This window comes from Micromonospora parastrephiae (assembly GCF_016802865.1).
In the GTDB taxonomy this organism is placed as follows: Bacteria; Actinomycetota; Actinomycetes; order Mycobacteriales; family Micromonosporaceae; genus Micromonospora; species Micromonospora parastrephiae.
In genome coordinates, this window is the sequence record NZ_JAEVHM010000028.1 from 1 (window position 1) to 46,282 (window position 46,282).

The 46,282-nt window shown below is 72.5% G+C and carries 37 protein-coding genes and 1 pseudogene; 15 read left to right on the forward strand and 23 right to left on the reverse strand.

The annotated features are described in order from the left end of the window. Window positions 1-189 precede the first annotated feature (189 nt). Entirely contained in the window at window positions 190-1,473 is a 1,284-nt protein-coding gene (gene eno / locus JNW91_RS08845; RefSeq protein WP_203174404.1) for a phosphopyruvate hydratase, read from the reverse strand. Window positions 1,474-1,686: 213 nt separating this feature from the next. Here eno and JNW91_RS08850 point away from each other — a divergent pair, with 213 nt between their 5' ends. Next, complete coding sequence (locus JNW91_RS08850; RefSeq protein ID WP_203174405.1) at window positions 1,687-2,379, forward strand: hypothetical protein; 693 nt, start codon at window positions 1,687-1,689, stop codon at window positions 2,377-2,379. After that, window positions 2,376-3,257 carry an NAD(+) diphosphatase gene (nudC, locus tag JNW91_RS08855; protein WP_203174406.1) on the forward strand — a complete coding sequence of 294 codons (882 nt, stop codon included), beginning with the start codon at window positions 2,376-2,378 and terminating at the stop codon, window positions 3,255-3,257. The genes JNW91_RS08850 and nudC overlap by 4 nt, the downstream gene beginning before the upstream one ends. A gap of 20 nt (window positions 3,258-3,277) precedes the next feature. Here the strand turns inward: nudC and JNW91_RS08860 are convergent, their stop codons facing one another. The 4 genes from JNW91_RS08860 to mfd form a co-directional block, all read right to left on the reverse strand. After that, window positions 3,278-4,897: a DUF885 domain-containing protein gene (locus tag JNW91_RS08860; protein WP_203174407.1), complete on the reverse strand. Its 1,620-nt coding sequence runs from the start codon at window positions 4,895-4,897 to the stop codon at window positions 3,278-3,280. A 99-nt stretch (window positions 4,898-4,996) separates the two neighbouring features. Beyond that, window positions 4,997-5,920: a nucleoside triphosphate pyrophosphohydrolase gene (locus tag JNW91_RS08865; RefSeq protein WP_309244290.1), complete on the reverse strand. Its 924-nt coding sequence runs from the start codon at window positions 5,918-5,920 to the stop codon at window positions 4,997-4,999. A gap of 70 nt (window positions 5,921-5,990) precedes the next feature. Beyond that, complete coding sequence (locus JNW91_RS08870) at window positions 5,991-6,779, reverse strand: hypothetical protein (RefSeq protein ID WP_203174408.1); 789 nt, start codon at window positions 6,777-6,779, stop codon at window positions 5,991-5,993. A gap of 63 nt (window positions 6,780-6,842) precedes the next feature. Next, complete coding sequence (mfd, locus tag JNW91_RS08875) at window positions 6,843-10,472, reverse strand: transcription-repair coupling factor (protein WP_203174409.1); 3,630 nt, start codon at window positions 10,470-10,472, stop codon at window positions 6,843-6,845. A gap of 416 nt (window positions 10,473-10,888) precedes the next feature. Between mfd and JNW91_RS08880 the strand changes: the two genes are divergently transcribed. Further along, window positions 10,889-11,803 (forward strand): cyclase family protein, encoded by a 915-nt coding sequence (locus tag JNW91_RS08880; protein ID WP_203174410.1) that lies wholly within the window; start codon window positions 10,889-10,891, stop codon window positions 11,801-11,803. Between the two features lie 151 nt (window positions 11,804-11,954). Here the strand turns inward: JNW91_RS08880 and JNW91_RS08885 are convergent, their stop codons facing one another. After that, window positions 11,955-12,995, reverse strand: coding sequence for a S66 family peptidase (locus JNW91_RS08885; RefSeq protein ID WP_203174411.1), 1,041 nt, complete (start codon window positions 12,993-12,995; stop codon window positions 11,955-11,957). A gap of 791 nt (window positions 12,996-13,786) precedes the next feature. Between JNW91_RS08885 and ppc the strand changes: the two genes are divergently transcribed. Further along, on the forward strand, window positions 13,787-16,573 hold the full coding sequence (gene ppc, locus JNW91_RS08890) for a phosphoenolpyruvate carboxylase (protein ID WP_203174434.1): 2,787 nt from the start codon (window positions 13,787-13,789) through the stop codon (window positions 16,571-16,573). Window positions 16,574-16,640: 67 nt separating this feature from the next. On the opposite strand, the gene JNW91_RS08895 is transcribed toward ppc, so the two are convergent. Beyond that, window positions 16,641-17,495, reverse strand: a complete 855-nt coding sequence (locus tag JNW91_RS08895) for a hypothetical protein (RefSeq protein WP_203174412.1) — start codon at window positions 17,493-17,495, stop codon at window positions 16,641-16,643. Window positions 17,496-17,549: 54 nt separating this feature from the next. Between JNW91_RS08895 and JNW91_RS08900 the strand changes: the two genes are divergently transcribed. Next, window positions 17,550-18,728 (forward strand): DNA recombination protein RmuC, encoded by a 1,179-nt coding sequence (locus JNW91_RS08900; protein WP_203174413.1) that lies wholly within the window; start codon window positions 17,550-17,552, stop codon window positions 18,726-18,728. A gap of 1 nt (window position 18,729) precedes the next feature. Here JNW91_RS08900 and JNW91_RS08905 read toward each other — a convergent pair whose 3' ends face one another. Next, entirely contained in the window at window positions 18,730-19,128 is a 399-nt protein-coding gene (locus tag JNW91_RS08905; RefSeq protein ID WP_203174414.1) for a hypothetical protein, read from the reverse strand. A gap of 45 nt (window positions 19,129-19,173) precedes the next feature. Then, the gene (locus JNW91_RS08910; protein ID WP_203174415.1) at window positions 19,174-20,163 is read right to left on the reverse strand and encodes a 4-hydroxy-3-methylbut-2-enyl diphosphate reductase; all 990 of its coding nucleotides are present in this window, start codon (window positions 20,161-20,163) and stop codon (window positions 19,174-19,176) included. A 114-nt stretch (window positions 20,164-20,277) separates the two neighbouring features. Between JNW91_RS08910 and xseA the strand changes: the two genes are divergently transcribed. Next, entirely contained in the window at window positions 20,278-21,516 is a 1,239-nt protein-coding gene (gene xseA / locus JNW91_RS08915) for an exodeoxyribonuclease VII large subunit (RefSeq protein WP_309244291.1), read from the forward strand. A gap of 48 nt (window positions 21,517-21,564) precedes the next feature. Continuing rightward, window positions 21,565-21,786: an exodeoxyribonuclease VII small subunit gene (locus tag JNW91_RS08920; protein WP_203174416.1), complete on the forward strand. Its 222-nt coding sequence runs from the start codon at window positions 21,565-21,567 to the stop codon at window positions 21,784-21,786. An 85-nt stretch (window positions 21,787-21,871) separates the two neighbouring features. Here the strand turns inward: JNW91_RS08920 and JNW91_RS08925 are convergent, their stop codons facing one another. Together JNW91_RS08925 and JNW91_RS08930 are read right to left on the reverse strand one after the other, a co-directional pair. Further along, window positions 21,872-22,720, reverse strand: a complete 849-nt coding sequence (locus JNW91_RS08925) for a hypothetical protein (protein ID WP_203174417.1) — start codon at window positions 22,718-22,720, stop codon at window positions 21,872-21,874. A gap of 193 nt (window positions 22,721-22,913) precedes the next feature. Next, window positions 22,914-23,645 carry a DUF4245 domain-containing protein gene (locus JNW91_RS08930; RefSeq protein WP_203174418.1) on the reverse strand — a complete coding sequence of 244 codons (732 nt, stop codon included), beginning with the start codon at window positions 23,643-23,645 and terminating at the stop codon, window positions 22,914-22,916. Window positions 23,646-23,801: 156 nt separating this feature from the next. On the opposite strand from JNW91_RS08930, the gene glpX reads away from it, so the two are divergent. Together glpX and JNW91_RS08940 are read left to right on the forward strand one after the other, a co-directional pair. Then, window positions 23,802-24,833 (forward strand): class II fructose-bisphosphatase, encoded by a 1,032-nt coding sequence (glpX, locus tag JNW91_RS08935; RefSeq protein WP_139585096.1) that lies wholly within the window; start codon window positions 23,802-23,804, stop codon window positions 24,831-24,833. Next, on the forward strand, window positions 24,830-25,801 hold the full coding sequence (locus JNW91_RS08940; RefSeq protein WP_407664283.1) for a DMT family transporter: 972 nt from the start codon (window positions 24,830-24,832) through the stop codon (window positions 25,799-25,801). The genes glpX and JNW91_RS08940 overlap by 4 nt, the downstream gene beginning before the upstream one ends. 1,755 nt (window positions 25,802-27,556) lie before the next feature. Here the strand turns inward: JNW91_RS08940 and JNW91_RS08945 are convergent. The 6 genes from JNW91_RS08945 to JNW91_RS08970 form a co-directional block, all read right to left on the reverse strand. Next, the gene (locus tag JNW91_RS08945) at window positions 27,557-28,525 is read right to left on the reverse strand and encodes an NAD(P)/FAD-dependent oxidoreductase (protein WP_203174437.1); all 969 of its coding nucleotides are present in this window, start codon (window positions 28,523-28,525) and stop codon (window positions 27,557-27,559) included. A gap of 105 nt (window positions 28,526-28,630) precedes the next feature. Continuing rightward, window positions 28,631-29,284, reverse strand: coding sequence for a rhomboid family intramembrane serine protease (locus JNW91_RS08950; RefSeq protein WP_203174419.1), 654 nt, complete (start codon window positions 29,282-29,284; stop codon window positions 28,631-28,633). Window positions 29,285-29,398: 114 nt separating this feature from the next. Beyond that, on the reverse strand, window positions 29,399-30,076 hold the full coding sequence (locus JNW91_RS08955) for an aggregation-promoting factor C-terminal-like domain-containing protein (protein WP_203174420.1): 678 nt from the start codon (window positions 30,074-30,076) through the stop codon (window positions 29,399-29,401). A gap of 277 nt (window positions 30,077-30,353) precedes the next feature. Further along, a complete protein-coding gene (locus tag JNW91_RS08960; RefSeq protein WP_203174421.1) occupies window positions 30,354-31,769 on the reverse strand; it encodes a PhoH family protein in 1,416 nt (471 codons plus the stop codon). A gap of 411 nt (window positions 31,770-32,180) precedes the next feature. After that, complete coding sequence (locus tag JNW91_RS08965; protein WP_203174422.1) at window positions 32,181-32,516, reverse strand: hypothetical protein; 336 nt, start codon at window positions 32,514-32,516, stop codon at window positions 32,181-32,183. Between the two features lie 31 nt (window positions 32,517-32,547). Further along, the gene (locus JNW91_RS08970) at window positions 32,548-32,892 is read right to left on the reverse strand and encodes a hypothetical protein (protein WP_203174423.1); all 345 of its coding nucleotides are present in this window, start codon (window positions 32,890-32,892) and stop codon (window positions 32,548-32,550) included. A gap of 264 nt (window positions 32,893-33,156) precedes the next feature. Here JNW91_RS08970 and JNW91_RS08975 point away from each other — a divergent pair, with 264 nt between their 5' ends. The 3 genes from JNW91_RS08975 to otsB all read left to right on the forward strand — a co-directional run bounded on the left by JNW91_RS08975 (window position 33,157) and on the right by otsB (window position 35,008). Then, entirely contained in the window at window positions 33,157-33,600 is a 444-nt protein-coding gene (locus JNW91_RS08975) for an XRE family transcriptional regulator (RefSeq protein WP_203174424.1), read from the forward strand. 162 nt (window positions 33,601-33,762) lie between these two features. Then, window positions 33,763-34,116, forward strand: coding sequence for a hypothetical protein (locus JNW91_RS08980; RefSeq protein WP_203174425.1), 354 nt, complete (start codon window positions 33,763-33,765; stop codon window positions 34,114-34,116). Between the two features lie 67 nt (window positions 34,117-34,183). Beyond that, window positions 34,184-35,008 carry a trehalose-phosphatase gene (gene otsB / locus JNW91_RS08985; RefSeq protein ID WP_203174426.1) on the forward strand — a complete coding sequence of 275 codons (825 nt, stop codon included), beginning with the start codon at window positions 34,184-34,186 and terminating at the stop codon, window positions 35,006-35,008. Window positions 35,009-35,030: 22 nt separating this feature from the next. On the opposite strand, the gene JNW91_RS08990 is transcribed toward otsB, so the two are convergent. The 4 genes from JNW91_RS08990 to JNW91_RS09005 form a co-directional block, all read right to left on the reverse strand. Further along, window positions 35,031-35,801, reverse strand: a complete 771-nt coding sequence (locus tag JNW91_RS08990) for an isoprenyl transferase (protein WP_203174427.1) — start codon at window positions 35,799-35,801, stop codon at window positions 35,031-35,033. Between the two features lie 31 nt (window positions 35,802-35,832). Beyond that, window positions 35,833-36,975: an NAD(P)/FAD-dependent oxidoreductase gene (locus JNW91_RS08995; protein WP_203174428.1), complete on the reverse strand. Its 1,143-nt coding sequence runs from the start codon at window positions 36,973-36,975 to the stop codon at window positions 35,833-35,835. Window positions 36,976-37,180: 205 nt separating this feature from the next. Then, complete coding sequence (locus JNW91_RS09000) at window positions 37,181-39,160, reverse strand: acetoacetate--CoA ligase (protein WP_203174429.1); 1,980 nt, start codon at window positions 39,158-39,160, stop codon at window positions 37,181-37,183. A 142-nt stretch (window positions 39,161-39,302) separates the two neighbouring features. Continuing rightward, window positions 39,303-39,821 (reverse strand): acyl-CoA thioesterase, encoded by a 519-nt coding sequence (locus JNW91_RS09005; protein WP_203174430.1) that lies wholly within the window; start codon window positions 39,819-39,821, stop codon window positions 39,303-39,305. 23 nt (window positions 39,822-39,844) lie between these two features. Between JNW91_RS09005 and JNW91_RS09010 the strand changes: the two genes are divergently transcribed. Then, on the forward strand, window positions 39,845-40,516 hold the full coding sequence (locus JNW91_RS09010; RefSeq protein ID WP_203174431.1) for a hypothetical protein: 672 nt from the start codon (window positions 39,845-39,847) through the stop codon (window positions 40,514-40,516). A 32-nt stretch (window positions 40,517-40,548) separates the two neighbouring features. On the opposite strand, the gene JNW91_RS09015 is transcribed toward JNW91_RS09010, so the two are convergent. Beyond that, window positions 40,549-41,841: a Bcr/CflA family efflux MFS transporter gene (locus JNW91_RS09015; RefSeq protein ID WP_238424633.1), complete on the reverse strand. Its 1,293-nt coding sequence runs from the start codon at window positions 41,839-41,841 to the stop codon at window positions 40,549-40,551. 185 nt (window positions 41,842-42,026) lie between these two features. Beyond that, the gene (locus JNW91_RS09020) at window positions 42,027-43,196 is read right to left on the reverse strand and encodes an acyl-CoA dehydrogenase family protein (RefSeq protein ID WP_203174432.1); all 1,170 of its coding nucleotides are present in this window, start codon (window positions 43,194-43,196) and stop codon (window positions 42,027-42,029) included. 250 nt (window positions 43,197-43,446) lie between these two features. On the opposite strand from JNW91_RS09020, the gene JNW91_RS09025 reads away from it, so the two are divergent. Beyond that, window positions 43,447-44,874 carry a UDP-glucose dehydrogenase family protein gene (locus JNW91_RS09025; protein WP_203174433.1) on the forward strand — a complete coding sequence of 476 codons (1,428 nt, stop codon included), beginning with the start codon at window positions 43,447-43,449 and terminating at the stop codon, window positions 44,872-44,874. A gap of 150 nt (window positions 44,875-45,024) precedes the next feature. Beyond that, window positions 45,025-46,282 (forward strand): annotated as a pseudogene (locus JNW91_RS09030) (SCO7613 C-terminal domain-containing membrane protein); the annotation flags it as partial.

Consider the following 46,282-nt stretch of genomic DNA (forward strand, 5'->3'; position numbering starts at 1 on the left):
GTACGCCGGCCTCCCGGACCGACCCACGGGTGGTCCGGCCGCCACCCGGTCGCCGGACTGACCCGGCCGGCGGGCGGGACGCTGCCCACCCGGTGTGCGGCGCTGCTGCATCGTCACACCCCTCCCCCGAGGCTTCGTGCGTTACAAAGGTTGTCGGGAAGCCCCGCGGCGGGGCCTCCCGGCGGCGTCTCAGGCCGAACGGTAGCGCGGGAACGCGCCGGCGCCGGCGTAGCGCGCCGCGTCCGCCAGCTCCTCCTCGATCCGGAGCAGCTGGTTGTACTTGGCGACCCGGTCCGAGCGGGCCGGCGCACCGGTCTTGATCTGACCGCAGCCGGTGGCCACCGCCAGGTCGGCGATGGTGGTGTCCTCGGTCTCGCCGGAGCGGTGGCTCATCATGCACCTGAAGCCGGCCCGGTGGGCCAGGTCCACCGCGTCCAGGGTCTCGGTCAGCGAACCGATCTGGTTGACCTTGACCAGGACGGCGTTCGCCGCCTTCTCCGCGATGCCGCGGGCGATGCGCTGCGGGTTGGTCACGAACAGGTCGTCACCGACGATCTGCACCCGGTCGCCGATCGACGCGGTCAGCGTCTGCCAGCCACTCCAGTCGTCCTCGGCCAGCGGGTCCTCGATCGACACGATCGGGTACTCGTCGGCGAGCTTGGTGTAGTAGGTGCTCATCTCCTCGGCGGACTTCGCGGCACCCTCGAAGGTGTACGTGCCGTTGTCGAAGAACTCCGTCGCCGCCACGTCGAGCGCGAACACGATGTCGGTGCCGAGCCGGTAGCCGGCCTTCTCGACCGCCTCGGCGATCAGGTCCAGGGCGGCCGCGTTGGTCGGCAGGTTCGGCGCGAAGCCGCCCTCGTCGCCGAGCCCCGTCGACAGGCCCTTCTTCTTCAGCACCGACTTCAGCGCGTGGTAGACCTCCGCGCCGGAGCGCAGCGCCTCACGGAACGTGGGGGCGCCGATCGGCGCGACCATGAATTCCTGGATGTCGACGTTGGAGTCGGCGTGCGCGCCACCGTTGAGGATGTTCATCATCGGCACCGGCAGCAGGTGGGCGTTCGGGCCACCCAGGTAGCGGAAGAGGCTCAGCTCGGCGCTGCCGGCGGCGGCCTTGGCCACCGCGAGGGAGACCCCGAGGATGGCGTTCGCGCCCAGCTCCGACTTGCTGTCGGTGCCGTCGATGTCCAGCATCTTTTGGTCGATCAGCCGCTGCTCGCTGGCCTCGTACCCGATGATCTGGTCGACGATCTTGTCTTCGACGTTGGAGACCGCCTTCTCCACGCCCTTGCCCTGGTAGCGGTCGGCGTCACCGTCGCGCAGCTCGATCGCCTCGAACGCGCCGGTGGAGGCGCCGGAGGGCACCGCGGCGCGGGCCACCGTGCCGTCGTCCAGGCCGACCTCGACCTCGACCGTGGGGTTGCCCCGCGAGTCGAGAATCTCCCGGGCGACGATTCCCTCGATGGTTGCCACTGAGTCGCTCCTCGTTGTTGTGATCCGGTCCGTGGGTGGGCCGCGACGGTGCGGCTGAGGCAGGTGTTGAACGCAGCGTATCGGGCCACGGGAAAGGGCACGGCGTCGCCCGCGCACCCGAGTCGCCCCGCGTTGACGGACATTCCCGGATTTCCGGGCGTCAACCGGCAACGGGTTTGCGCTGCGCGGACCAAATCCACCAGTCTGGTCGCCATGCCCGCCGCCTCGACCACCCTCCGCATGCTCGCCGTGTCGGTCATCGCGTCGCTCACGGTCACCGGCTGTCAGACATTCGAGGACGCCGGGGTCGCCATGGAGCGCTCCGAACTCGTCAACGACCTCGCCGCCCGCCTCGACCGGGCCCTGGAGCTGACCTACTCGGCCGACTACCAGCTCCCCGGTGGCCAGACCGCCGCGATCGTGCAGGCCCAGGACCCGGCCCGCTCGTCGTACACCTACCCGGGCGGGCGGCTGACCGTCACCCCGGAGGCGGTCACCCGGTGCACAGCCACCGACGGACGTACGGAGTGCACGCTTGTCGCACCGCCCACACCCACCGGCAAGCCCAGCGTGGCGCTCTTTACCGAGGCGAACCGGCAGGGCCTGGCCACCCCGCCGGTCGTGGTGGGGCTGCTGACCGCCGCCGCGCTCGACCCGCAGGCGGCCATCAAGCAGACCGACACCACCGTCGCGGGCCGCCACGCCACCTGCGTCGAGGTGCAGCGCTCGGACGGCGACTTCACCGCGTGCGTGACCACCGAGGGTGTGCTGGGCAGCTTCACCGGCCCGGTCGACGGCAAGCCGATGGAGCTGGCGCTGAGCCGCTACTCCGAGACGGTGCGGCAGGACGCGTTCGAGCCACCCGCGGGCGCGAACGTGGTGGACCGCCGCCCCGGCGGCCGGTGACCGGCCCGACGCCCGTCGCCCAGCTCGGCGCGTCCGGGCCCGTCGCCCAGCCCGGCGCGTTCCTGCCGGGGGCCGACCTGCGGCATCCGCCCGCGCCCGGCGATCTCGCCCTGCCGGTGCTTCGCGCGACGCTGCTGACCTGCGCCGACGGGCGACCGCTGCGGGTCGCCGACCTTCCCGCCGCCACCGAGTGGGTGCCGCTGGGCGTCCTCGACGGCGTGCCCGCCTGGGCCACCGAGCTGACCACCGCCGACCACGTCCCCGGTCGGGCACGCGGCTGGGCGTCGCTCGCCGCCGAGGTACCCGAACCGTTCGCCACGCTCGCCGGGCGGGCGCTGGCGGTGGTGACGTGGCGGCGTACCCACCGGTGGTGCGGCGCCTGCCGCGCCGAACTCACCGACCTGCCCGGCGAGACCGCACGGCGGTGCCCCGACTGCGACCTGTACGTGCCGATGCAGCTCTCCGCCGCCGTGCTGGTGGCGATCACCCGGCCCGGCCCGCCCGGTCACGCCGACGAGCTGCTGCTGGTCCGGCACGCCACCGGACCGACCGGTCTGTGGGCGCTGGTGGCCGGCTTCGTCGAGGCCGGCGAGACACTGGAGGCGGCGGTACGCCGGGAGGTCGGCGAGGAGGTCGGGCTGGCCGTCGACGGGCTTGCCTACTTCGGCAGCCAGCCGTGGGCGATCTCCGGCCCCGGCGTGCTGCTCGCCGGCTTCACCGCCCGCGCCGCCGAGCCGCACGCCGAGCCGGTGGTGGACGGTCGGGAGCTGACCCAGGCCCGCTGGTTCGGCCTGGACGCGCTGCCGGCGGAACTGCCGCCCGCGTACTCCATCTCGCGCTGGCTGATCGACGCGACGGCGACCGCCGCGCGGCGCTGACCCGCGACGGCGTTGGTTCTTCAGACCCGGAGCAGGGTGCGCAGGTGGCGCGGGGGCGGGCAGTCGTGGGCGAGCATCGCGTCGTGCCAGTCGCGCACCGACACCCCGTCCGGGCGGGCGGCGGCGATCTCGGCCACCTCGCTGTACCCGACGAAGTAGGTGGACAGCTGCGTGGAGGTGAGCAGCGCCCGGCGCCACTTGCCGGCCGCCTCGCCCTCCTCCTGGAAGCCGCGCCCGGTCATCAGCGCCATCGCCTCGGCCTCGGGCAGGTCCTCGGCGTGCACCAACTGGTCGAGCAGCGCGTTGATGGTCATCCGCAGCTGCATCTTGAGCTGCTGCAACCGCACCGGCAGCCCGCCGAAGCCGAGCCCGGCCATCAGCTCCTCGGCGTACACCGCCCAGCCCTCGATGAACGGGCCGGACTCGGCCAACGCCCGCACCCGGGTGCCACCGACGTAGCGGCGGGCGTGGGCGAGCTGGAGGAAGTGCCCGGGCATCGCCTCGTGCACGGTCAGATTGCGGATCATGTGGTCGTTGTACTCGCGGTAGAACGACTCGACCCGGTGCGCCGGCCAGTCCGACGGGGTGGGCGCGATGCAGTAGAAGGTGGGTACGTCCGCCGTCTCCAGCGGGCCGGGCGAGTCGCAGTAGGCGACGGCGACGCCCCGGGCGAACTCCGGCATCTCCTGGATCACGCACCGGTCGTCGACCAGGGTGACCAGGTCGTGGGCGCGGACGAAGTCGGTCGCCTCGTCCAGGGTGATGCCGGCCAGCTCGACGATGGTCGCGTCGTCGGGGTGTTCGGCGGCGAGCACGTCCAGTGCCCGGCGTACCGCCTCGTCGTCGGCCCGACCACCGACCAGCTCGACGGCCGCCGCGCGAATCTCCGCGGTGATCCGGTCCAGGTTGGCCCAGGCGCGGCGCTGGATCTCGGCGGCGCCCAGCTCGGTGTCCAGGGTGTGCCACAGCCGGGCCTCCCAGCGGCGGCGCCCCAGCCGTGGATCCCGGCCCGGCCCGGCGTCGGCGGCGAGGCCGGCGCGCAACCAGGCGACGAACTCCTCCAGCGCGGCCATCGCGGCGGTGGCCGCCGGCTCCACCCGGTCGAGGCTGCCCGGCGCCTGGGCGATCAGCCCCGGCAGTTCGTCGCGGATCAGCGCGGCCGTGCCGGCGAACTGCCCGACCGCCGTCTCGGCGTGGATCCGCGGCATGTCGCGCAGCGTCGCGCGGGCGGTGGCGAGAGCGTCCGGTACGGCGGCGAGCCGGCCGGCCAGGTGGGTCAGCCGCACCTCGGCCGGGGCGTACGGGCGGGCCAGCAGCGGGTGCAGCAGCGGGCCGGGGTTGTGCCGCAACGGATTCCACTCGTGGGAGCGGATCTCGGTCAGCTCGAACAGCTCCCGGTCGACGAACGACGTGAGCAGCGCGTGGTCGACCTGCTCGTCGACGTCGAGTGAGTCCGGGTCCAGCTCGGACAGTGCGTTCGCCGCATCGGAGAGCATCGCGAGATCACCGGCGATCGCGCCGGCGGACAGATCCGGCAACTGGTCGTCGAACCGGTGATCCCCCGCCGAGGTGGCAACCCCCGGTCGCGTCTCCAGCAGAGCCTCGACGACCCGCTCCGCCAATACCTCAAACGCCTCCACCGGCCCAACCCTACCGACCGCGCCGGACCCCGCCGCCACTTCCGTCGATCATGAAGTTATCGCCCTCCGCCTCGGCGTGTCACGGCAACAACTTCATGATCAACGCGGGTCGGCGGATGCGGGCGGGGATTCGGCGGCGCGGACTGCTTCGGCATACGCCAGGGTGGCACGGCGGAGGGCTGCTTCCGGGTCCAGATTTGCCTGGCGGGCCGCGGCGACCGTGGCCAGGAGGCTGGCGCCCAGCCTTGCCTCGGGGTCCACCTGAGAGTCGGCCAACGGGGGTGGGACGGCCAGACCGATGCGGGCGGCGCGGCCCAGGATCTGCGCGGCCAGGGCGAGAGCGGGCTGGCTCAACGCCACGCCGTCCAGCACCGACTCACGCGCCTTCTCGGCCCGCTTGATCCGCTCCCAGTTGGCGGTGATCTCCTCCAGCGTGCCCGCCTCCGCGTCGGCGAAGACGTGCGGGTTACGCCGGATCATCTTGTCGACCAGGCCACCGGCCACGTCGTCGATGGTCCACCGCTCGCCCTCGGGCAGCTCCTCGGCGAGCCGGGCGTGCAACACCACCTGCAGGAGCACGTCACCCAACTCCTCACGGAGCGCGTCGGTGTCGTCGGCGCTGATCGCGTCGTACGCCTCGTAACTCTCCTCCAGCAGGTACCCGGCGAGGCTGCGGTGCGTCTGCGCACGCTTCCACGGATCACCACCCGGCGAGGCCAGCCGGTCCAGTACGGCCACCGCGTCCAGCAACCGGGCACCCGGCGGGTCCCACGATCCGTACATCAGCTCCATCTCGGCCAGCCCCGGCTCCCGGGCCAGCCGCAGACCCAACTCCCGGGCCAGGGCCTCGTCACCGGCCGGGCCGGCCAACCAGACCGCCGTGCCGTGCTCCGCGACCGTGTCCAGCAGCCGCTGCGTCGCCGGGCCGTCCACCACGTCACCTCGGCACCCGCCTGGCGTACGGCCGTGGACAGCTCGCTCTCCGCGCCGGTCAGCACCGCATGCTGACGGACGACGTCCCACGCGGCGGCGGTCAGCAGACCCGCGGGCAGCCGGGGCGAGGTGACCAGCAGGACGATCCGTGCCGTCATGCTCAGCTGGCCGTGCCCTGGGCGTCCGCGGCCGCGTCCGACGGCACCGACTCGGGGGTGGAGATGTCGGTGACCGGGCCCTTTTCGTTGATGTACGGCAGCGAGTAGAAGACCAGCGACTGACCGGTGCTCACCACCGACGGCACCCCCACCGCCCGGTAGCGCGGGTTGATCGTGACGTCGACCCGGCTCGCCTCCTCCTCCAGCGCGGTGCTGAGCGCGGTGGCGCTGCGCACGAAACCGCCGTCGCCGAAGGCCCGCCGCACGTCGGCCACCGGCATCCCACCCTTGATCGCCCCGGTCTTCGCGAGCGCGTCGTAGACGGCCATCAACGAGTCGTCGCTCAGGTCGGCCGGCGGAAGCTGCTGGTTGAGCGCCTGGAGCAGGTCGATCCACTCACCCCAGAGCTTGGCGTACTCGGTGCTGGCCGGCACCCGCAGGTTCTGCTCCAACTGCTGCGGGGTGACCTCGTCGGGCACCTGGAGGTTCTTCGCCGCCGCCACCCGCTTGCCCAGGTCCAGGCTGACCAGCAGGTTCACCACGTCCTGCCGGGTGACGGCGGAACGCAACTGCTCGGGCGACGGCGTGGCCCCCGCCTGGCCGGCCTCCTGGCGGACCGCGTCGCCGTACTTCGCCTGCACGTCGTCGTAGATCGCATCGACCCGGTCCAGTGAGTACGTCGTATCACCGACGTACGCGGCGACGTCCGGCGCGGACTTCCCGCAGGCAGCGAGGGAGAGGACACCCAGAGCCGCGACGCTGGCGGCGGCGATCACACGGCGAGCACGCATGCCCGTCACTCTCTCATGCCCTCCCGGTTGCTGTGACGGCCCCCACCGCACCGCACCCCCGCCTCACGTGGCCGCGACCGTGAGCGGCGCGGGGGCACCCAGCACATCGGAGAGCAACTGGGCGCACCACTGGAGCAGCGCCTGGTCGCGCAGCGGCTCACCACCGATCCGACGGGTGGTCGGCCGGGGCACGCTGACCTGGTCGGTGGCCTGCTTGTAGACCGCGTCCGGGTGGTAACGCTTGAGACGCAGCTGCTTCGAGTCGGGCAACGGCAGCGGACCGAACCGTACGTGCTTGCCCTGCACCGACACGTCGGTGAGGCCGTACCGGCGGGCCAGCAGGCGGAACCGGGCCACCTCCACGAGGTTCTGCACGGGGGCCGGCGGCTCGCCGTACCGGTCGGTCATCTCGGCGACCACCTCGCGCAGCCGATCCTCGTCGCGCGCCTCGGCGAGCTTGCGGTACATCTCCAGGCGCAGCCGCTCCACGCCCACGTAGTCGTGCGGCAGGTGCGCGTCGATCGGCAGGTCGATCTTGACGTCGGTCTCCTCCTCCGGCCGCTCACCCTTGAACGCGGAGACCGCCTCGCCGACCATCCGCACGTACAGGTCGAAGCCGACACCCTCGATGTGGCCGGACTGCTCGCCGCCGAGCAGGTTGCCCGCACCCCGGATCTCCAGGTCCTTCATCGCCACGTACATGCCGGCGCCCAGCTCGGTGTGCTGCGCGATGGTCGCCAGCCGCTCGTGGGCGTGCTCGGTGAGCGGCTTCTCCGGCGGGTAGAGGAAGTAGGCGTACGCCCGCTCCCGGCCCCGGCCGACCCGGCCACGGATCTGGTGCAGCTGGGCCAGACCGAGCAGGTCGGCCCGCTCCACGATCAGCGTGTTGGCGTTCGGGATGTCGATGCCCGACTCCACGATCGTGGTGCAGACCAGGACGTCGAACTCCTTCTCCCAGAAGCCGACCATCACCTTCTCCAGGGCGTCCTCGCCCATCTGACCGTGCGCCACCGAGACCCGCGCCTCGGGTACCAGCTCCCGCAGCCGCCGCGCGGCCCGGTCGATCGACTCGACCCGGTTGTGCAGGTAGAAGACCTGCCCATCGCGGAGCAACTCCCGGTGGATGGACGCGGCCACCTGGCGGTCGTCCTGCGCGCCGACGAAGGTCAGCACGGGGTGCCGCTCCTCCGGCGGGGTGGCGATGGTGGACATCTCCCGGATGCCGGTGATCGCCATCTCCAGGGTGCGCGGGATCGGGGTGGCCGACATGCTCAGCACGTCGACCGAGGCCCGCAGCGTCTTCAGGTGCTCCTTGTGTTCGACACCGAAGCGCTGCTCCTCGTCGACGATCACCAGACCGAGCTGCTTGAACCGGGTGGCCGTCTGCAACAGCCGGTGGGTGCCGATGACGATGTCGACGGTGCCGTCGGCGACCATCTCCAGCGTCCGCTCGGTCTCCTTCGCGGTCTGGAACCGCGACAGCTGCCGGATCTGGACCGGGAACTGGCTCATCCGCTCGGCGAACGTGTTGAAGTGCTGCTGCACCAGCAGCGTGGTCGGCACCAGCACCGCCACCTGCTTGCCGTCCTGCACCGCCTTGAACGCCGCCCGGACCGCGATCTCGGTCTTGCCGTAGCCGACGTCACCACAGATCAGCCGGTCCATCGGGACGGTCTGCTCCATGTCCCGCTTGACCTCGTCGATCGCGGCGAGCTGGTCGGGCGTCTCCTGCCAGGGGAACGCGTCCTCCAACTCCCGCTGCCACGGCGTGTCCGGGCCGAACGAGTGCCCCTTGGACGCCTTGCGGGCGGCGTACAGCTGGATGAGCTGCGCGGCGATCTCCCGGACCGCCTTACGGGCCCGGGCCTTCGACTTCTGCCAGTCCGAGCCGCCCATCTTGTGCAGGGTCGGCTGCTCGCCGCCCACGTAGCGGGAGAGCTGGTCGAGCTGGTCGGTGGGGACGAACAGCCGGTCACCGGGCTGGCCGCGCTTGCTGGCCGCGTACTCGATGACCAGGTATTCGCGGCTGGCGCCGTTGACGGTGCGCTGCACCAGCTCGACGTAGCGGCCGATGCCGTGCTGCTCGTGCACCACGAAGTCGCCGGCCTTGAGCTCCAGCGGGTCGATGGTGTTGCGTCGACGGCTCGGCATCTTGCGCATGTCCCGCGTCGAGGTGCCCCGGCCGCCGGTCACGTCGTTGCCGGTCAGCAGCACGAAGCGGGACGCCTCGTCGACGAACCCGCTGGTCAGCGCCCCACAGGTGACCACCAGCTCACCCGGGGCGGGCGCGACCGGCACCTCCTCGGTCAACCGGGCACCCAGCCCGGCGTCGCGCAGCACCTCCACCGCCCGCTGGGCGGGACCGTGCCCCTCGAAGACCAGCGCGATCGACCAGCCCTCGCCGGCCCAGCGCTTGAGGTCGTCGACGACCCGGCCGGTCTCGCCGTGGTAGAGCGGTGCCGGCTGGGCGGCGAGGGTCACCGCGATGGCGTCGTCCGGGGTGACGGCGGCCTGCTCGGGCGCGTCCTCCCAGGGCTGCCTCGTCTCGGCGGTCTCCGCCTCCACCAGACCGAACGGGGACAGCGTCCACCACGGCTGGCCGAGCTTGCCCGCGGCGGCGCGCACCTCGGCGAGGGTGCGGAAGGCGGCGGCGCCGACGTCCACCGGAGCCTGGCCGCCGACCGCGGCGGCGGCCCAGCTGGCCTGCAAGAACTCCTCCGAGGTACGCACCAGGTCGTGCGCCCGGGTGCGGATCCGCTCCGGATCACAGAGCAGGACGTGCGTGCCGGGCGGCATCGCGTCCAGCAGCAGCTCCAGCGAGTCGGGGCCGACCAGCACCGGCGCCAGCGACTCCATGCCCTCCACCGGGATGCCCTCGGCCAGCTTGTCCAGGATCTCGGCCAGCTCCGGATGCTGCTCGGCGAGCGCGGCGGCCCGGTCCCGCACCGCCGGGGTGAGCAGCAGCTCACGGCAGGGCGGTGCCCAGAGCAGCGGAACCTGCTCGATGGTCCGCTGGTCGGCGACGGCGAAGGTACGGATCTCCTCCACCTCGTCGCCCCAGAACTCGACCCGGGACGGGTGCTCGTCGGTGGGCGGGAAGACGTCGAGGATGCCGCCGCGCACCGCGAACTCGCCCCGCTTGGTGACCAGGTCGACCCGGGCGTACGCCATGTCGGTCAGCCGGCGGGCGACCTCCTCCAGGTCCGCCTCCTCGCCCGCGGCGAGCTGCACGGGCTCCAGGTCACCGAGACCCTTGAGCTGCGGTTGGAGCAGCGAGCGGACCGGGGCCACGACCACCCGCAGCGGACCGGTGCCGCCGTGCGCGTCGGTCGACTCCGGGTGCGCGAGCCGGCGCAGCACGGCCAGCCGACGGCCGACGGTGTCCGAGCGTGGGGACAACCGCTCATGCGGCAGCGTCTCCCAGGAGGGGAAGACCACGACGTGCTCGGCCGGCAGCAATGCGCCCAGCGCGGCGGCCAGGTCGTCGGCCTCCCGGGTGGTGGCGGTTACCGCCAGCACCGGTCGCCCAGCCCCGTCGTTGTCCGCGGCGACCGCCGCGACGGCGAACGGGCGCAGCGCGGCGGGGGCGGTGATGTCGAGGCCGTCGACCTGGGCGGCACCGGAGCGCGCAAGGTCACGCGCCCGGGCCAGCCCGGGGTCGACCAGGGCGGCGGTGAACAGACCGGTGAGCAAGGGAATCCTTCCAGGGGAGTCGACGCACACGACGGCGGCCCCTCGTCCAGTCGGACGGGGGGTGCACGACAACCAGCCTATCCCCGCCGACCGACAGCCACCCCCTTCCGCCCAGGTCCACGCCGCGCCGCGCCCCGCGCCCCGCGCCCCGCGCGATCCGGGAAGTAGGCGTCGCGGCTCCCCGATGCCACTACTTCGTGGATCCAGCACGATCTTGGGAGCGAGCCGGCACCCGGCGCGGCACACCGCCTGCCCGACCCACACACCCCCTGCCGCCACAAGATCCGCGCAACTTCAGGGAAAGTGCGGGCTCGGCCCGCGCTGAGGCAGCAATATCCCTGAAGTTGCGCCAATCGGCACCCTGCGCGGTTCGCGCGGATCTTGACCGACGCCGGGGGTCGTGATCAGGTTTCGGTATGGGCGGGCAGTGGCGGGCACAGTTCGACGCGGAGGTGAGCTTCGCCAACGGCGGCGGGCTGCGTACCGAGGGGTTCCGGCTGGACATCCCCGGTCAGGAGATCACCGACGACGACCTTGCGGCGATGTTCGTCCGGCACCTCGGGCTGCTGATGGTCGCCGACGTGCGGATCAGCGCGAAGACGATCATCGAAGAGCCGCACAAGGGCGGCCGGGGCGTCCCCGTCGACGGTTCCGACACCGATCGTCGGCTGGTCGAGCTGAGCCACCCGATCAGCGACGGCATAACCACCCTGCCGGGCTGGCCGGGACCCCGCATCACCGACTGGCTGACCTTCGCGGCGTCCCGCGAGCGGTATGCCCCGGGTGTGGAGTTCCAAGTGGCCCGGATCGACATGATCGCCAACACCGGCACCTACCTGGACACCCCCGCTCATCGCTGGGCCGGCGGCGACGACCTGACCGGAGTGTCGCTGGATCGGCTCGCCGACCTACCCGGGGTGGTGGTTCGGGTGCCGGCCGGCATCCGGGCCGTGGACCGGCTGATGCTGGCCCCGTACGAGGTGGCCGGGCGCGCGGTCCTGCTGCACACCGGGTGGGATGCGCACTTCGGCACCGAGCGGTACGCCGCGCCGGAGGCGCCGTACCTGACCGGGGACGGCGCCCAGGCGCTGGCCGACGCGGGCGCGACCCTCGTCGGCATCGACTCGATCAACATCGACGACATGAGCCCGGCGGCCGGAGGCGTACGCCCCGCGCACAGCACGCTGCTCGCTGCCGACATCCCGATCGTTGAGCACCTGACCGGGCTGGGCGCGCTGCCGCCGAGCGGGTTCCGGTTCACCGCGGCTCCACCGATGGTGGCCGGCATGGGCACCTTCCCGGTCCGTGCCTTTGCCGTCGTGAACCCCTGATCCCCGCCGCAAGAGTTGGCAGTGACCCGCGTCGGCGCGCCACATTGCTGGAACTCCGCCCGTCGTGCGACTGGACCGTCGGGGCGACGATCTCGACGGCGGCGGGCCTGGCGCGGTGCACCGGGCGCTGGGCGTCTCAGTAGCGCACCGCTCAGTAGCGCACCGCGATCCGGCGGTCGACGGCGTCGACCAGGATCTCGCCCCCGTACGGAATGATCAGCTGCGGGTCGGTGTGGCCGAGGTCGACGTCGAACACCACCACCGCGTCCGGGTTGTACGTCGCGAGCGCGCGGCCGATCGCGTCGCGCTGGGCCTCGCCCCACGCCAGGCGTTCCGGCACCGACAGCGGCTTGGCGAAGTCCCACGCCTTGGGTCGGCCGACGACGACCGCCGGGAAGGCCGCGAGCAGCCCACGCTCACCCATGTTCCGCACGATCCGGAACACCTCCTGCGCGGTGGGCAACTCGTTGGACGTCTCGAAGACCAGCACGGATCCGGTCAGCTCGTCGACGGTCGGTACCCGGTCGGCGGCCATCAGCCAGTGCAGGATCTCCAGGCAGCCGCCCCAGGTGCGTCCCCGCACCACCCGCGCCGGCCCCTGCCAGCGCCAGCCCTCGCCGGGCAGCATCTCCGGCTCGTACGCCAGCGTCTCCGGCTCGGTCCACGGGTTCGGCCGGTCACCCCAGGTAGGCGTGGGTGTCAGGTCGTACCAGTCGGTGGTGAACAGCGCGGCGCGCAGCGAGTCGAAGGTCAGCGGGTGCGGCGCGCCCGGCCGGCCGAGGTGCACCAGCACCGACCCGCCGTGGTACGCCACGATCCCCAGCCGGTACAGGTGGTTGAGCACGTTGGTGTTGTCGGAGTAGCCGAAATAGGGCTTCGGGTTGGCCCGCAGCACGTCGTCGTCGAGATGCGGGGTGACCGTGATGAGGTCGTCCCCGCCGACCGTGGCGAGCACGGCGGTGATGTCCGGGTCGGCGAAGGCGGCGGTCAGGTCGCGGGCCCGGTCGCGCGGGTCCGCCCCCGCCGCACGGGTGGTCGGGTACTCGACCGGCTCCAGGCCGAACTCCTCGCGCAGCCGGCGCAGCCCCAACTCGTACACGTGGGGGAAGACCGCCGGCAGGCCGGCGGAGGGCGAGACGACCGCGACCCGGTCGCCCGGTCGCGGCTTCGGCGGGTAGGTAAGCGACACCATGATCAGAAGCTAGCGGACCAGCCAACCGGTTTCCGCCCTGGGAATCATGAAACGGACCATAGGCCAACAAGGTGGACAAAGGACCGCAGGGTCGAGCCCGCGACCGGGCGCCGCGCAGCATCGGCCTGCTCCTCGGCACCCTCGCGCTGGCCACCGCGTTCATCGCGGCCTATGTCGGAGCGCTGCACCACCCCACACCCCGGGACCTGCCGGTCGGCGTCGCCGCCGGCGACCAACGCGCCGCGGCGACCCTCGCCGCCGTGCGCGACCAGACCACCATCATCAAACCCGTCGAGTACGACGACCCGGGCGCCGCCGAGCACGGCCTGCTCAGCCGCACCGTGTACGCGGTGCTCAGCAGCCGGGACAGCGGGCTGCTCCTCGCCATCGCCAGCGCGTCCGGCCCCTCCGCCACCGGCGCGATCCGGGAGGTGCTGACCACCGCGGCGGCCCGGTCCGGCACCCCGCTACAGGTCGTCGACGAGGTGCCGGTCCTCGGCCGACCCGCGCGGGGTGGTGCCCATCTACCTGAACGTCGGGTTCGTGCTCGGCAGCCCTCGCGCTCTGGGCGATGCTCGGCGGGGTCGCACTGGTCGCCGCCAGCCTGGTCCGCGGCCGACGGGCCGACGCCTCCCACCCCGTTCCGGCCACCGACGGTGGTTGAGATCACGTCGGAAACACGCCTCCGCGGGCAGGAGATCTCCCGGGGCCCCTCCTGTCACCGGGGTCGCGCGGATACGATCCAGGGAGTCGGACAGCGCTGTCCTTCGTACCAACGTAAGGAGCGCATCGTGACCGACCAGCACGACCACGACGGCCCGGACGCCGCGCTGCGCGCCGACATCCGCCGACTCGGCACCCTGCTCGGGCAGACCCTGGCCCGCCAGGAGGGCCGCCCGCTGCTCGACCTCGTCGAGGAGATCCGCGCCCAGGTTCGCAGCGATCCTCCGGCAGCCGCCCAGCGGCTCGGTGGGCTCGACGTGACCACCGGCACCAAGCTCGCGCGGGCCTTCTCCACCTACTTCCACCTGGCCAACATCACCGAGCAGGTGCACCGTGCCCGGGACCTGCGCCGCCGCCGTGCGGTGCAGGGCGGCTGGCTGGACCAGGCGGCCAAGATGATCGCCGAGCGCGGGGTGCCGGCCGAGGAGATCGCCAACGCCGCCCGGCGGCTGGCCGTCCGGCCGGTCTTCACCGCGCACCCCACCGAGGCGGCCCGTCGCTCGATCCTGTCCAAGCTGCGGGCCATCGCCGACGAGTTGGACACCGAGACCGCCAACGCGATCCTCTACGGCGCCAGCGACGAGGGCCCGGCCAACCGCCGACTGGCCGAACTGCTCGACCTGATGTGGCAGACCGACGAGCTGCGGCTGGACCGGCCGGACCCGACCGACGAGGCCCGCAACGCCATCTACTACCTGCGCGACCTGTACGCAGAGGCCGCCCCGCAGGTGCTCGACGACCTGGCCGACACGCTGCGCACACTCGGCGTGGAGACCTCGCCGACGGCCCGTCCGCTGAGCTTCGGCACCTGGATCGGCGGCGACCGCGACGGCAACCCGTTCGTCACCCCGGCGGTCACCCGCGAGGTGCTGACCATCCAGCACGAGCACGGCATCGCGGCCACCGAGAAGGCGATGGACCACCTCATCAACGAGGTCTCCGTCTCCCGCCGGCTGCGCGGGGTGTCGCTGGACCTCTCCGCCAGCCTCGCCGCCGACCTGGACGCGCTGCCCGAGGTGGCACCCCGGTTCCGTCGGGTCAACGCCGAGGAGCCGTACCGGCTCAAGGCGCGCTGCGTGAAGGCGAAGCTGGCCAACACCCGGCAGCGGCTGCGTCAGGGCACCGCGCACGTACCGGGACGGGACTACCGCGGCTCCGCCGAGCTGGTCGCCGACCTGGAGCTGCTGCGCGCCTCGCTGGCCCGCAACTCCGGGCAGCTCACCGCCGTCGGCCGACTGGCCTCCACCATCCGTACGGTGTCCGCGTTCGGCCTGCACCTGGCCACCATGGACGTGCGGGAGCACGCCGAGGCGCACCACGCGGTGCTCGCCCAGCTGTACGAGGCCGTCGGAGAGGTTCCCGACTATCCGGCGCTGACCCGCCTGGAACGCACCAAGCTGCTCGCCGACGAGCTGACCGGCCGGCGTCCGCTGTCCACCCTGGACACTCCGCTCACCGAGGCGACCCGCAAGACGTTCGACGTGTTCGGCACGATCCGCGAGGCACAGGACCGGTTCGGCACCGAGGTGATCGAGTCGTACATCATCTCGATGACCCTGGGCGTGGACGACGTGCTGGCCGCGGTGGTGCTGGCCCGGGAGGCCGGCCTGGTGGACGTCCACAGCGGGCGGGCCCGGGTCGGGTTCGTGCCGCTGCTGGAGACCCCCGCCGAGCTGAACGCCGGCGGCGAACTCCTCGACGAACTGCTGTCGCTGCCCGCGTACCGGGCGCTCGTGACGGCCCGGGGCGACGTGCAGGAGGTCATGCTCGGCTACTCCGACTCCAACAAGGAGGCCGGCATCACCACCAGCCAGTGGTCGATCCACCGGGCGCAGCGCGCGCTGCGCGACGTGGCCGCCCGGCACGGTGTGCACCTGCGGCTGTTCCACGGCCGGGGCGGCACGGTGGGGCGCGGCGGCGGGCCGACGCACGAGGCGATCCTCGCCCAGCCGTACGGCACGCTCGACGGCGCGATCAAGGTGACCGAGCAGGGCGAGGTGATCTCCGACAAGTACACGCTGCCCTCGCTGGCGCGGGAGAACCTGGAACTCACCCTCGCCGCCGTGCTCCAGGCGACGCTGCTGCACACCGCGCCCCGGCAGCCGGCCGAGATGCTGGAACGCTGGGACGCGACGATGGACGTGGTGTCCGAGTCCGCGTTCCGGTCGTACCGGTCGCTGGTCGAGGACCCGGACCTGCCGGCGTACTTCTGGGCGTCCACGCCCACCGAGCTGCTCGGCGCGTTGAACATCGGCTCCCGGCCGGCGAAGCGCCCGAACACCGGCGCGGGGCTGTCCGGCCTGCGGGCCATCCCGTGGGTGTTCGGCTGGACGCAGACCCGGCAGATCGTGCCGGGCTGGTTCGGTGTCGGGTCCGGGCTGGCCGCCGCCCGCGAGGCCGGGCTGGCGGACGTGCTGGCCGAGATGCACCGCAACTGGCACTTCTTCCGCACGTTCCTGTCGAACGTCGAGATGATGCTCACCAAGACCGACCTGAGCATCGCGCGGCGGTACGTCGAGACGCTGGTGCCGAAGAAGCTGCACCCGATCTTCGAGCAGATTGAGCGGGAGTACGAGCTGACCAAGCGGGAGGTGCTGGCCGTGACCGCGTCGCCCGCCCTGCTGGAGAACTCGCCGGTGCTCCAGCGCACCCTCGCCGTACGCGACACCTACCTGGAGCCGCTGCACCACCTTCAGGTGGCGCTGCTGCGGCAGTACCGGGACTCGGGTGCCGCCGGACGGGCGGTGGCCACCGCGCCGGGCGGCCGTCGCGCACCGAGCGACGGCACCGCCCTGGAGCGCGCGCTGCTCACCACGGTGAACGGCATCGCCGCCGGAATGCGCAACACCGGCTGATCAGCCGGAACGGAGAACAGGCCCTGGTCGCTACGACCGGGGCCTGTTCGCAGTCACTCGACGACGCTCAGAAGTCGCCGCCGCCGAAGTCCCCACCGCCGAAGTCGCCGCCGCCGAAGTCCCCGCCACCGAAGCCGCCGCCGCCGTAGTCGCCACCGGCGTAGTCACCACCACCGGCGTAGTCACCACCGGCGTAGTCGCCGCCGCCGACGTCACCACCCTGGTCACCGGCGTCGCCGCCACCCTGGTCGTCGGCGTAGTCGGCGCCGTCACCGAAGCCCTCCTGGTAGCCGGCGTCGTAGCCGTACCCCGGGTCGGCGAAGGCGGGCGAGAACAGCGCGTCGGCGATCAACATGCCGCCGAGCACGCCGGCGCCGGCGCCCAACGCCGTCTTCCACCACGGCGTCGAGTACCAACCGGCCGGCACCGGCCGGCCCTGGTAACGCCCACCCGGGTAGTAGTAGGGCGTTTCCCGGCCCGGCTGGGGACCGGCCCGGAAGGTCTGCCCCTGCACATCGACCTCACGTTCCTTGGTGAGCTGCCCGACACCGCGCGCGGCGGCCAACGTCGGCAACTCGGGCCCGGGATCGATGCCCAGTGCGGTACGCGCCGCCCGGATGTACGCCAGGCCCTCCAGCGCGGTCTCCCGGGCCAGCGCGAACTGGTGCGGCGTGGACGCCTGCTCCAGCTGCGAGCCCGCCGCGTTGTATCGCTCACCGGCGTCGGCCAGCGCCTGCCGGACCGCGGGCTCCTCGCCGTGCAGGTTCATCAACTGGCCGCCGAGACGCTCGTACCAGCGTTGCGCCTCCGCGCGGGCGTCGCCCAGCTCGGTGCGCCGACGGGCGGTGGCCTGGGAGCGGATGAGCGCCGCGGCACCCAGCGCGCCGACCAGCACAACCACGAGGCACAGCACAAGTTCCATGCCAACGAACGTACCCCCGGGTGTCACGTCGTACCCGTCTGGCAAGCTCCGGTGATGGACGTCTCGACGCTGCTCCTGGTGATCGTGTGCCTCGGCGTCGGCGGGGCGCTGGGTTGGCTGGCGGCCCGGTCCCGGTCGGCGGCCGACATCGCCCGCCTCGACGCCACCCTGGCGGCCACCCGCGAGGGCGAGGGGCGGCTGGAGCAGTCCATGCGGGCGTTGAGCTACGAGGCCACCGCCCAGTCCCAGGAGGCGGTGGCCCGTGCGGTCGCTCCGCTGCACGACACCCTGCGCCGCTACGAGCAGTGGGTGGCCGAGCTGGAGCACGACCGGGTCGACGCGTACGCCGAGCTGCGTGAACAGGTGCGCTCGATGAGCGCGGTCTCCGGTGAGCTGCGCACCGAGACCAAACAGTTGGTGGCGGCGCTGCGCGCGCCGCAGGTGCGGGGCCGGTGGGGTGAGCACCAACTGCGCCGGATCGTCGAGGCGGCCGGCATGCTGGAGCACTGCGACTTCTCCGAGCAGGTCACCGCGGCCACCGACCAGCAGGTCGTCCGTCCGGATCTGGTGGTCCGGCTGCACGGCGGCCGGTCGGTGGTGGTGGACGCCAAGGCGCCTTTCGACGCGTACCTCACCGCGATGGAGGCCCGCGACGAGCGGGGCCGGGACAGCCACCTCGACGCGCACGCCCGGCACCTGCGCGGGCACGTCGACGCCCTGGCCGCGAAGTCGTACTGGTCGGCGTTCGACAGCTCACCGGAGTTCGTGGTGCTGTTCGTCCCCGCCGACCCGTTTCTCGACGTCGCGCTCCAGCGTGACCCGTCGCTGCTGGAGCACGCCTTCACCCGCAACGTGGTGCTGGCCACGCCGGCCACCCTGGTCGCCCTGCTGCGCACGGTCGCCTACTCCTGGCGGCAGGAGGCGCTGGCCCGCAACGCGCTCGCGGTGCACACCCTGGCCCGGGAGCTGTACGGCCGGCTCTCCACGCTGGGCGACCACGTGGGCAAGCTCGGGTCGTCCCTGGCCGGCGCGGTGACCGCGTACAACCGGGCGGTCGGTTCGCTGGAGGCCCGGGTGCTGGTCAGCGCCCGCAAGCTCGCGGAGCTGGGCGTCTCGGACGAGGAGCTGGCCACGCCGGCGCAGGTCGAGTTGACGCCACGGCAGCCGCAGGCACCCGAGCTGGCCGACCCGGTCGACGACGGGTTGTCGGCCCGCGAGCCCACCCGCCCCTGAGTCAGGCGGGTCGCGCCGTCTCCACCTGGAACGGGGTGCCCTGCTGGCAGGTGGTCATCAGGCCCGGCTCCACCCGACCGGTGACCGTGACCTTCGCCCCGGCGCGCAGCACGTCCCGTGGGCCGCCCAGCAGCAGGTAGCCGTCGAGCAGCAGGCAGTTCGGTTCGACACCGGACGTGACCGTGCCGGTGAGCGAGGTGGAGGCACCGGCCGACGGGGTGCTGGACCCGGCGGGCGGCGTCGAGGGCGGGGTGGTCGGATCGGTCGGGCCGGCGCTCGGCTGGCTGGGCACCGGCGTCGCTCCGGTCGGGCTGGGGGTGGCGGGGCCGCCCGTGCCACCACAGGCGCTCAGCGCCACGCACAGCGCCAGGGCGGGTACGGCGAACCGAAGGGTCCTCATACCCGTATCCGACGTGCCGCGCCGCCGAGCCGTTCCCGGCGACACTCAGCCGCGCGCCGCTGCGGCGGCCTTCATGTCGCGCCTGAGTTCCTGCGGCAGCGAGAAGGTGAGCCGCTCGTTGGCGGTGGTGATCTCCTCGACGTCGGCGAAGCCCCGCGCCGCGAGGTGGGCCAGCACGTCCCGGACGAGGTCCTCCGGAACGCTCGCGCCGGAGGTCAGGCCGACCGTGGTGGCCCCCTCCAGCCAGGCGTCGTCGATCTCGTGGGCGAAGTCGATCAGGTGACCGGCGCGGGCCCCGGCGTCCAGGGCGACCTCGACCAGGCGGACCGAGTTGGAGGAGTTCGTCGAGCCGACGACGAGCACCACGTCGCAGTCGGCGGCGATCTCCTTGACCACGTGCTGCCGGTTGGAGGTGGCGTAGCAGATGTCGTCGCTGGGCGGCGACTGCAGCAGCGGCAGCCGCTGCTTGAGTCGGGCCACCGTCTCCAGCGTCTCGTCCACCGAGAGCGTGGTCTGGGAGAGCCAGACCACCTTCTCCGGATCACGGACGGTGATCTTGTCGGCGTCGTCCGGGCCGTCCACCAGCTGGATGTGCGCGGGAGCCTCGCCGGCGGTGCCGATGACCTCCTCGTGACCCTCGTGGCCGATCAGGAGGATGTCGTAGTCCTCGGCGGCGAACCGCTTCGCCTCCTGGTGCACCTTGGTGACCAGCGGGCAGGTCGCGTCGATCGCCTTCAGCGAACGCGCCTTGGCCTGCTCGTAGACCTCCGGCGCCACGCCGTGCGCGGAGAAGATGACGGTGGCGCCCTCCGGCACCTCCTCGTTCTCCTCCACGAAGATCGCGCCCTGGGCCTCCAGCGTCCGCACGACGTGCTTGTTGTGCACGATCTGCTTGCGGACGTAGATCGGGGCGCCGTAGAGCTTGAGCGCCTCCTCGACGGTCTGCACCGCACGGTCGACACCGGCGCAGTAGCCGCGGGGCTTGGCCAGGAGCACGCGCTTGCCGGTCCGGGGAGTCGCCTCAGCCTCAGTCACCCATCCATCGTACGTGCCGGATCTCGGACCCGGTGATCAAGAGGTTTGCGTCGGAAACGCGCCCGGACCCGACGCGAATCTCTTGATCACCGCGAGGGTCCGTAGGGTGGGCGGGTGAGCACGGACGGGACGCGGGTGGGCGGGGGCAGCGGCAGCAGCAGCGCCGAGGAGCCCTGGCCTGTTCGGGTGGTCAGCCAGAAGGTGGGCGCCTGGATCGCCAAGCTGGGCTGGGTGTGGGTGGACGGGCAGGTGGCGCAGATCAGCCGCCGCCCCGGCGCCAGCACCGTCTTCCTCACCCTGCGTGACCCGTCGGCCGACCTGAGTCTGACCGTCACCACCAACCGGGACGTGCTCGACGCCGGCGCGCCGGAGCTGCGCGAGGGCGCGCGGGTGGTGCTGCACGCCAAGCCGGAGTTCTACGCCGCCCGGGGGACGTTGAGCCTGCGGGCCGACGAGATCCGCCAGGTGGGGCTCGGTGAGCTGCTCGCCCGGCTGGAAAAGCTCAAGAAGCTGCTCGCCGCCGAAGGGCTGTTCGACCGGGCCCGCAAGCGCCGACTGCCGTTCCTGCCCGGACGCATCGGCCTGATCACCGGCCGGGCGTCGGCGGCCGAACGGGACGTGCTGACCAACGCGCGCCGGCGCTGGCCGGCCGTGGAGTTCCGTACGGTCAACGTGGCCGTGCAGGGCCCATCCGCGGTTCCGCAGATCATCGACGCGCTCAAGGTGCTGGACGCCGACCCGACCATCGAGGTGATCATCATTGCCCGGGGCGGCGGTGGCATCGAGGACCTGCTGCCCTTCTCCGACGAGGCGCTCTGCCGCGCGGTGTTCGGCTGCCGTACGCCGGTGGTCAGCGCGATCGGTCACGAGACCGACGCCCCGCTGATCGACTACGTCGCCGACCTGCGCGCCTCCACCCCGACCGACGCGGCCAAGAGGGTGGTGCCCGACCTCAGCGAGGAGGTGCGCCTGATCGGTCAGGCGCGGCACCGCCTCCAGCGGGCGGTACGCCACCTGGTCGACCGGGAGTCCCACCGTCTCGACGGGCTGCGGTCCCGGCCGGTGCTGGCCCGCCCGCAGGTGATGGTCGAGCAGCGGGCCACCGAGCTGACCGCGCTGCGCCAGCGGGCCGGCCGCTGCCTGGAGCACCGGCTCGCCTCCGCCGAGGACGAGTTGCGGCACACCCTGGCCCGGCTGCGTGCGCTCTCCCCCGCCGCCACCCTCGACCGGGGGTACGCGATCGTGCAACGCGCGGACGGGCACGTGGTGCGCGCGGCGGCGGAGGTCGGCAAGGGTGACCCGCTGCGCGTCCGGCTGGCCGAGGGTGAACTGGCCGCCACGGTCGACGGCTGAGTGGCGGGGCGCGGCGAGGCGGAACGGGGTGTGCTGAGATGGGACGCGATGACTGACGACACGAAGGCCGGGCCGGACGAGCGGCTCAGCTACGAGCAGGCCCGCGCCGAGCTGGCTTCGGTGGTCGAACGGCTGGAGGCCGGCGGCACGTCCCTGGAGGAGTCGCTGGCGCTCTGGGAGCGTGGCGAGGCGCTGGCGGTGATCTGCCAGCGTTGGCTGGACGGCGCCCGGGCGCGGATCGAGGCCGCCCGGCAGGACCCCGCTTCCTGAGCGCTGCCTCGGCGAACAAACCGCCGGGTGCGGCGAGCGAACCGCCGGGTGGGGCGGCCGGAGCCACCCCACCCGCGTACGAACGTCAGTTGAACAGGCTGTACAGCTCGGCCGGCGCCTCGACGACCTGGTCCGCCGGCGGCTTCTGGGCCGCGGTGGCCGCACCGTAGTCGGAGTACGTCATCCGGATCTCCTGCGCGGCGGTCTGCCCGGCGGCCGGGAGTTGCAGCACCAGCTCGCTGAGCCGGCCCTGCGGGTCCACCTTGGCCGTGAACGGGACGGTCTTCGCCTGGGTGCCCAGCGCGGCGATGGTGGCGGGGTTCAACGAGCCGGCCTCGGCCGCCTTGGTGACGTCGAGGGTGCCCGCGTACGTGCCGGTGCCGGTGCTGCGGACCTCGGTGATGCCCTGGGTGAGGACCGCGCTGCCGGCCGGGTCGACCTTGTCGAAGTCGAAGCCGAGGTTGCGGTTGCCCTTGATCCGGGCCTGGTCGAGGTGCTGGTACTTACCCAGGTTGAGCTGCTTGATGGCGGGCAGGCTGTTCGCGGTGGGGCCGGTGAGTTCCAGCTTCACCCAGCTGTCCGGCTTGAAGTGGATCACGTCGAGCTTCATCGCCAGGTCCGAGGAGGGCCCACCGATGGCGATCTTCATGGCCGCGCTCTGGCTCGGCTGGTGCACCTGCCCCTCCGCGGTCGAACCGGCGGCGGTGAGGCTGAACCGGAAGTTGCCGTTGCTGATCTCCTTGGTGGAGTCGAGCAGCGCCTGCTTGGCGTCGCCGGCCACCGGCGCGCCGCCGGACGGGCTCGCCGAGCCGGACGCGCTCACGGTCGGGGAAGGGGTCGATCCGGCGGTGCCGGTCCCGCTGGCGCAGGCAGCCAGGGCGGGCGTGAACAGGGCGGCGGCTACCAGGCCTGCGCCGAGACGTCGAACAGTCATGCGTGTCTCCCAAGAGGGTCACCCGACGACCTGGACGGCGCCGGAAACCGGGCGACGCAGCAGCACCGTCGGCTGCGTCGCGCGACCCGGACCGAGCAGCGCGCCCGGGTCACACCCTCCTTGTTCCCTGCCGACGCGTCGCACAATCACCCTTCTGTCCGCTTGTCGCGCGACGACGGCGGCCGGGGGCCGGTCAGCGCAGCGAGCCGGCGAGTTCGCGCAGCTCGTTGTCCCGGGCGTCGCCGATGACGAGCACCGTACGGGTCGGCTCCAGCAGGACCAGTGCCTGCTGATTTCCCCGCGCGGTGTAGCGCTGCCAGGTGCGCCCGGCCAGCTCGGTCGGGCCCTGCGGCTGGCCCTGGTCGGTCAGTTCGGCGGGGAGCAGCCGCTCCGCCGGCACGCTGCTCTGCACCAGTTGGACGCCCCGCCCCTCCGGCGTGAGGTAGCCGATCCGCAGGTTCGCGCCGCCGTCGACCGTCTGGTAGCGGGCGCTGACCGTGCGCCAGTCGGCGCCGAGCCCCTGCGGCTGGCTCACCGGGAACACGTTCGCCGACCGGGCCTGTTCGACCGCCGACGTCGGGTCGACCGTGGTGGCCTGGTCGCCACCGAGGAAACCCCGGTAGAACGCCAGCAGCAGCGCGATCGGGATCAACAGCACCAGCAGCGAGATCGCCATGTCCTTCGGCGACCGCTCGGACCTGGCGGGTTCCAGTCGCGGCGGCGGGGCGGGCCGCTCGCCGGTCTCCGTGGCGGCGTCGCCCCGGCCCGGCCCGGGCTCGACCAGGGCCGGTTCACCGTCCGGCGGGGTCGTCGGGACGGTCGCGGCAGGCTCATCACCGGGGCCGGCGGGGACGGCGGCCGGCGGCTGGCCGTCGGGCGGCGTGCGGTCGGCGGGTACGCGGTCGGCTGGCTGTGCGGGTTCCACCCCGCCATCTTCGCAGCCGCCCGACCGGCGGTATCCGGGCCATCACCGCCCCGCGCCGCCACGCGGTCGGCCATCGTGTGAGGATCAGCGACAGAGCCGGCAGCGGGGACCGCCCCGTCACCGGTCGTCCCCGCACCGTCGCGAGGAGGAGCCGTCATGACGAACACCAGGACGCGGATCCCACAGGATCTCGACCGCAACCTTGCCCTCGACCTGGTCCGGGTCACCGAAGCCGCGGCGATGGCCGCCGGCCGGTGGGTCGGCCGGGGCGACAAGGAGGGCGGCGACGGGGCCGCGGTCGACGCGATGCGCAAGCTGATCAACTCGATCCAGATGCGCGGTGTGGTGGTGATCGGCGAGGGCGAGAAGGACAACGCGCCGATGCTCTTCAACGGCGAACACGTCGGCGACGGCACCGGCCCGGAGGTGGACGTCGCCGTCGACCCGGTCGACGGCACCACGCTGATGAGCAAGGGCATGCCGAACGCGCTGGCGGTGCTCGCCGTCTCGGAGCGGGGCGCGATGTTCGACCCGAGCGCGGTCTTCTACATGGAGAAGCTCGCCGTCGGGCCGGCGTACGCCGACGTGATCGACATCAACGCCGGGGTGGCCGAGAACCTGCGCCGGATCGCGAAGGTCAAGGGCACCGACGTCTCCGAGGTGACGGTCTGCGTGCTGGACCGCAGCCGCCACGACGACCTCGTCACGCAGATCCGGCGGACCGGGGCGGGCATCCGCTTCATCTCCGACGGCGACATCGCCGGCTCGATCGCGGCCGCGCGGGGTGAGTCGGACGTCGACGTGCTGATGGGCATCGGCGGCACCCCGGAGGGCATCATCTCCGCCTGCGCGTTGAAGTGCATGGGCGGGGCGATGCAGGCCAAGCTCTGGCCGCGCGACGCCGAGGAGCGGGAGAAGGCGCTCGCCGCCGGGCACGACCTGGACCGGGTGCTGGGCACCGATGATCTCGTCACCGGCGACAACTGCTTCTTCGTGGCCACCGGAGTCACCTCCGGGGACCTGCTGCGCGGGGTGCGTTACCGGGCCGGCGGCGCGTACACCCAGTCAATCGTGATGCGCTCGAAGAGCGGCACGATCCGCGTGATCGACTCGTACCACCGGCTGGAGAAGCTGGCGCTGTACTCCGCGGTCGACTTCGACGGCCGGCCGCTGGCCGAGCAGGAGTGACCGTCGCCGGCGTCGCGACACCGCCGATCCTCTCCGCGACCCGCCGGATCGCCGGCGTGGCGCTGGCGTCGATCTCCGGGGTCGCGGTGGCGGTGCAGTCCCGCATCAACGGCGAGTTGGGGGTACGCCTCGCGGACGGGTTCGCCGCCGCGGTGGTCTCGTTCGGCATCGGCCTGCTGGTGCTGCTGGTGCTGGTGCCCGCCACCCCCGGCGGGCGACGTGGCCTCGCCGCGGTATGGCGCGCGCTCGCGACAAGATCGCTCTGGCCGTGGCAGTGCCTCGGTGGCATGTGCGGGGCGTTCCTGGTGGCCTCCCAGGGAATCACCATCGGCTCGCTGGGGGTGGCGGTCTTCACCGTGGCCGTGGTCGCCGGCCTGTCCGGCAGCAGCCTCGCCGTGGACCGGGCCGGCATCGGGCCGAGCGGCCGGCAGCCGGTCACCCGGCAACGGCTGGCCGGCGCGGTGCTCACCGTGCTCGCGGTCGGCCTGGCGGTCGGTGACCGGCTCGGTGCTCCGGGCACGCTGGCGCTGGCCCTGCTGCCCCTGCTCGCCGGGGTGGGCACCGCCTGGCAACAGGCGGTCAACGGGCGGGTCCGGGCGGCGGCCGACAGCGCGTTGACCGCCACACTGGTCAACTTCGCCGTCGGCACGGTCACCCTGCTCGTCGCGTTCGCCGTCGACATCGCCGTACGCGGTTGGCCGACCGGCCACCTGCCGAGCGAGCCGTGGCTCTACCTGGGCGGTCCGATCGGCATCGTGTTCATCGCCGTCGCCGCCGCGATCGTGCGTTTCACGGGTGTCCTCCTGCTCGGCCTGGCCACCATCGCCGGCCAGATCATGGGGGCGATCCTGCTGGACCTGCTGCTGCCCACGGCGGCCTCACACCCCGGCCCGAACACCCTGCTCGGAGCCGCGCTGACCATGGTGGCCGTGCTGATCGCCGCGCTGGCGCCACCCGCCCGCCGCTGAAACGGCCCACCTCTGCAAGGCTCAGCGCGGCGGCAGCTGCGACGGGTGGGGCGGATCGGGGCGCCGCCGGCGGGCGCGGAGGGTAGGGCGGAAAGGGCGCGTTCGGATGGGGCTGGTAGGGCGGGCGCGGCGGGTACCGGCGCTGGTACGCGCGGGCCGGGTCGACCAGGCCGGCGATCCGGATGGCCAGCAGCACGCCCGGCACCGTGGCCAGCAGGGCGAGCGCCACCGCGAACCGGGTCCGCAGCGGGATGCCGTAGAGCCAGCCGATCAGCGGCAGCCCGCTGAGGAGAACGGTGAGCGGGAAGCCGCCCAACGCCCACCCGCCCCAGCGGCTCGTCGCACCTCCGTGACGGGCACCGATGAACAGAACGACCGCCGTCAGCGCGCCCCAGGGCAGCACGACCATCAGCAACGCCGGAACGGTGAGGAAGTCATCGCCGCGTTGCCAGAGCAGCGCGAGCGCAATCGTGGCGAACATCATCGACAGACCACCGGCCAGCCCCCACCAGGCACTGCCGCCGCTCCGGCGGACCGCCAGGTGAGCGGCGAGCACGAGGACCGTGAAGCCGAGGGTCAGGGCGAGCGCGACGGCGAGCAGCAGGTCCGTCTGGCGATCGCCGGGTCCGCCACCATCGATGCGCGGCAGATCGTCCCGGTGGATGGCAGAGTCGTCCTGCCGGAACAGAAAACCGTCGCGCTGCCACGCATCGTCGGATACGCGGCGCAGGAAGCCGTCGCGCCCGTTGGCGACCAGCACCTCGTGGCCCCCGCCCGCGCCGCGGTAGACGATCAGATCGCGGGAGGCGAAGTGCCGGCCGATGTTGCCCGGGTTCGGGGACCTGCGGGCCAGTTCCTCCCTCCGCGCGTCCGACACCTCCCAGGCCACCCGCCAGGTTGCGCCAGCGTCGTCGCTCTGCTCCACCCGCAGGTGCCCGGCGACCACCCGGTAGCAGCGTCGCGGGTCGTCCGGTGCACACGCCTGCCGCTGCCCGGCGCCCTGCTGGAAGAGGCGCGACTCCTCGGTCTCGGTGACGGGCCGCCAGGTGGTCGCGGCGTCGTCGCTGACGGCCCACTGCCCAGCCGAGGGCCCGGTCGGCCAGTCCGTGTAGCCGGAGCCGACCGAGATCGCCGGCTGTCCGTCGAGCATCGTGGTGCCCAGCGCGTAGGGGTAGTGGACCGCGCTGGTGGCCGCCACGGCCAGCACCGCGGGCGGCAGCACCACCAGCAGCCGGACCAGCCGGGCGGTCCGTTGGCGCACCGGGTGGCGACGCGAGCGCGTCCAACTCCACCAGGCCAGGCCGAGCGCCGGCAGGGTGAGCAGGTCGGTCCGGTCGGCCCGGACCAGCGACGGTCCGGCCAGCACGGTCCAGACCGACGAGGCCAGCTCGGCGGCGTACCCGCTGGATTTGACGACCGCGAACCCGGCGCCCACCGACGCCAGACCGACCAGCGCGGCGGCCCGGGACGGCAGCCGCGGCACCAGGAGGGTCAGCAGCACCGCGACCAGCGGCGGGACGAGCACCAGGCCGGCGACGTCGCTCAGCTTGCCGGTCAGCAGGCCCGGGAAGGCCGGCTTCAGCACGTGGTCGTTGACCAGCAACAGGACCAGCGCGAGCAGGGTGGCCGGGTGGCAGAGCCAGGACAACGTCGTCGGTGCGCCGTCGTGCGGTGTCTCGGGACCCGTCATCCCCTCAGGGTCCGGCCGGCCCGTCTCGATCGGGACACGGCCCGGTCAGTGTCCGATACCGACGGTCAGCCGGCGTCGGAGGAGTGCCCGGGGAACAGGTGGGCGCTCGGGTCGATGGCCACCGCCGCGTTGTTGACCGCCGTCGCGGCCTCGCCGAAGCCGGTGGCGATCAGCCGGACCTTGCCCGGGTACTCCGTGATGTCGCCGGCCGCGAAGACCCGGGGAAGGTTGGTGGCCATGGCGCTGTCCACCAGGATGTGCCGCCGGTCCAGCCGCAGCCCCCACTCCGCGAGCGGGCCCAGGTCGGCGGTGAAGCCGAGCGCGGCAACCACGGTGTCCACCGGCAACGTCTCGGTCGCGCCACCGCGCACGGTCACCTCGGCGCCGGTCACCGTCTCCTCCCCGAACAACCTGGTGACCTCGGCGTTGACCACCACCCGGACGGGCAGGGACAGCACCCGGGCGACGGTGGAGGCGTGCGCCCGGAACTTCTCCCGGCGGTGCACGAGGGTCACCGAACGGGCCAGCGGTTGCAGTGTCAACGCCCAGTCGAAGGCGGAGTCACCGCCACCGACGATCAGCACGTCCCGGTCGGTCAACTCGGCCGGCTCGGTGACGAAGTAGACGATTCCGCTGCCGGGCGCGGCGTCGGCGCAGGGCAGCGGCCGAGGGCTGAAGCTGCCCAGCCCGCCGGTGACCACCACGGCGCCGCAGCCCAGCTGCTCACCACCGGCCAGACCGAGCACCGGCCGGTCGTCGGTGTACGAAAGTTTCTCGGCCCGGGTGCCGAGCAGGTACTGCGGTCCGAACGGCGCGGCCTGGGCGACCAGGTTGGCCACCAGGTCACGGCCCTTCACGGCGGGAAACCCGGCCACGTCCAGGATCAGCTTCTCCGGGTACATCGCGGTGACCTGGCCACCGGGCTCGGGCAGCGCGTCGATCACCGCCACCGACAGCCCCCGGAACCCGGCGTAGTACGCGGCGAAGAGGCCGGCCGGACCGGCCCCGATCACAGCGATGTCGACCTCACGCATGGCGTACCGTCGCTTTCCGCTCACGGATCAACGCTTGCTGATCCAGACCGTAGGCGGGTGGCAGCGGTCGGGCAAGCATGTCCCAGGGGCGCGCCGTCGAGCCGGTCAGGGCAGGCTGAGCGTGGACCCCGAGTAGTCCGGGCCGTCGACGGCCGGCCGTCGACGGCGGAACAGGATCGCGGCGACCACCCCGCCGAGCAGCCCGAACAGGTGCCCCTGCCAGGAGATCCGCTCGTCGGTGGGGAGAATGCCGACGAGCTGCCAGCCGTAGAGCAGGCCGACCAGCAGGAAGACCGCGAAGTTCCACCAGCTGCGCTCGACGATGCCCCGGGTGAGCAGGATGCCCAGGTACCCGAAGATCACCCCGCTGGCGCCGACCACCACCGAGTTGGGTGAGCCGGTGAACCAGACGCCGAGCCCGCTGACCAGGATGATGACCAGGGTCGACCAGAGGAAGCGACGGGCGCCGGCGGCCAACACGAACGTGCCGAGCAGGATCAGCGGGATGCTGTTGCTGTACAGGTGGTCGAAGCCGTGGTGCAGGAACGGGGAGAAGAAGACCCCGTCCAGGCCGTCGATGCGGTGCGGGATGATGCCGGCCGTGGCGTCGAGGCCGAACGCGAGCCCCTGGTCGATGGCCTCGATGAGGAAGAGGAACGGGACCACCGCGCACATGGCGACGAAGGCCCGGCCAAGCGCGGCGTAGAACGCCTCGGTGCCGAACCGGAAGGGGTCGCCGCTTGGCGGGTGCAGGCTCACCCCCCAACTGCTATCAGCAAAAGGGGTCGACCGCCACTCACGTCCCGTCCGCACTTCCGGTGTACGCGCGACGGCGGGACAGGTGGTCCTCCACCCGCCCCGCCGTCGACAGCGTCAGTAGTGGCCGTTGTTCTGGAAGTAGTTCCAGGCGCCACAGGGCGTGTCGTACCTGCCCTTGATGTAGCCGAGCCCCCACGTGATCTGGGTGGCCGGGTTGGTGCGCCAGTCGTCCGCGATCGAGCTCATCTTGCTGCCCGGCAGCGACTGCGGAATTCCGTACGCGCCCGAGGAGGAGTTGCTGGCCTTGTGGTTCCAGCCGCTCTCCTTGGTCCAGAGCTTCTCCAGGCAGGGGAACTCGGCGATGCCGAAGCCCGCGTCGATCATCAGGGCACAGCCGGTCTTGCGGTTGCCGCTGTACTCCGCGCAGGACGCCGGGATCGGCCCGTCGTACGGCTTGGCAGCCGCGTTGGCCGCCTCGCGCTCGCGCTTGCGGGATGCCGCGGCGGCCTCGGCCCTGCGTGCTCGCTCGGCGGCCTCCTTGGCGGCCTGCGCCGCCCGCAGCTTGGCCTGGTACTCGGCGGCCCGCTGCTTGGCGAGCGCCACCTGGTGGGTGGCCTGCCGCTCGCGCTGGTACGCGAAGTCGGCCCGGTCGACCTCGAGGCTGACCTGCTCGGTCAGGCCCTGTTGCTGGGTTTCCCGGTCTTCGCCCAGGTAGAAGCCACCGGCAACGCCCACGGAGAGCAGCGCGACAGCGGCCGTACGGGCGCCCAACCGGCTCCACAGCCGACTCACGAAGTGGTCCCTTCGTCGGGGGCAAGGACGCGGCGCGGTGCCCGGCCACCTCTGGCCGTCGGCCGTGCCGCGAGCGCCCCGACCGGTTGCCGGTCGCGCCGACGCACCGACCTTCGCCGATGTCGCCGTCTCGGCGACGAGTGATCACCGACGATACTTCCGGTGCGTGGGCGCTCGTGGGACACCATCGCGCACAGTGAGGCCGATGGGAAACCAGCCGGGCCGTTTGTGATTTGCGCCACACGTAAAATGTGGACGAAACCCTACATAACCCCCGTCACAGAGGGATGTCCTCCAGAAGATCCGTCACCATAGCGGCGATCGGCGACCGCTCCGAACGGCTGAGCGTGACGTGGGCGAAGAGCGGATGACCCTTGAGCGCCTCGATCACCGCGGTCACCCCGTCGTGGCGCCCGACCCGCAGATTGTCCCGCTGGGCCACGTCGTGGGTGAGCACGACCCGGGAGCCCTGGCCGATGCGGGACAGCACGGTCAACAGGACTCCCCGCTCCAGCGACTGGGCCTCGTCCACGATGACGAAGGCGTCGTGCAGGCTGCGCCCCCGGATGTGGGTCAGCGGCAGCACCTCGAGGATGCCCCGCGAGGTGACCTCCTCCAGCACGTTCTCGTGCACCACCGCGCCGAGCGTGTCGAAGACCGCCTGGGCCCACGGCGACATCTTCTCCGACTCCGAACCCGGCAGGTAGCCCAACTCCTGGCCGCCGACGGCGTACAGGGGGCGGAACACGATCACCTTCTTGTGCCGGCGACGCTCCATCACCGCCTCCAGGCCCGCGCAGAGCGCCAACGCCGACTTGCCCGTGCCGGCCCGCCCACCCAGCGAGACGATCCCGATCGACTCGTCGAGCAGCAGATCGAGGGCGACCCGCTGCTCGGCCGACCGGCCGTGCAACCCGAACGCCTCCCGGTCCCCCCGGACCAACCGCACCGACTTGTCCGGCAGCACCCGGCCGAGCGCGGAGCCACGCGCGGAGTGCAGCACCAGGCCGGTGTGACACGGCAGCCCGGCCGCCTCGTCGACGTCGAGCGTCTCCCCGGCGTACAACGAGGAGATCTGCTCCTCACCCAGCTCCAGCTCCGACATGCCCGTCCAGGTCGGGTCGCTGGCCTGGCCGTGCCGGTACTCGTCGGCCCGCAGGCCCACCGAGGCGGCCTTGACCCGCAGCGGCATGTCCTTGCTGACAAGCGTGACCTCCCGCCCCTCCGCGGCGAGGTTGAGCGCCACGGAGAGGATCCGGGCGTCGTTGCTCTCGGTACGGAAACCGGGCGGCAGCACCCCGTCGTCGGTGTGGTTCAGCTCCACCCGCAGGGTGCCGCCGGCGTCGTTGGCGGGCACCGGAGTGTCCAGCCGACCATGCCGGATGCGCAGGTCGTCGAGCATCCGCAGCGACTGCCGGGCGAACCAGCCCAGCTCCGGATGGTGCCGCTTGCCCTCCAACTCGGTGATGACCACCAGCGGCAGCACCACCTCGTGCTCGGCGAACCGGTGGAACGCCGCCGGATCGGAGAGCAGCACGGACGTGTCCAGGACGAACGCCTGGCCCGCTGGTCGCGGCTCCTTGGGGTCGGCCGGCGCGGACGCCGCCGTACGGCGGCTCCTGGTGGCGCGGCGGGTCGTGGCAGTCGCGGCCGGGGTCTGATCGGCACCGGCGGTGGTACGGCGAGTCGTCACAGGCCTGCTCCGACGGATGGGCACCCGCCACCCGTGTTCCGCCTCCTCCGGTGCCCGGGGACACGGGGTCGGATGCGGAACCCCGTGCGCGAGGTCGCAGATCCGGGCGGACCGGCTGGCTCGGGAGAACCCCGTGCCATGCCTAGACGCTAGCGGCGGCGGACCGTCGCGGCTAGAGGGCGATCGTGGATCTTCGGAGACGGCCGTCTGAACGCCGGGTCGCCGGTGGGCCGCGGCAGAGGCCGGGCGCGGCGGATCCGGCCGGGATGCATGCCCCCTGCGCGCATCCCGGCCGGTGGGGCCGCCGTCACCGGTCTGACGTGACCCCGACGTGCGTGTCCGCCGCGGACGACGCACCGCGATCGTGGGGCCGGTCGGCGGGACCGCGCTCGTGGCGGCCCGCCGGCCGGCTCAGCCGGTACGTCGGACGAGCGTGCCGGTCGGGTGCCGCCCGGTGATCGGGGCGGCCGGCGCGGTGAACGACGAGCCGGTGTAGGTGGTGCCGGGGCCGGCGACCGTGCCGGCCGAGCGCACGACACCGGCCGGGGAGACCGACAGGGCGGAGGCGATCGCCGCCTGGGCGTCGCGTCGCCGCCGGTTCCAGGCACCCCGGTCCCCGTCGAAGTAGCCCTGCCGGTAGCCGAAGCGGTAGCCGATGCGGTAGCTGAGCTGCCCGTGCAGCCGTCCGGCCGCGTAGCTGGTGGCACCGAGGACCAGAACGAGGAAGACCGCGAGGAAAGGGCTCATCGGACGGCTCCGGCCCGGACCGGTCGCCGGATCATCGCTCCTCCGGCTCGATCGTGGTGGGGTCCGCGACTAGCAGCCGGTCCAGGTCGTCGGTACCGACCTCCTCGACCAGCTCGACGCTGATCCGGCAGCCGTCCAGCACGACCTCGGCCACCGAGGACCGGCGGATCTCGCCGCCGGCGTCGTACACGCGGACGCTGAGCTCCGGGCAGCCGAGATGGGTACGCCAGGCGTTCCACTCGGTGCGGTCGCCAACGCTCAGCGACAGATAGCGGCAGCCTCGGGCGAGATAGAGACGCCAGGGGGCGGTCAGCCCGGCGGCGACCCCCTCGGCGATCAGCCCGAAGGCCTGGGCGCGGGTGGCGAGCTCGGTCACCACACCCCCTCGGAACCGGGGGCGTGACGCATGTGAGCACCAGTCGTCTCATGCACGTGACACACCGTAGATTGTCCCATGAGCGTGACAGTATCAGCTTTTCGTCGGTTTACCTCCACCACTACGGGCATCTATTCTGCCCGGGTGATACCCCTCAAGAATGGCGCTGGATCGTTTACGGGGAACCCGAGGACCCCGTCACGTTCGCGTGACAGTGGCGCGCCCGGGCGCGCGCCCATCGACGCCTCGCCGTACCGTCACGGGGTGACCGAGACGGCCAATGCGCGGAAAATCGCCTTCGCCACCTTCGTCCGTCGCGCCCTCGACGAGGCGCGGGCGACCCGGGCCTGGAGCGGCACGGAGGTGTCGCGGCGCACCGGCGTCTCCCGGCAGACCATCAATCGGTGGGTCCGGGGTGACTGGGCCAGCGACCCGGAGGCCGAACGGGTGGTCGCCTTCTGCGAGGGCCTGGGGCTCAACCCGGCAGCCGCCTTCGCCGCGCTCGGCTGGGATCGCGCCGCGACCGGCCCGCGCGCCGGCCAGCCTACCCCTCCGATGGACCCCGATGTGGAGGCGCTGTTGCGCCGACTGGTCGACCCGGACGTTTCGGACGCGGAGAAGTTCCACATCCGCGAAACCATCAGATACCTCGCATATCGGCCAACGCTGCCGGTCGGTGTCCGAAAAAGAGGCAATCAAGCAGGCTAGTTCCTCAGATGGCGAAAGAACGCCTGGTCAGGTTCATTCGTTTCGCTCCGGGGCCGGAACGGGCACGCTAGCGTCCGTACTCGTACTGCTTGGGCTCGTCGTCGGCGGGGGGACGGGACAAGGCCGAACCCAGCCCTGCGGGACAGAAGGAGGGGTCTGTCCATGACCCTGAAGTGGTTGGCAGTCGTGGTCGCCACGGTGTCGATGACACTGTGGGCGACCGGCAACGTGGTGACCCTCGTGGTCAACGGCGGGCAGCTTCCGCTGCTCGTCAACCTTCTCGTGCTCATCAGCGCCGGCACCTCGGTGATCCTGGCCGTCGTCGCCGAGCTGCACGAGCGCCTGAACGACCGGATCAGCGCTCTCACGGAGTTCCTGGTGGCACGGCTCAACGAGATCGAGAGCCACACCGGGGACCGCAACACCGGGTTCGTGGAGGGCTACCTGTTGAGCCACGGCCAGGAGGCGGCGGTGGTGCCGTTCGGGCGTCGCGGACGGGGAGCCGCCGAACGCTGACCGAGCGCCGCCGGGTGGGTCCACTCGGCCAGGAATGAGCCCCGATCGCCGGGGTACGCTGACGCGCGTGCCGCCGTTGAATCTGGGCAATCAGCAGCCGAGGACCCCGTTGAACGCCGACCAGGCCTGGCGAACCACCGCCGGCCGGGCCGCCGGGACAGTCCTCTTCTTCGACTTCGACGGAACGCTCGCGCCCGTCGACGACGACCCGACCGCGGTCCGCCCCGCGCCCAAGGCGCTGGCCGCGATCGAGGCGCTTGCCCCGATCGTGCAACGGGTCGCGATCGTCTCCGCCCGACCGGTCGAGTTCCTCCGGGAGCGCCTCGGCGGGCTGGCCGGCGTGGATCTCTACGGCCTCTACGGCCTGGAGCACAGCCACTCCGGCGGCGAGATCGTCACCGAGCCCGCCGCGCTGCCCTGGGTGCCGACCATGGCGGAGCTGGCTGACCTGGCCCGCGCGGAGCTGCCGCCGGGCACGCTGGTCGAGTTCAAGCGCCTCTCCGTCGCGCTGCACTGGCGTACGGCGCCGCAGCTCGGCTCGACCGTGCAGCAGTGGGGGCAGGCGCAGGCCGACCGGCTGGGGCTACGGGTGCAGGCCGGGCGGATGGTGCTGGAACTCAAGCCTCCGGTCGACCGGGACAAGGGCATGGTGATCGGCGAGGTCGTCCGGGACGCCGCCGGCGCGTGGTATTTCGGTGACGACGTCTCGGACATCAAGGCGTTCGCCGCGCTGCGCGCCCGGGCCGCCGCCGACCCGGACTTCTTCGGCGTCTGCGTGGCGGTCGCCAACCCGGAGACCGGTCACGAGGTGGCCAACGCCGCCGACCTCACCATCGAGTCCCCGGCCGCCCTGGGTGACTTCCTCACCCGGGCGCTCACCCACCTGCCCTGACCGTGCGCCCCGCCGGGCCCCGTCAGGCGCCGTAGCGCCGCTGGCGCGTGGCGTACGAGCGCAGGGCCCGCAGGAAGTCGATGTGCCGGAAATCCGGCCAGTTGAGTTCGCAGAAGTAGAACTCCGAGTGCGCGGACTGCCACAGCATGAAGCCGGACAGCCGCTGCTCGCCGCTGGTGCGGATGACCAGGTCGGGGTCGGGCTGACCGCGCGTGTAGAGGTGCTCGGAGATGTGCTCGACGTCCAGCACCTCGGCCAGCTCCTCGATGGTGCCACCGGAGGCGGCATGTTCCAGCAGGAGCGAGCGGACCGCGTCGGTGATCTCCCGCCGACCGCCGTAGCCCACGGCGATGTTGACCTCCGCGCCGCCGCTGCGTTCGCGGGTGCGTTCCTCGGCGCCCTTGAGCGCCGCCGCGGTCTGCGCCGGCAGCAGGTCGAGCGCCCCGACGATGCGCAGCCGCCAGGGGTTGCCCTCCTCGGCCAGCTCCACCACCAGATCCTCGATGATCTTCAGCAGCGGATCCAGTTCGCTGGCCGGGCGGCGCAGGTTGTCGGTGGCCAGCAGGTAGAGGGTGACGTGCCCGATGCCGGCCTGGTCGCACCAGCCGAGGACATGCTTGATCTTCGCCGCGCCCACCCGGTGCCCGTCGTTCGGGTCGACGAAGCCCATCTCCCTCGCCCACCGGCGGTTGCCGTCGCACATCACCCCGACATGCCGGGGCACCGGCTTACCCGCGAGCTTCGCCGTGAGCCGGCGCTCGTACACGGAGTAGATAAGGTTCCGCAGCGTCATCACCTAGCAGCGTAGCGACCCGCCGGCCGAATCACCGCTTCGGAGCCCGATCCCCGCCGGGCAGGCCGGCACCGATCATGGCCAGGGTACGGGCAGTGAGCCGCCCGTCACCCAGCCCCAACTCGACCACATCGTCGAAGACCCGGTCGTCTCGACGGGCTGCCCGCACCGCCGCGTCGACCACTCTCCGACGCCGCGCCAACCAGGCCGCCACCGAGCTGTGCCGCAGATGGGTGCCCAGACGACGACGCAGCCCGTCGGCATAGCGGCGGGCGGCGGTCTCGGGCGCACGGGCGGCCGCCGAGCCGGCCAGCGCACCGGAGAGCAGCGCGTAGAAGATGCCCTCCCCGGTGAACGGGTTGATCAACGACAGCGCGTCACCGGCCAACAGCGTGCGACCCTGCCCCGGCGCGGGTCGGTGGGTGGACAGCGGCAGGTGGTGGGCCCGCAGCGCGGTCACCGTCGCCAGGTCGGTGCCGGGCAGCAGCGCGGCCAGCCGGTCCAGCAGGTAGCTGCGGCTCAGCGGCTCGCCGCGCAGCACCTCCCCGTACCCGACGTTCGCCCGCCCGTCGCCGATCGGAAACGACCAGGCGTACGCCGGCCAGCGCGCCTTGGAGGTGACGATGAGCTGCTCGGACGGGCCGGGCAGCGCTGGGGCGTACCCGCGGATGGCCAGCGCCAGGTGCCGGTCCGGGTTCACCGGATGGCCGAGCGCCCGGCGTACCACCGACCCGGCGCCGTCCGCGCCCACCACCACCCGACCGGACACCTCTCCGTCGAGCACCACCCGGTCCGCGCGCGGCTCGACCCGGCGCACGGCATGCCGCCGCAACTGCGCGCCGGCTGCCACGGCGGCCGCCACCAGCCGCGCGTCGAAGACCTCCCGGGGCACGGTGTACGCCGGTCGAGGCAGCGCCCGGGCCACCGACCCGCCACCCGGGGCGACCATGCGCAGGGCGGGCAGCGGGGCGTAACCCGCCACCGCCTCGGGCACCCCCAGCTCGGCGAGCACATCCACCGAGTGCGCCGCGATCCCGTCGCCGCACGCCTTGTCCCGGGGGAAGTCGGCCCGGTCCAGCAGCAGCACACTGGCACCGGCCCGGCGGGCCATCAGCGCGGCGGCCGCCCCGGCCGGTCCCGCCCCCACGACAACCACGTCGAACTCGTCGCTCACCGCGCCTCCCTCCGGGCCAACCCCCGTGCGCCGCCGCCCGCCCCTGTGACCAACGCCACCCGCAATCCTGCACCAGCCCCGCCGCCACCAACGCCCTCAATGCCCCACCGCCGTGTCGATCATGGAGTTGTGGTGGCTGACAAAAGGTGCCAACGAGGGCGCATCAGGCACCACAACTTCATGATCGACGCCGATCGGGCGGGGGTTAGGCCGGGGTTTGGGTGGGGGCTCGGCGTTGAGCCAGGGCGGCGAACGCGGTCAGGGACTCGGGGTTGGCCAGGGCGCCCTTGGCCGCGGCGCGGTCGACCGGGGTGCCGGTGAGGATCTTCTTGACCGGGACCTCCAGCTTCTTGGCCGACAGGGTCCGTGGCACCGCGCGTACCTGGTGGATCTCGTCGGGCACGTGCCGAGGCGACAGCGCGGTCCGTAGTTCCCGGGAGATCTTCGCGCGCAGCGGGTCGTCCAGCTCCAGCCCCTCGGCCAGCACCACGAAGAGCAGCAGTTCGCCGGCGCCGCCCTCGTCGTCCTCCAGGTGCACGACGACGGAGTCGACGACCTCGTCGAGGCCCTCGACCACCGAGTAGAACTCGGCGGTGCCCAGGCGTACCCCACCACGGTTGAGGGTGGCGTCGGAGCGCCCGGTGATCACGCAGCCGCCCCGCTCGTTGATGGTGATCCAGTCACCGTGCCGCCAGACGCCCGGATAGACGTCGAAGTACGCCTCGGAGTAGCGGACGCCGTCCGGGTCGTTCCAGAACCCGACCGGCATGCTCGGCATCGGCTCGGTGATCACCAGCTCACCCAGCTCGCCGATCACCGGCGTGCCGTCGGCGGAACGGGCCTCCACCTTCGCGCCCAACGCCCGGCAGGCGATCTCACCGGCGTACACCGGCAGCAGCGGCACCCCGCCGACGAAGCCGGTGCACACGTCGGTGCCGCCGGAGAGCGACTGGAGCTGCACACGGTCGCTGACGGTCTCGTACACCCAGTGGAAGCCCTCGGCGGGCAGCGGCGCACCGGTGGAACCGACGCCGCGCAGCGCGGACAGGTCGGCGACCTCGCGGGGCACCAGGCCGGCCTTGCGGCAGGCCAGCAGGAACGGCGCGGAGGTGCCGAAGTACGTGGTGCCGGTCTCCGCCGCGAGCCGCCACAGCCCACCGAGGTCGGGGTGGCCCGGGTTGCCGTCGAAGAGCACGATGCTCGCGCCGACCGCCGGCCCGGACACCAGGAAGTTCCACATCATCCAGCCGGTGGTGGTGAACCAGAAGAACCGGTCGGACGGGCGCAGGTCGTGGTGCAGGGCGAGCATCTTCAGGTGCTCCAGCAGGATGCCGCCGTGGCCGTGCACGATCGGCTTCGGCAGCCCGGTGGTGCCCGAGGAGTACAGCACGTACAGCGGGTGGTCGAACGGCACCGGCGTGAACACCAGCGGCTCGTCGGTGGGCGCGGCCAGGTCGGTCCAGTCGAGTACGCCGTCCGGCGCGGCCGTCGGTTCGAGGTAGCCGATGCTGACGGTGTGCCGCAGCGACGGCAGGGCGGCCCGGATGGCGGCGACCTCGGGGCGCCGGTCCACCGGCTTGTCGCCGTACCGGTAGCCGTCCACGGCGACCAGCACGGTCGGCTCGATCTGCTGCCACCGGTCGGTGACACTGCGGGTGCCGAATTCGGGCGCACAGGACGAGAAGATCGCCCCCAGGCTGGCGGTGGCCAGCAGCAGGACGTACGTCTCGGGAATGTTCGGGGCGTACGCCGCCACCCGGTCCCCGGCGGTGACGCCGAGCCGGCGTAGCCCGGCGGACACCCGGCGGACCTGCTCGCGCAGCTCCCCGGCGGTCAGCGTGACCGGCGCACGGGTCTGGCCGTGCGCGATCACCACCGGGTCGTCGTCGGCGCGGCCCGGCATCCGCAGCACGTTCTGCGCGTAGTTGAGCGTGGCCCCGGGGAACCAGCGCGCCCCGGGCATCCCCCGCTCGGCCAGGGTGGCGGTCGGTGGGGTGTGCGCGATGACCTCGAAGTGATCCCAGATCGAGCGCCAGAAGCCGTCCAGGTCGGTGACCGACCAGTGCCACAGCGCGTCGTAGTCCGCGAAGTCCAGCCCGCGGTGCTCCCGCAGCCAGCGCAGGTAGTCGCCGATCCGGGACCGCTCGCGTACGTCCGCTGGCGGCGCCCACAGCATGTCACCCACTGCTCCACCCTCCCCTGGCCCGGCACGACACTGTGAATGGGCCGTGGCGCCATCTTGCCCTACCTCGAAGCGCCATTCTGCGCACCGGGTGCGGCGACCGACGCGTGCCCGGCCCACACTCCACCTGGCCAACCCATGTGGTTCAGCCGGCGCGGTGGGCCTGGATGGCGCGACGGCGGGCCAGGCGGTGTGCGCGGCGGATCTCCGCCTCCCGGTACCGGCGCTCGTCCTCCGGCGTCTCCGGCAGCACCGGGCGGACCACCCGTGGCGCCCCGCCCACGTCCACGCCGACGAAGACCAGGTACGCGGTGGCCACCCGCACCGGCGCGTCCTCGGCGGAGTCCCACCGTTCGGCGACCACCCGTACGCCCACCTCCATCGAGGTCTGTCCGGTCCAGTTCACCTGGGCGTGTGCGTGCACCAGGTCACCGACTCGGACCGCCTCGGAGAAGACGATCTCGTCGATCGCCGCCGTGACCGCCGTACCGCCGCTGTGCCGGGCGGCCGCGGCTCCCGCCACGTCGTCGACGAACTTCATCAGAACCCCGCCGTGCACGGTGCCGTAGAGGTTCACGTCGACGGCGGTCATGATCTTGCTGAGGGTGACGCGGGAGTACGACGTCGGCTTGCCGGTCGGAGCGGCGGAGAGGTGCTCGGTCATGCCGGAAACGGTACGGTGCGCGGATGCGACATCTCTGGAGCTTCCTCGCCGGGCTGGTGGTGGCGCCCATCACCTGGGTGCTGGTCACACTCGGGCAGGACGGGTCGAGCCGGACGGTCGACCGCTGGGTGGAGATCGGGACCTTCAACACCGCCAACCTGATCGAGCCAGCCGTCTACCTCGGTGTCGGCGGTGTCCTGCTGGGTCTGCTCGGCACGCTGCGCTTTTCGCCGCTGGGCCCGCTGGTTGCCGGGCTGCTGCTGGTCATTCCGTACGTCGGGATGTTCGTGGCACCCTTCGAGGTGCGGGACGCGGTCCCGCAGGACTGGAAGGTGTTCGGCGATCCGCTGCCGCTTCGGCTGCCGGTGGAGAACGGCACGCTCTTCCTGATCGGCATGCTGCTGCTGATGGCGACGTTCAGCGGGCAGCGCTGGCGGCGGTGGCCAGAGCCCGCGACCGTGCCGGCCGAGGCGCCCGCGGCGGAGCCGTCGGACGGCCCCCGCAGCGACAACTTCACCCTGACCGACTGGCCGCCCGCGGAGCCCGCCGAGCGTGACGCCGCTCCGCTCACCCTCGGTTACCCGGCCGACCCGACGCCGACGGAGCCGCTGCCGCGCCGGGTGGGCGGCGAGTCGCCGTGGTCCGCGCCACCGCGTGGCCAGTCGCACCCCGAGGACACCACCGAGATCCGCTGATCGTCGGGCGGGCCGGGGAACCGGCCCGCCCCCTAGTGCAGGGCGACGGCCAGGTCCGGGTCGACCGCGCCGAGGGTGGCGCGGGGCACGACCAGGACCATGACCGCCAGCGCCGCGGCCATGCCGCCCGCGACGACGACCGCCATCGGTACGCTCCCCGTGCCGAACAGGCCGGCGAGGGGCGCCGACAACGCGCCGATGCCGAACTGCACGGCCCCGAGCAGCGCCGCGGCGGTCCCGGCGGCCTCGCTGTGCCGGCTCATGGCCAGCGCCGGAGCGTTCGGCAGGGCCAGGCCGGCGGCGGCCAGGACGAGCCACAGTGACGCGAGCAGGGTGCCCAGCCCACCGAGCCCGGTGACGGCGAACAGGACCAGCAGCAGCCCCGCCGCCGTTCCGGCGATCAGGGCGCTGACCAGGATCTGCTGCGGGGTGTAGCGGCGCAGCAGCCGGACGTTGAACTGGGTGGCCGCGATCAGGCCGACGGCACCGGCCCCGAAGGCCAGGCCGAACTGCTGCTCGTCGAGGCCGTACTGGTCCTGGAGGACGAAGGACGACCCGGACACGTACGCGAACAGGGACGCCATGGCCAGCCCGGCGACCAGCACCAGGCCGACGAAGGCCCGGTCGTTGAGCAGTCCCCGGTAGTCGCGCAGCGTCGCGGCCAGCCCACCGTGTCGGCGGCGCGCCACCGGAAGCGTCTCCGGCAGTCGCAGCGCGGCGACGACGATCAGCAGGGCGCCCAGCACCGCCAGCGCCGCGAAGACGCCCCGCCACTCGGTCCAGCGCAGCAGGCCGCTGCCCAGCGTCGGCGCGAGGATCGGCGCCAGACCCATCACCAGCATCAGCCGGGAGAAGATCCGCGCGAAGGATGCGCCGCTGAACAGGTCCCGGACGACCGCCGTGGCGACCACGGTGGCGGCCGCGACGCCGAGACCCTGGAGTACGCGCAGCGTGCCGAGGACGGCGATGTTGGGTGCGAAGACGCACAGCACGGAGGCCACGATGTGCGCGGCCAGGCCGGCGAGCAGCGGCAGGCGCCGGCCGACCACGTCGGAGAGCGGCCCGATCAGCAACTGGCCGAGCGCGAGGCCGAGCAGCGTGCCGGTCAACGTCAACTGCACGGCGGTCTCGGTGGTCTGCAGGCCGGCCGTGATGGCGGGCAGCGCCGGCAGGTACATGTCGATGGTCAGCGGGCCGATCGCGATCAACGCGCCCAGCACGAGGACGAGTTGGAGTCGTTGGCGGTTGCTCATCAGGTCACCGGGCAGCACGTCCTGCTCGGGGGCGGAATGTGGGCCGGTCTTCTCCACCAGCTGCTTCATCATCTCGATCTCTCTGCGGAGGGTCGTACGTCGTGGGGCGAGCGGTGGTGTCGATCGGTCTCGGTGATTCTCCCGTGCGGACAACGTCGCAGACCCCTGTGACATCCCCACTGTGTGGGGACTCACGCGCACGACGAACGCCCCACCGCCAGCGCGGCGGTGGGGCGGGGGGCGCGATCGGGTGGCGGCTAGACGGCGCCGGCGAGCAGTTGACGTGCCATGACGATGCGCTGCACCTGGTTGGTGCCCTCGTAGATCTGGGTGATCTTGGCGTCCCGCATCATCCGCTCGACCGGGTAGTCCCGCGTGTAGCCGTAGCCGCCGAGCAGCTGCACCGCGTCCGTGGTGATCTCCATGGCGGCGTCGGAGGCGAAGCACTTGGCCGCCGCGCCGAAGTAGGTCAGGTCGGCGTCGCCGCGCTCGGACTTGCCGGCCGCGGCGTAGGTGAGCTGCCGGGCCGCCTCCAGCTTCATGCCCATGTCGGCGAGCATGAACTGGACGCCCTGGAACTCGGCGACCGCCTTGCCGAACTGCCGGCGCTCGGCCACGTACCCCTTGGCGTAGTCGAGCGCGCCCTGCGCGATCCCGACGGCCTGCGCGGCGATGGTCACCCGGGTGTGGTCCAGGGTCCTCATGGCGGTGCCGAAGCCGGTGCCCTCCGCGCCGATGATCCGGTCCGCCGGAATCCGCACGTTGTCCAGGTAGACCTCGCGGGTGGGCGAGCCCTTGATGCCGAGTTTCTTCTCCGGGGCGCCGAAGCTCACCCCGGGATCGGACTTCTCGACGACGAAGGCCGAGATGCCCCGGGAGCGGGCGGCCGGGTCGGTGACGGCGAAGACGGTGTAGAACTCGGACACGCCGGCGTTGGTGATCCAGCGCTTCACGCCGTTGAGCACCCAGTGATCCCCGTCACGTACGGCCCGGGTGGTCATCGACGCCGCGTCGCTGCCCGCCTCCGGCTCGGAGAGGCAGTACGAGAACATGGCGTCGCCGGCCGCGACCGGCGTCAGGTAGCGGCGCTTGAGCTCCTCCGAACCGGACAACAGCAGCGGCATCGTGCCGAGCTTGTTCACCGCCGGGATGAGTGAGGAGGACGCGCAGGCGCGGGCCACCTCCTCGATCACGATGGCGGTGGCCAGCGCGTCCGCGCCCGCCCCGCCGTACTCCTCGGGGATGTGCGGTGCGTGGAAGTCGGCCGCCCGCAGCGCGTCGTAGGACGCCTTGGGGAACTCGCCGGTCTCGTCGGCCTCGGCGGCGTGCGGGGCCACCTTGGCCGCGCAGACCTCACGGACCGCCTCCCGGATCGCCTGGTGCTCTTCGGGCAACCGATAGACGTCGAACGACTCGCCTGCGGCCATGTCGGCCCCTCCCCTTCACCGCTATCATGCGCAGTCTGTGACGTCTCCTGACCGCCGACCGCGCAGACTGAAGACTAGCGACTGCAGTTCAGGTGATGTTACCGGCGCGTAGGTATGGGCATGACGGAGCACCCACGCCGCTGGGCGATGATGGAAGACAGACAGTGAGCCACCCCTCCGGTGCCCGCCCAGGCGCCGCAGCAGAATGCGACGCGACGACGCGCCGCCAGTGCGAGCGGAGAAGACAGGCGTGACGATCCCCTACCCCACCATCCAGCCGACCCCCGCCATCGCCGCGGTGACGCCGCCCTCGGGCGCACCTCGGCCGCGGGTGACGTTCCTGGGGACCGGATACCTCGGTGCGACGTACGCCATCTGCTACGCCGAGCTGGGCTACGAGGTGCTCGGGTTCGACGTCGACGCCGACAAGATCGCGATGCTGAACGCCGGGCAGGTGCCGATCCACGAGCCCGGCCTGGACGAGCTGCTCAAGCGCAACCTCGCCGCCGGTCGCCTGCGGTTCAGCACCGACATCGCCGAGACCGCCGAGTTCGGTGACGTGCACTTCATCTGCGTCGGCACCCCGCAGCGGGCCGGCGGGATGGGCGCCGACCTGTCGTACGTCGAGGCGTCGGTCACCAGCCTGGCGCAGCACCTGACCCGCAAGGCGCTGATCGTCGGCAAGTCCACCGTGCCGGTGGGCACCGCCGAGTGGGTGGAGCAGCTGGTCGGCAAGCACACCCCCAACGACCTGGGCGTCGAGGTGGCGTGGAGCCCCGAGTTCCTCCAGGAGGGCTTCGCCGTCGACGACGTCCTGCGCCCCAACCGGATCGTGGTCGGCGTGAAGAGCGAGTGGGCCAACGGCATGCTCTACGCCGCGCACAAGGGCGTCTTCGACCTGGCCGCCACCGAGGACCGCGAGGTGCCCCTGGTGGTCACCGACTTCGCGACCGCCGAGCTGGTCAAGGTCGCCGCGAACGCCTTCCTCGCCACCAAGATCTCCTTCATCAACGCGATGGCCGAGGTCTGCGAGGCCTCCGGCGGCGACGTCACCCAGCTGGCCCGGGCCATCGGGTACGACCCGCGCATCGGCAACCGGTTCCTCCAGGCCGGCCTCGGCTTCGGCGGCGCCTGCCTGCCCAAGGACATCCGCGCCTTCCAGGCCCGGGCGCAGGAGCTGGGCGCCGGCGAGGCGCTGCGCTTCCTGCACGAGGTCGACCTGATCAACCTGCGCCGCCGCACCCGGGTCCTCCAGCTCGCCGCGGACCTGCTCGGCCGCCGCTCCGGGCCGGCCGGTCCGGACTTCTCCGGCACCCGGATCGCCGTGCTGGGCGCCACCTTCAAGCCCAACACCGACGACGTCCGCGACGCCCCGGCGCTCGCCGTCGCCGCGCTGCTCCAGAAGGCCGGCGCCGACGTGCACGTGTACGACCCGCAGGGCAGCGAGAACGCCCGCCGCGCCGTGCCCGAGCTGACCTACGAGGCCGGCATCAACGAGGCGGTCGCCGACGCCGACCTGGTCTGCGTTCTCACCGAGTGGGCCGACTTCCGCAACGCCGACCCGGTCGCCCTGGGCGAGCTGGTCGCCGGCCGCAAGGTCGTCGACGGCCGCAACTGCCTCGACTCCACACTGTGGACGCAGGCCGGCTGGGAGTACCGGGGCATGGGCCGACCCTGACCGATCCGACGTTCACGGCCGGTCGCGGAGCGCTCTCCGCGGCCGGCCGTTGTCGTTGTTTGCCCCGGACCCGCCGACAAGAGTCGAAATCCGCGCCAGCTTTGGGCATGCTGCGACAGTGGGAGTCCACAGTGCGGGCGGAGGGGTGTCGTGGCGACCTTTCAGTGCTCCTCGTGCGGTCGGGAGATCAAGCCGGCCGTCCGCTGTCCGCACTGCGGCGCCGATCAGCCGCAGTGGGTCGAGCACCTGGCGGACATCGAGCGCTCGATCGCGGAGATGAAGGCGCGCGACGCCGCCATCGCCCGGGAGCAACGGCAGATCGCCGCCAAGATGCAGGCCGCGCTCTTCCAGCGGGACATCCTCGCGCACGCCGGTGAGGAACGGATCAAGCAGGCCACGCGGCCCCGCCGGGTGCTGCGTCGCCGCCCCGGCCGCCGCCCGCCGACCGCCACCACCGGCGCCCCGCCGCGGGTGCCCCGCCAGGGCACACCGCCCGCACCGGAGGATCCGCCGCCGCCCCCGCCCCGGCCGTCCTGGCTGGACGCCGACGACCCGGAGCATCCACCGGAGGCGTCGTCGCGGGAGGTGCAGAACATCCCGCTCGGGCTGGGCGCGCTGCTGCTCGGCGTGGCCGCGGTGGTCTTCGCCGCGGTGGCGACCAGCTCGATGGACGCGCTGGCCCGGCTCGGCATCCTGCTCCTCGCCACCGCGCTGATGCTGCTCGCCCCGCCGGCACTGGCCCGGCGCGGGCTCACCTCGACCGCCGAGACGATCTCTGCGGTCGGCCTGCTGCTGGTGCCGTTGGCCGGCAACGCGCTCTGGGCGGTGGACCGGGTCGGCGTCACCGGAGCGGTCTTCGCGGGGGTGATCTTCGCGGTCACCGCTGCCGTGGCGTTCGGGTACGCCCGGTGGACGGGTCTGCGCGTACCCCGGTTCGCCACCGTGCTCGCCGCGCAGCCGGTGCTGCCCCTGCTGGCGTACGACCGGGTCACCGGGCCCGCCGGCTGGGCCCTGGTGCTCACCCTGGTCGCCGTCTTCGACCTGTGGCTGACCCGCTCCGGGGTGGCGGTCGGCAGCCCGTCCGGCAGGACCTGCCGGACCCGGTCACGCCGCCGACACCCGGCCAACGCGGCACCGACAGCCGACCCGAGGGCGCTCCGGAGGAAGCCGCCGAGGTGGTCGACGCCCACCCCGGGTCCGCCGACATCCGACCGACCCGCCCGGTGCCCGGGCTGCGCGAGCTGATCTGGCTGCTGCACGCGGCGGCGGTCGCTGTAGCCCTCGCGTACGCGGTCACCGCCCTGCTCCGGGCGCAGACCGTGCCGACGGCGGTCGGCGCCGGGGCGGCGCTGCTGCTGGCCGCCGCGGTCGGGCTGGCCGGCGCGCTGGTGCTGCGGCGTCCGCCGCT

Excerpts from the sequence above, each read along its gene's own strand:
- JNW91_RS08905 (WP_203174414.1), bottom strand. The coding sequence starts at position 19,128 with ATGAGGACCCTTCGGTTCGCCGTACCCGCCCTGGCGCTGTGCGTGGCG.
- JNW91_RS08965 (WP_203174422.1), bottom strand. The coding sequence starts at position 32,516 with ATGAGCCCTTTCCTCGCGGTCTTCCTCGTTCTGGTCCTCGGTGCCACC.
- glpX (WP_139585096.1), top strand. The coding sequence starts at position 23,802 with ATGACGAACACCAGGACGCGGATCCCACAGGATCTCGACCGCAACCTT.
- JNW91_RS08945 (WP_203174437.1), bottom strand. The coding sequence starts at position 28,525 with ATGCGTGAGGTCGACATCGCTGTGATCGGGGCCGGTCCGGCCGGCCTC.
- JNW91_RS08925 (WP_203174417.1), bottom strand. The coding sequence starts at position 22,720 with ATGACTGTTCGACGTCTCGGCGCAGGCCTGGTAGCCGCCGCCCTGTTC.
- JNW91_RS08850 (WP_203174405.1), top strand. The coding sequence starts at position 1,687 with ATGCCCGCCGCCTCGACCACCCTCCGCATGCTCGCCGTGTCGGTCATC.
- JNW91_RS08885 (WP_203174411.1), bottom strand. The coding sequence starts at position 12,995 with ATGGTGTCGCTTACCTACCCGCCGAAGCCGCGACCGGGCGACCGGGTC.
- JNW91_RS08895 (WP_203174412.1), bottom strand. The coding sequence starts at position 17,495 with ATGGAACTTGTGCTGTGCCTCGTGGTTGTGCTGGTCGGCGCGCTGGGT.
- JNW91_RS08880 (WP_203174410.1), top strand. The coding sequence starts at position 10,889 with ATGGGCGGGCAGTGGCGGGCACAGTTCGACGCGGAGGTGAGCTTCGCC.
- JNW91_RS09020 (WP_203174432.1), bottom strand. The coding sequence starts at position 43,196 with ATGGCCGCAGGCGAGTCGTTCGACGTCTATCGGTTGCCCGAAGAGCAC.
- JNW91_RS08870 (WP_203174408.1), bottom strand. The coding sequence starts at position 6,779 with ATGCGTGCTCGCCGTGTGATCGCCGCCGCCAGCGTCGCGGCTCTGGGT.
- JNW91_RS09005 (WP_203174430.1), bottom strand. The coding sequence starts at position 39,821 with ATGACCGAGCACCTCTCCGCCGCTCCGACCGGCAAGCCGACGTCGTAC.
- JNW91_RS08920 (WP_203174416.1), top strand. The coding sequence starts at position 21,565 with ATGACTGACGACACGAAGGCCGGGCCGGACGAGCGGCTCAGCTACGAG.
- JNW91_RS09010 (WP_203174431.1), top strand. The coding sequence starts at position 39,845 with ATGCGACATCTCTGGAGCTTCCTCGCCGGGCTGGTGGTGGCGCCCATC.
- JNW91_RS09015 (WP_238424633.1), bottom strand. The coding sequence starts at position 41,841 with ATGATGAAGCAGCTGGTGGAGAAGACCGGCCCACATTCCGCCCCCGAG.
- JNW91_RS08900 (WP_203174413.1), top strand. The coding sequence starts at position 17,550 with ATGGACGTCTCGACGCTGCTCCTGGTGATCGTGTGCCTCGGCGTCGGC.
- JNW91_RS08980 (WP_203174425.1), top strand. The coding sequence starts at position 33,763 with ATGACCCTGAAGTGGTTGGCAGTCGTGGTCGCCACGGTGTCGATGACA.
- JNW91_RS08990 (WP_203174427.1), bottom strand. The coding sequence starts at position 35,801 with ATGACGCTGCGGAACCTTATCTACTCCGTGTACGAGCGCCGGCTCACG.